The 56973-nt window shown below is 71.6% G+C and carries 49 protein-coding genes (1 of these 49 only partly in view); 31 read left to right on the top strand and 18 right to left on the bottom strand.

The features are described 5' to 3' along the window. The 12 genes from ACGFMM_RS18040 to ehuA all read left to right on the top strand — a co-directional run. Window positions 1-43, top strand: the 3' end of a protein-coding gene (locus tag ACGFMM_RS18040) for an aromatic amino acid transaminase (RefSeq protein ID WP_393647328.1). It extends 1157 nt beyond the left edge of the window; the window shows 43 of its 1200 coding nt (coding positions 1158-1200); its start codon lies off the left edge, out of view; the stop codon is at window positions 41-43. A gap of 85 nt (window positions 44-128) precedes the next feature. Next, entirely contained in the window at window positions 129-1475 is a 1347-nt protein-coding gene (locus tag ACGFMM_RS18035) for a tyrosinase family protein (RefSeq protein ID WP_393647327.1), read from the top strand. A 1-nt stretch (window position 1476) separates the two neighbouring features. After that, window positions 1477-1977 (top strand): hypothetical protein, encoded by a 501-nt coding sequence (locus ACGFMM_RS18030; RefSeq protein ID WP_393647326.1) that lies wholly within the window; start codon window positions 1477-1479, stop codon window positions 1975-1977. A gap of 92 nt (window positions 1978-2069) precedes the next feature. Further along, window positions 2070-2594, top strand: a complete 525-nt coding sequence (locus tag ACGFMM_RS18025; RefSeq protein ID WP_393647325.1) for a GNAT family N-acetyltransferase — start codon at window positions 2070-2072, stop codon at window positions 2592-2594. A gap of 325 nt (window positions 2595-2919) precedes the next feature. Continuing rightward, entirely contained in the window at window positions 2920-3462 is a 543-nt protein-coding gene (gene ectA / locus ACGFMM_RS18020) for a diaminobutyrate acetyltransferase (protein WP_393647324.1), read from the top strand. An 89-nt stretch (window positions 3463-3551) separates the two neighbouring features. Next, on the top strand, window positions 3552-4829 hold the full coding sequence (ectB, locus tag ACGFMM_RS18015; RefSeq protein ID WP_393647323.1) for a diaminobutyrate--2-oxoglutarate transaminase: 1278 nt from the start codon (window positions 3552-3554) through the stop codon (window positions 4827-4829). 40 nt (window positions 4830-4869) lie between these two features. Next, on the top strand, window positions 4870-5274 hold the full coding sequence (locus ACGFMM_RS18010; protein WP_393647322.1) for an ectoine synthase: 405 nt from the start codon (window positions 4870-4872) through the stop codon (window positions 5272-5274). Window positions 5275-5367: 93 nt separating this feature from the next. Next, on the top strand, window positions 5368-6267 hold the full coding sequence (gene thpD, locus ACGFMM_RS18005) for an ectoine hydroxylase (RefSeq protein WP_393647321.1): 900 nt from the start codon (window positions 5368-5370) through the stop codon (window positions 6265-6267). Between the two features lie 80 nt (window positions 6268-6347). Then, window positions 6348-7262 (top strand): ectoine/hydroxyectoine ABC transporter substrate-binding protein EhuB, encoded by a 915-nt coding sequence (gene ehuB, locus ACGFMM_RS18000; protein WP_393647320.1) that lies wholly within the window; start codon window positions 6348-6350, stop codon window positions 7260-7262. 12 nt (window positions 7263-7274) lie between these two features. After that, window positions 7275-7952 carry an ectoine/hydroxyectoine ABC transporter permease subunit EhuC gene (ehuC, locus tag ACGFMM_RS17995; RefSeq protein WP_393647319.1) on the top strand — a complete coding sequence of 226 codons (678 nt, stop codon included), beginning with the start codon at window positions 7275-7277 and terminating at the stop codon, window positions 7950-7952. Then, a complete protein-coding gene (ehuD, locus tag ACGFMM_RS17990) occupies window positions 7952-8587 on the top strand; it encodes an ectoine/hydroxyectoine ABC transporter permease subunit EhuD (protein WP_393647318.1) in 636 nt (211 codons plus the stop codon). Before ehuC ends, ehuD begins: the two co-directional genes overlap by 1 nt. Continuing rightward, window positions 8577-9386, top strand: coding sequence for an ectoine/hydroxyectoine ABC transporter ATP-binding protein EhuA (ehuA, locus tag ACGFMM_RS17985; protein WP_393647317.1), 810 nt, complete (start codon window positions 8577-8579; stop codon window positions 9384-9386). Before ehuD ends, ehuA begins: the two co-directional genes overlap by 11 nt. Window positions 9387-9391: 5 nt before the next feature. On the opposite strand, the gene ACGFMM_RS17980 is transcribed toward ehuA, so the two are convergent. Continuing rightward, window positions 9392-9964, bottom strand: a complete 573-nt coding sequence (locus ACGFMM_RS17980; protein WP_393647316.1) for a HutD family protein — start codon at window positions 9962-9964, stop codon at window positions 9392-9394. Window positions 9965-10155: 191 nt separating this feature from the next. On the opposite strand from ACGFMM_RS17980, the gene ACGFMM_RS17975 reads away from it, so the two are divergent. Together ACGFMM_RS17975 and ACGFMM_RS17970 are read left to right on the top strand one after the other, a co-directional pair. Then, complete coding sequence (locus tag ACGFMM_RS17975) at window positions 10156-10359, top strand: cold-shock protein (protein WP_006350593.1); 204 nt, start codon at window positions 10156-10158, stop codon at window positions 10357-10359. Between the two features lie 87 nt (window positions 10360-10446). Continuing rightward, window positions 10447-12138 carry a DEAD/DEAH box helicase gene (locus ACGFMM_RS17970; RefSeq protein WP_393647315.1) on the top strand — a complete coding sequence of 564 codons (1692 nt, stop codon included), beginning with the start codon at window positions 10447-10449 and terminating at the stop codon, window positions 12136-12138. A gap of 61 nt (window positions 12139-12199) precedes the next feature. Here the strand turns inward: ACGFMM_RS17970 and ACGFMM_RS17965 are convergent, their stop codons facing one another. Further along, window positions 12200-13171, bottom strand: a complete 972-nt coding sequence (locus ACGFMM_RS17965) for a YhjD/YihY/BrkB family envelope integrity protein (RefSeq protein WP_393647314.1) — start codon at window positions 13169-13171, stop codon at window positions 12200-12202. Between the two features lie 177 nt (window positions 13172-13348). On the opposite strand from ACGFMM_RS17965, the gene ACGFMM_RS17960 reads away from it, so the two are divergent. Both ACGFMM_RS17960 and ACGFMM_RS17955 read left to right on the top strand, forming a co-directional pair. Then, a complete protein-coding gene (locus tag ACGFMM_RS17960) occupies window positions 13349-14005 on the top strand; it encodes a GAP family protein (RefSeq protein ID WP_393647313.1) in 657 nt (218 codons plus the stop codon). 248 nt (window positions 14006-14253) lie between these two features. Next, window positions 14254-15561, top strand: a complete 1308-nt coding sequence (locus ACGFMM_RS17955) for a chloride channel protein (protein WP_393647312.1) — start codon at window positions 14254-14256, stop codon at window positions 15559-15561. Window positions 15562-15609: 48 nt separating this feature from the next. Here ACGFMM_RS17955 and ACGFMM_RS17950 read toward each other — a convergent pair whose 3' ends face one another. The 3 genes from ACGFMM_RS17950 to ACGFMM_RS17940 all read right to left on the bottom strand — a co-directional run bounded on the left by ACGFMM_RS17950 (window position 15610) and on the right by ACGFMM_RS17940 (window position 19761). Then, window positions 15610-16032 carry a hypothetical protein gene (locus tag ACGFMM_RS17950; protein ID WP_393647311.1) on the bottom strand — a complete coding sequence of 141 codons (423 nt, stop codon included), beginning with the start codon at window positions 16030-16032 and terminating at the stop codon, window positions 15610-15612. Window positions 16033-16067: 35 nt separating this feature from the next. Next, the gene (locus ACGFMM_RS17945) at window positions 16068-17894 is read right to left on the bottom strand and encodes an ABC transporter ATP-binding protein (protein ID WP_393647310.1); all 1827 of its coding nucleotides are present in this window, start codon (window positions 17892-17894) and stop codon (window positions 16068-16070) included. Between the two features lie 67 nt (window positions 17895-17961). Further along, a complete protein-coding gene (locus tag ACGFMM_RS17940) occupies window positions 17962-19761 on the bottom strand; it encodes an ABC transporter ATP-binding protein (RefSeq protein ID WP_393647309.1) in 1800 nt (599 codons plus the stop codon). 132 nt (window positions 19762-19893) lie between these two features. Between ACGFMM_RS17940 and ACGFMM_RS17935 the strand changes: the two genes are divergently transcribed. Continuing rightward, complete coding sequence (locus ACGFMM_RS17935; RefSeq protein ID WP_393647308.1) at window positions 19894-20565, top strand: TetR/AcrR family transcriptional regulator C-terminal domain-containing protein; 672 nt, start codon at window positions 19894-19896, stop codon at window positions 20563-20565. Here the strand turns inward: ACGFMM_RS17935 and ACGFMM_RS17930 are convergent. Beyond that, on the bottom strand, window positions 20562-21704 hold the full coding sequence (locus ACGFMM_RS17930) for an ATP-binding protein (RefSeq protein ID WP_393647307.1): 1143 nt from the start codon (window positions 21702-21704) through the stop codon (window positions 20562-20564). The genes ACGFMM_RS17935 and ACGFMM_RS17930 overlap by 4 nt on opposite strands. Before the next feature lies 1 nt (window position 21705). After that, entirely contained in the window at window positions 21706-22359 is a 654-nt protein-coding gene (locus ACGFMM_RS17925; RefSeq protein WP_393647306.1) for a response regulator transcription factor, read from the bottom strand. Window positions 22360-22513: 154 nt separating this feature from the next. On the opposite strand from ACGFMM_RS17925, the gene ACGFMM_RS17920 reads away from it, so the two are divergent. Both ACGFMM_RS17920 and ACGFMM_RS17915 read left to right on the top strand, forming a co-directional pair. Beyond that, window positions 22514-23404: an ABC transporter ATP-binding protein gene (locus ACGFMM_RS17920; RefSeq protein ID WP_393647305.1), complete on the top strand. Its 891-nt coding sequence runs from the start codon at window positions 22514-22516 to the stop codon at window positions 23402-23404. Then, window positions 23401-24393, top strand: coding sequence for a transporter (locus ACGFMM_RS17915; protein ID WP_393647304.1), 993 nt, complete (start codon window positions 23401-23403; stop codon window positions 24391-24393). The genes ACGFMM_RS17920 and ACGFMM_RS17915 overlap by 4 nt, the downstream gene beginning before the upstream one ends. A 96-nt stretch (window positions 24394-24489) precedes the next feature. On the opposite strand, the gene ACGFMM_RS17910 is transcribed toward ACGFMM_RS17915, so the two are convergent. Then, window positions 24490-24912 carry a secondary thiamine-phosphate synthase enzyme YjbQ gene (locus tag ACGFMM_RS17910; RefSeq protein ID WP_393647303.1) on the bottom strand — a complete coding sequence of 141 codons (423 nt, stop codon included), beginning with the start codon at window positions 24910-24912 and terminating at the stop codon, window positions 24490-24492. Between the two features lie 132 nt (window positions 24913-25044). Between ACGFMM_RS17910 and ACGFMM_RS17905 the strand changes: the two genes are divergently transcribed. Further along, a complete protein-coding gene (locus ACGFMM_RS17905; RefSeq protein ID WP_393647302.1) occupies window positions 25045-26133 on the top strand; it encodes an FAD-dependent oxidoreductase in 1089 nt (362 codons plus the stop codon). A 91-nt stretch (window positions 26134-26224) separates the two neighbouring features. On the opposite strand, the gene mltG is transcribed toward ACGFMM_RS17905, so the two are convergent. Then, window positions 26225-27091, bottom strand: a complete 867-nt coding sequence (gene mltG / locus ACGFMM_RS17900) for an endolytic transglycosylase MltG (protein ID WP_393647301.1) — start codon at window positions 27089-27091, stop codon at window positions 26225-26227. A gap of 365 nt (window positions 27092-27456) precedes the next feature. Further along, on the bottom strand, window positions 27457-29286 hold the full coding sequence (locus ACGFMM_RS17895; RefSeq protein WP_393647300.1) for an ABC transporter ATP-binding protein: 1830 nt from the start codon (window positions 29284-29286) through the stop codon (window positions 27457-27459). A 147-nt stretch (window positions 29287-29433) separates the two neighbouring features. On the opposite strand from ACGFMM_RS17895, the gene ACGFMM_RS17890 reads away from it, so the two are divergent. Both ACGFMM_RS17890 and ACGFMM_RS17885 read left to right on the top strand, forming a co-directional pair. Continuing rightward, window positions 29434-29892: a MarR family winged helix-turn-helix transcriptional regulator gene (locus ACGFMM_RS17890; RefSeq protein WP_393647299.1), complete on the top strand. Its 459-nt coding sequence runs from the start codon at window positions 29434-29436 to the stop codon at window positions 29890-29892. A gap of 11 nt (window positions 29893-29903) precedes the next feature. After that, window positions 29904-32837, top strand: coding sequence for an FAD-binding and (Fe-S)-binding domain-containing protein (locus ACGFMM_RS17885; protein WP_393647298.1), 2934 nt, complete (start codon window positions 29904-29906; stop codon window positions 32835-32837). 64 nt (window positions 32838-32901) lie between these two features. Here the strand turns inward: ACGFMM_RS17885 and ACGFMM_RS17880 are convergent, their stop codons facing one another. After that, entirely contained in the window at window positions 32902-34509 is a 1608-nt protein-coding gene (locus tag ACGFMM_RS17880) for a peptide-N4-asparagine amidase (protein WP_393647297.1), read from the bottom strand. 164 nt (window positions 34510-34673) lie between these two features. Here ACGFMM_RS17880 and ACGFMM_RS17875 point away from each other — a divergent pair, with 164 nt between their 5' ends. After that, on the top strand, window positions 34674-36563 hold the full coding sequence (locus tag ACGFMM_RS17875) for an ABC transporter transmembrane domain-containing protein (RefSeq protein WP_393647296.1): 1890 nt from the start codon (window positions 34674-34676) through the stop codon (window positions 36561-36563). Further along, window positions 36560-38341: an ABC transporter ATP-binding protein gene (locus tag ACGFMM_RS17870; RefSeq protein ID WP_393647295.1), complete on the top strand. Its 1782-nt coding sequence runs from the start codon at window positions 36560-36562 to the stop codon at window positions 38339-38341. Before ACGFMM_RS17875 ends, ACGFMM_RS17870 begins: the two co-directional genes overlap by 4 nt. Window positions 38342-38356: 15 nt before the next feature. Here ACGFMM_RS17870 and ACGFMM_RS17865 read toward each other — a convergent pair whose 3' ends face one another. Next, window positions 38357-40411 (bottom strand): tetratricopeptide repeat protein, encoded by a 2055-nt coding sequence (locus tag ACGFMM_RS17865; RefSeq protein WP_393647294.1) that lies wholly within the window; start codon window positions 40409-40411, stop codon window positions 38357-38359. 513 nt (window positions 40412-40924) lie between these two features. Here ACGFMM_RS17865 and ACGFMM_RS17860 point away from each other — a divergent pair. Then, window positions 40925-41140 carry a hypothetical protein gene (locus ACGFMM_RS17860; protein ID WP_393647293.1) on the top strand — a complete coding sequence of 72 codons (216 nt, stop codon included), beginning with the start codon at window positions 40925-40927 and terminating at the stop codon, window positions 41138-41140. Window positions 41141-41166: 26 nt separating this feature from the next. Here the strand turns inward: ACGFMM_RS17860 and ACGFMM_RS17855 are convergent, their stop codons facing one another. From ACGFMM_RS17855 to ACGFMM_RS17845, 3 genes are all read right to left on the bottom strand, one after another. After that, window positions 41167-42318 carry a hypothetical protein gene (locus ACGFMM_RS17855; RefSeq protein WP_393647292.1) on the bottom strand — a complete coding sequence of 384 codons (1152 nt, stop codon included), beginning with the start codon at window positions 42316-42318 and terminating at the stop codon, window positions 41167-41169. A gap of 133 nt (window positions 42319-42451) precedes the next feature. Continuing rightward, the gene (locus tag ACGFMM_RS17850; RefSeq protein WP_393647291.1) at window positions 42452-43423 is read right to left on the bottom strand and encodes a tetratricopeptide repeat protein; all 972 of its coding nucleotides are present in this window, start codon (window positions 43421-43423) and stop codon (window positions 42452-42454) included. A gap of 12 nt (window positions 43424-43435) precedes the next feature. Further along, entirely contained in the window at window positions 43436-44221 is a 786-nt protein-coding gene (locus tag ACGFMM_RS17845) for a metal-dependent hydrolase (RefSeq protein WP_393647290.1), read from the bottom strand. Between the two features lie 131 nt (window positions 44222-44352). On the opposite strand from ACGFMM_RS17845, the gene ACGFMM_RS17840 reads away from it, so the two are divergent. From ACGFMM_RS17840 to ACGFMM_RS17825, 4 genes are all read left to right on the top strand, one after another. Then, window positions 44353-46866 carry a DEAD/DEAH box helicase gene (locus ACGFMM_RS17840; RefSeq protein WP_393647289.1) on the top strand — a complete coding sequence of 838 codons (2514 nt, stop codon included), beginning with the start codon at window positions 44353-44355 and terminating at the stop codon, window positions 46864-46866. Window positions 46867-46908: 42 nt separating this feature from the next. After that, window positions 46909-47772: an acyl-CoA thioesterase gene (locus tag ACGFMM_RS17835; RefSeq protein WP_393647288.1), complete on the top strand. Its 864-nt coding sequence runs from the start codon at window positions 46909-46911 to the stop codon at window positions 47770-47772. A 75-nt stretch (window positions 47773-47847) separates the two neighbouring features. Further along, window positions 47848-48324, top strand: a complete 477-nt coding sequence (locus ACGFMM_RS17830) for an SDR family NAD(P)-dependent oxidoreductase (protein WP_393647287.1) — start codon at window positions 47848-47850, stop codon at window positions 48322-48324. Further along, window positions 48267-48683 (top strand): SDR family NAD(P)-dependent oxidoreductase, encoded by a 417-nt coding sequence (locus ACGFMM_RS17825; protein WP_393647286.1) that lies wholly within the window; start codon window positions 48267-48269, stop codon window positions 48681-48683. The genes ACGFMM_RS17830 and ACGFMM_RS17825 overlap by 58 nt, the downstream gene beginning before the upstream one ends. A 161-nt stretch (window positions 48684-48844) precedes the next feature. On the opposite strand, the gene ACGFMM_RS17820 is transcribed toward ACGFMM_RS17825, so the two are convergent. Beyond that, on the bottom strand, window positions 48845-49060 hold the full coding sequence (locus tag ACGFMM_RS17820) for a DUF6011 domain-containing protein (protein ID WP_393647285.1): 216 nt from the start codon (window positions 49058-49060) through the stop codon (window positions 48845-48847). A 45-nt stretch (window positions 49061-49105) separates the two neighbouring features. On the opposite strand from ACGFMM_RS17820, the gene ACGFMM_RS17815 reads away from it, so the two are divergent. Together ACGFMM_RS17815 and ACGFMM_RS17810 are read left to right on the top strand one after the other, a co-directional pair. Continuing rightward, window positions 49106-49588, top strand: a complete 483-nt coding sequence (locus ACGFMM_RS17815) for a glutathione peroxidase (protein ID WP_393647284.1) — start codon at window positions 49106-49108, stop codon at window positions 49586-49588. Next, the gene (locus ACGFMM_RS17810) at window positions 49581-50345 is read left to right on the top strand and encodes a putative protein N(5)-glutamine methyltransferase (protein ID WP_393647283.1); all 765 of its coding nucleotides are present in this window, start codon (window positions 49581-49583) and stop codon (window positions 50343-50345) included. The genes ACGFMM_RS17815 and ACGFMM_RS17810 overlap by 8 nt, the downstream gene beginning before the upstream one ends. A 64-nt stretch (window positions 50346-50409) precedes the next feature. On the opposite strand, the gene ACGFMM_RS17805 is transcribed toward ACGFMM_RS17810, so the two are convergent. Further along, window positions 50410-51246: a helix-turn-helix domain-containing protein gene (locus ACGFMM_RS17805; RefSeq protein WP_393647282.1), complete on the bottom strand. Its 837-nt coding sequence runs from the start codon at window positions 51244-51246 to the stop codon at window positions 50410-50412. A 119-nt stretch (window positions 51247-51365) separates the two neighbouring features. Then, window positions 51366-56973, bottom strand: a 5608-nt coding sequence (locus ACGFMM_RS17800) for an RHS repeat-associated core domain-containing protein (RefSeq protein ID WP_393647281.1), incomplete at its 5' end; no start/stop codon positions are given.

Here is a 56973-nt window from a genome sequence, read left to right as displayed (position 1 = left end):
CGATGCACATCCGGCCCGGCAGGACGCGCCTTCCGCCATGTGAGCTGTTCACCTCGGCAGCCGTTACAACGGGTGGTGACCTTCACATGTATAGGCACTGTCCGTATACGACCGGGGGTGGAGGCACCGTGACCAAGAAGCGCCGGGACATCAACGAACTGACCCAGGCCCAACTGGACGACTACATCCACGCACTCGACATCCTGCGCGCACGCTCGGCGGTGGACCCCAGTGATCCCACGGGCTACGCGTTCCAGGCCGACCTGCACAACGACGTGTTCGTCGGCCCGTGCGAGCACGGCAGCGACGCGTTCCTGCCGTGGCACCGCGCGCACCTGTACTACTTCGAGCAGCTGCTGCAGGCGGCCGACCCGCCCCGGACGGCCGACGTCACCATCCCGTACTGGGACTGGATCCATCCGCAGCCGGCCGGGAAGTTCCCTCCGGCGTTCGCCAGGCCCGGGCTGACCGCGACGCCGGACCGGGATCAGCTGCCCAAGGAGCTGCCGCCCGACACGCTGGAGATCGTCACCACCGAGACCGACCAGGAGCTCTTCGCCGGGTTCCCGGAGGACGATCCGGCCGGTGACTACGGCCGCCTCGAAGAAGGCCCGCACAACTACATGCACCCCGAGTTCATCGGGGGCATGATGGCGGATCCGAGCCAGGCGGCGAAGGACCCCATCTACTGGAGCTTCCACTGCTTCATCGACCTGATGTGGGCCGAATGGCAGCGGCGCAACGGCTCACCGGCCCTGACGTCGCCCACCAAGGACCTCCGCGGATTCACCAGCCGGCCCAGGCACAAGATCGCGGACTTCCACGACACGGAGGCCCTCGGCTACGCGTACGCGTACTCGCCCCGGCTCACCACCGCGTTCGGCATCGCCCCTCCGGTGCCCGCACCGATGGAGCTGGTGGCCTCCAAGCCGATGGATCCGGTCTCGGCGGACGACCTCACGACCCAGCTCCGTGACACGCAGCGGGCCCAGTTCCGCTTCTCGGCCCCGCCCGAGGAGGGCCGGCGTCTGGCCGTACGGCTCAGCGAACTGAACGTCCCCAAGACCGGAAGCTTCATGATCCGGGGCTACGCCCACCCTCAGAACGTGGAGTTCCGGGCCGACGAGGACTTCGCCCAGCGCTACGGCGTCGGGTACGTGGTGATGTGGCGCATGCACCTGCACGAGGGCGCCCACGGCGGCCACGGCGGCGGGCACGACCACGGTGAGCACGGGCACGGAGGCCACGACCACGGGGGTCATGACGGCCCCCCGCCTCCCGCCCATCACCCCACGTCCTGTACCGCCCGCTTCGACGTGACCGCGGTACTGGACTCGACGCCCGAGCCGACCGAGGAGCACGTGCTCACGCTCCGGTACGTCCCGCTGCCCACGAGCACCGACCCCGCCGACCAGCCGGCCGAGTTGATCGAGGAAGTCGCCCTGGAAAACGTGCTCATGGAGGTGTACGCCTGAGATGCGCACTCCTGTCTTCGAACTGCACATCCGGCCCATGTTCCGCGCGACCGATCGCGAGCACATGAGGTGGGCCCTGGATCTCTGGGACTACGACGACGTCGTCGCCCAGGCCGACGACATCCTCGACCGCCTGGAACAGGACATGCCGCCGGTGTCCGGCGGCGGGCTGTGGCCCGAGGAGTGGATCGCGGTCTTCAGGCGCTGGAAGGACGGGGCGCGCAAGCGCCTCGAACTCGGCACGGCCTCCTACGTCCTCACCCGGACGGCCACCCGCGTCGATCTCACCGCGACGGGCACGTTCCCGGCGGCGGGCTACGAAGGCTGGCTGCAGCTCGAGAGCGAGACCGACACGTCGAAGACGTACGTCCTCCATCTCGAGGCGCCCGACACCCCCGAGGCGGGTACGCCGCCGGCGTTCTCCGTCGTCGAGAGCTACCGGGCCACCGACACCCGCCGGGTCTTCGTCCACGACAGCACGGGCGTCCAGGAGATCGTCTGACACACCGGGCGGCATCCTGTCGGCGCCCGCTCCTCCGCGCGGCCCGGGTCTGGCACGATCGCCCTGTTCCCGGCCGAGGAGAGGTGCGAGCGATGGGCGACCGCACAGCGGAGCAGCAGCTGCGGGTGCGTGACGCGGTGGCGGAGGACTGGCCGCTGATCTGGCCCTTCTGGCACGAGATCGTCGCCGCCGGCGACACGTACGCCTGGGACCCCGACGCCGACGAGGACGCCGCCCGGGCCCTGTGGATGGCGCCGGGCGCCCGGGTCTTCGTCGTCGAGGACCCGGGCGCGCCCGCGCCGGCGGACCGCGTCGTCGCCTCGGCGTACGTACGGCCCAACTACGGCGGTCCGGCGCGGACGGTGGCCAACGCCGGCTTCATGGTGTCCCCGGCGCACGCCGGCCGCGGCATCGGCCGGCTCCTGGCAGGGCACGTCCTGGACGAGGCGCGCCGGGACGGCTACACGGCGATGGTCTTCAACGCCGTGGTGGAGACCAACCCCGCCCTGCGTCTGTGGCAGTCGCTCGGCTTCACGATCCTGGGCACCGTCCCCCGGGCGTTCGCCCACCCTCTTCACGGACCGGTGGGTCTGCACATCCTCCACCGTTTCCTCTGAACGCACCGAGCGTCGAATTCCGTCAAGAATTCCGTGGTTTCCGGGCCCAGCAGGGGATCCCTTTCCGAACTCGGCGACGCCAAACGCCCCCGCGAACGACGATGCAATAACTTTCCTAACGCAAACTTGACAACTGCTAAAGGTGTTACATCGTCGTTATACAGCGACGATTCGCCCCGGTCTGTGTGCTTGAGGGCCCCCGAAAAAGAGACATGATCCCTTCTCCGTCGCGCCGCCGACACTGGGGGCATAGCACAGACACCTTGCCGTTCGTAACCCCGAAGGCCCAGGAAGTTCGCAGTCCGGCTGGGTAGCTTCGCCCTCCATGACCACTGCTCACACGACTCGCATTCAGGTTGAGACGCCGACGCTGCCCCAGGGGTGGACGATCGGCCGGCCGGAGTTGGCGGACGGGGCGCGGCTCTGGCGATTGGCACGTGATTCCGAGGTGCTGGACGTCAATTCCTCGTACAGCTATCTGCTGTGGTGCCGCGATTTCGCCGACACGTCCGCCGTCGTCCGGACCGCGGACGGCGAGGCGGTGGGTTTCGTGACCGGATATCTGCGGCCCGACGCCCCGGGGACGCTGCTGGTGTGGCAGGTCGCCGTCGACGCCGCGTACCGCGGGCTCGGGCTCGCCGGCGCGCTGCTCGACGCGCTCGCCCGCCGCGCGGCCGGCGCGCACGGGATCGACGCCGTCGAGACGACCATCACGCCCGGCAACACCGCCTCCGAGCGCCTCTTCGGCGCCTTCGCGCGGCGGCACGGCGCACAGGTGGCCCGGACGGTCCTCTTCCCGGCCGCGGCCTTCCCCGGCGACGCGCACGAGCCCGAAGTGCTGCACCGCATCGCGCCGTTGACCTTCTGAGACCTACTGCGACTTCCAAGAGCTTCCGACCGCCCGCCGCGGTCCCGGCGTCCCACCCCGACGCCGTCCCTCACGTACTGGAGACCAGCATGACGCTCATCGCCGAGAAGCCCACGACCGTGTTCGAGACCGTCGAGTCGGAGGTGCGCAGTTACTGCCGCGCCTGGCCGACCGTCTTCGAACGAGCCACCGGAAGCCGCCTGTTCGACGAGCACGGCCGTCCCTTCCTCGACTTCTTCGCGGGCGCCGGTTCGCTGAACTACGGCCACAACAACCCCGCCCTCAAGCGACCGCTCCTGGACTACCTGGGCGCCGACGGCATCACCCACGGGCTCGACATGTCGACGACCGCGAAACGACGGTTCCTGGAGACGTTCCGCTCGACGGTCCTCGAACCCCGCGGTCTGCCCTACAAGGTGATGTTCCCGGGCCCGACGGGGACCAACGCCGTCGAGGCGGCGCTCAAGCTCGCCCGCAAGGTCACCGGACGCAAGACGGTGGTCTCGTTCACCAACGCCTTCCACGGCATGTCGCTGGGCTCGCTCGCCCTCACCGGCAACGCCGGCAAGCGCGCCGGCGCCGGCGTACCGCTGACCCACACCACCCAGATGCCGTTCGACGGGTATCTCGGCGGCCAGGTCCCGGACTTCCTGTGGTTCGAGCGCCTCCTGGAGGACTCCGGTTCCGGCCTCGACCACCCGGCCGCCGTGATCGTCGAGACGGTGCAGGGCGAGGGCGGCGTGAACGTGGCCCGCACCGAGTGGCTGCGCGCCCTGGCCGACCTGTGCCGCCGCCGCGACATGCTGCTGATCGTCGACGACATCCAGATGGGCTGCGGCCGCACCGGCGACTTCTTCTCCTTCGAGGAGGCCGGCATCACCCCGGACATCGTCACCCTCTCCAAGTCCATCAGCGGTTACGGACTGCCCATGTCCCTCTGCCTGTTCCGCGACGAGCTCGACCTGTGGGAGCCCGGCGAGCACAACGGCACCTTCCGCGGCAACAACCCCGCGTTCGTCACGGCGACCGCCGCCCTCGACACGTACTGGCGCGACGGCGCCCTGAAGAACCGCACCCTGCAGCGGGCCGAGCACGTCGAGCGGGCCCTGCTCGACCTCACCGCCGGGAACGAACGCCTTGACATCACCCCCCGCGGCCGCGGCCTGGTCTGGGGACTGGAGTTCACGCAGGAGGGACGGGCCGAGGCCGTGTGCCGCCGCGCCTTCGAGCTCGGGCTCCTGGTCGAGACCTCCGGCCCGCGCAGCGAGGTGGTCAAGCTCCTGCCGCCGCTGACCGTCACCGACGACGAGCTCGACGAGGGCCTCGGGATCCTCGCCCGCGCCGTCCGCCACACCGCCGGCGCCTGAACGCGCCGCGCCCGTACCCCCGAACACAAGGAAGTCCCCCATGATCGTCCGCTCCTTCGACGAGCTGGAGAACACCGAACGCCACGTCAAGGCCGCCTCCGGCACCTGGGAGAGCAAGCGCATCGTGCTCGCCCGGGAGCGCGTCGGCTTCTCCCTCCACGAGACCGTCCTCTACGCCGGCACCGAGACCACCATGTGGTACGCGCACCACGTCGAGGCCGTCGTGTGCACCGCCGGCAAGGCCGAACTCACCGACCACGAGACCGGCGAGACCCACACGATCACGCCCGGAACGATGTACCTCCTCGACGGCCACGAGCGGCACACGCTCAAGGTCAAGGAGGACTTCCGCTGCCTGTGCGTCTTCAACCCGCCGGTCACCGGGCGCGAGGACCACGACGAGAACGGCGTGTACCCCCTGCTCACCGAACCGGACCCCGTCTGACGCCCCGCGACGGACTCCCCCCGCGCACCCGCCGCACAGCCCCCGCGCACACCCCCACCCCCTCCCCCGCGTACGAGAAAGGCACGCACCGCGATGACCAGCGCCCCCGCCCGCCCCGTCGACCCGTACCCCACCCGAGGCGCCGACGAGGCCCTCGTCGACCGCAGGGAACCTGTCGTCTGGTCCGACCCCGGCACCCCCGGACCCTTCTGGCCCCGCGAGCTGGAGAACTACGACCGCAACGGCTTCTTCGCCGTCGACGCCCTCATCGGCCCCGACGAGGTCGCCGAACTGCGCACCGAACTGGACCGGCTGGTCACCGATCCGCGGATCCGGCAGGACGAGCGGGCGATCGTCGAGCCGCGGTCCCAGGAGATCCGCTCGGTCTTCGAGGTGCACAAGATCAGCGAGGTCTTCGCCCGGCTCGCCGCGGACCCGCGCCTCGTGGACCGCGCCCGGCAGATCCTCGGCTCGGACGTGTACATCCACCAGTCCCGGATCAACGTGAAGCCCGGCTTCGGCGCCAGCGGCTTCTACTGGCACTCCGACTTCGAGACCTGGCACGCCGAGGACGGACTGCCGCTGATGCGGACGGTGTCGGTGTCCATCGCGCTGACCCCGAACTTCACCACCAACGGCAGCCTCATGATCATGCCGGGCTCGCACCGCACCTTCCTCGGCTGCGCCGGCGAGACGCCCACGGACAACTACAAGAAGTCGCTGCGGATGCAGGACGCCGGCACGCCGTCGCAGAAGGCGCTCACCACCTTCGCCGAGGCGTGCGGGATCGAGCACTTCACCGGGGACGCCGGCTCCGCCGTCTGGTTCGACTGCAACGCCATGCACGGATCCGGCGACAACATCACCCCCTTCCCGCGCAGCAACGTCTTCCTCGTCTTCAACAGCGTGGAGAACGCGCCGGAACTGCCCTTCGCCGCGCCCGTCCGGCGCCCGCCGTTCGTCGCCGCCCGGGAAGCCACGCCGATCAGCTGACCGGCCGGCGCGGCGCCCGATCCCCTTCTCCCACTCTGCTCGCCCTGCTCGCCCTGCTCGCCCTGCCGAAAGGAACGGACATGACCGTGCCCCTCTCCCGCAGACGCCTCCTGACCAGCGCGGCCGCGCTCGGCGGACTGCTCACCGTCTCCGGCTCCCTCACCGCGTGCAGCCGTACGGAGGTGGGCACCGGGGCACCGCCCGGCGACGCGGACCTGCTCGCCGAGCTGCGCAAGGAGGGCCACGTCCGGGTGGGCTTCGCGGGCGAGGCGCCGTACGGCTTCCAGGACGGGAGCGCGGCGCTCGCCGGCGAGGCTCCGACACTGCACCGGGAGATCTTCACCGCCCTCGGCATCCGCGAACTCCGGCCCACGCTCACCGAGTTCGGGGCGCTCATACCCGGACTGCTCGCCGGACGCTTCGACGTGGTCAGCGCGGGCATGGCGATCACGCCGGAGCGCTGCGCCAAGGTGATCTTCTCCGAACCGGAGTTCGTCTCCCCGACCGCGCTCATGGTCCGCAAGGGCAACCCGAAGGGGCTGGCCGATCTGCGGTCGTGCGCGGCGAAAGGCGTCCGCGTCGGGGTCCTGACCGCGGCCGTGGAAGCCTCGTACGCCAAGGAGGCGGGCGTACCGGACGGTTCCGTGGTGGCGCTGGCCAAGCAGCAGGACGGGCTCGACGCCCTCGTGGCCGGCCGGATCGACGCCTTCGCGCTCACCGGAATCTCGCTGCGCTGGCTGGCCCGCACCAACCAGGGCGCCGCGGTCGAGGTCCTCGACCCGTTCGTGCCGGTGGTCAAGGGCGTGAAGCAGTACAGCCCGGGCGGCGCGGTCTTCCGGCCGGGGGCGACGGCGCTGCGCGACGCGTTCGACACGGAGCTCGCGAAGATCACGGGCGATCCGGCGCGGTACGTGCGGCTGATCGGGAAGTACGGCTTCACCAAGGGCGAGGTGCCGCCGCGCACCCTGCGCACGGCCGACCTGTGCAAGGCGTGACGGGCGTGCGGCATGGCTGACTTCCTCGCCGAGACGGGCCGGGCGCTGCCGGCGATCGGCGAGGGGCTGCTGGTCACGCTGGAGGCCACGGGTCTCGGCGCGGCCCTCGCGCTCCTCGTCGCCTTCGCCCTCGGACTCGCCGCGCGGTCCGGCCGGGCCGTGCTGCGCGGCGCGTCCCGCGTCACCGTCGAGTTCCTGCGCGGCACCTCGCTGTACGTGCAGCTCTTCTGGCTGTTCTTCGCCCTGCCGATGCTGGGCTTCCGGCTGGAACCGCTGGCCTGCGGGGTGCTCGCCTTCGGCCTCAACTACGGGGCGTACGGCGCGGAGGTCGTCCGGGGGTCGATCGCGGCGGTGCCCGCCGCCCAGAGCGAGGCCGCGCTCGCCCTCGGGATGGGACCGGGACTGCGTCTGCGGCGGGTCGTGCTGCCGCAGGCGTACGTCCTGATGATCCCGCCGTTCAAGAACCTGCTCATCCAGCTGCTGAAGGCGACGCCGCTGCTGTCCCTGGTCACCGTCGCCGATCTGACGTTCCGGATCGACCAGCTGCGGTCGGCCACCGGCGGCACGGCCGCCGCCTACCTGCTGCTCCTGTTGCTCTACTTCGCCATCGCCGTGCTGCTGAGCACCGGGATGAACGCGCTGGAGCGCACGGCGAAAGCCCGGCTCGGCCAGGAAGAGGGTGGTGCGTGATGTGGGACATGGACGCGGCACGCGCGGCGCTTCCGGCCGTGCTGTCGGGCTTCGGCGTCACGCTGCTCGCCACCGTGCTCGGCTTCGCCGTCGCGGTGTGCGCGGGGCTCGTCATCGCGCTGCTCCAGCGGTCCGCACCGCGGTGGGTCGCGCTGCCGGTACGGGCCCTTGCCTCGTTCGTCCGCTCGACTCCGGTGATGGTGCAGCTGTTCGCCGTCTGGGTCCTGGTGCCCGGGCTCGACGCGCTGACGATCGGCGTGCTGGTCCTCGGCCTGCACTACGCCACGTACCTGTCGGAGGTGTACCGGGCCGGGATCGACGCCGTGCCGAAGGGACAGTGGGACGCCTGCACGGCGCTGTCCCTGCCGCGCCGGCGGGTGTGGCGCGCGGTGGTCCTGCCGCAGGCGGTGCGCAGCGTGCTGCCGTCGCTCGGCAACTACGCGATCTCCATGTTCAAGGAGACGCCGTTCCTGTCGGTCATCACGGTGAACGAGATGGTGCACGAGGCGAGCACGTTCGGCAGCACCCACTTCGCCTATCTGGAGAGCTTCACCCTGGCCGCGGCCGTCTTCCTGCTCGCGAGCTGGCCGACGTCCCTGCTCGTACGCCGACTGGAGGCACGCCTTGCCCACTGACATCCGCCCCGGGAAGGAACCCTCCGCCGGCCCGGACAAGGTCCGCTTCGCGGGGGTGACGAAGCGCTTCGGCGAGCACACCGTGCTCGACGGCCTCGACCTCACGGTCGCCCCGGGCGAGCGCGTGACCCTGATCGGCCCGAGCGGTTCGGGGAAGACCACGATCCTGCGTCTGCTGATGACGCTGGAGCAGGTCACGGACGGCGTCATCCACGTGGACGGAGAGCCCTTCTCGCACATGCCGGCCGGCTCCGGCGGGAAGCTCGTCCCGGCGAACGAGCGCTACCTCGCGCCGCGCCGCAGGCACATCGGGATGGTGTTCCAGCAGTTCAACCTCTTCCCCCACATGAGCGTCCTGGCGAACGTGATGGAGGCGCCGGTGCACGTCCTCGGCCTGGACAAGGACCAGGCCGCCGTACGCGCCCGGGAACTGCTCGGCCTCGTCGGCCTCGCCGACAAGGCCGACGCCCACCCCACGCGCCTCTCCGGCGGCCAGCAGCAGCGGGTCGCCATCGCCCGGGCGCTGGCGATGCGGCCCGGCATCCTCCTCCTGGACGAGGTGACCTCGGCGCTCGACCCCGAGCTGGTGGCGGAGGTCCTGGACGTCCTGCGGGACGTGGCAAGCAGCACCGACCTCACGATGCTCTGCGTCACCCACGAGATGGGCTTCGCCCGGGACGTCTCCGACCGCGTCCTGATGTTCGACGGGGGCCGGGTCCTCGAGTCGGGCCCGCCGGAGCAGCTCCTCGACTCCCCGGAGCACGAGCGGACCCGGTCCTTCCTCGGCTCGATCGGGTGAGCGCGTCAGCCGTGTGCGGACGTGATGGTGACGACGGCTGTCACGCCGTCGACACGGAGCGTGCCCGCCTCGCCGTCGGAGAAGAGGACGGCGTCGTGCCGGTCGAGCGTGACGCCGCTCTCACCCACGGTCGCCGTGCCCGCCAGCGCGATCACGAGGGTCGAGGTCCCGCTCCGCGGGACGACGGAGAAGCCCTCGCGCATCACGCGGACGTGCGCCGTCGCGCCCGCGCGGCGCGTCATGACGTTGAAGGCGACGACAGGGCCGGCCGGCAGCCTGCAGTTCGTGACGGCGTCGCCGGAGAAGGGGAAGGGCTCGTACGGGGCGTCGAGGGTGTGCCGGATTCCGTCGACGGTCAGCTCCATCCCCGCTCCGTCGACCACCGTGAGGATCCGGTCCGCTCCGGGGAAGGCGGAGAAGGGGCCGCCGGCCGCGACGTCGGCCAGGCTCACCCGCCAGGCGAACTCCTCCGGATCGCCGCCGGCGGTGCCGACGGCGACCTCCCGGGTCACCCCGCCGCCGTTCCGCCAGCGGGTCGCGGGCCGGTCGTGTGCCCTGAGCAGGCGTCCTGCGGTCATGTCTCGGCTCCTCGTCCGGTCGCGCGCCGGCCATCGTACGACGCGTCCCGGACGAGCTGTGCTATGGTTCAAGAGTTGCAGTTGCGGTACCCATGAACCTATGTGCGCCTGACGGGAATGATTGTCCTCAGGCGCATATTTTGTTTTCCGGCATCTCCGGATGGGGCCTCTGCCTACAGAAGGAGAAGAACATGGCACAGGGAACCGTGAAGTGGTTCAACGCCGAAAAGGGTTTCGGCTTCATCGAGCAGGACGGCGGCGGCCCCGACGTCTTCGCCCACTACTCGAACATCGCCACGCAGGGCTTCCGTGAGCTCCGCGAGGGCCAGCGGGTCAGCTTCGACGTGACGCAGGGCCAGAAGGGCCCGCAGGCGGAGAACATCGTTCCCGCCTGATCGCCACGCGCGTATCCGCTTGCCGGGGTCCGCACCGTCAGGGTGCGGACCCCGGTTTGTGCTGTTTCCAGGAAGGCAGACATCCGCATGGCCCGTAGGCCCCAGAAGTCGAACCGGCGCAGCTCGTCGCCGTCACAGGCGCCGTCGTCGCCGAAGGAGTTCCGGCTGCCGGAAAACACGACGCCCGCACTTCCCGCCGTCGACGACTTCGCCGGTATGGACTTGCCTCCAGCTCTGCTGAAGACCCTCGCCGCCCAGGGCGTCGCCGCCCCGTTCCCCATCCAGGCCGCCACGCTGCCCAACTCGCTGGCCGGGCGCGACCTGTTGGGCCGTGGACGTACCGGTTCCGGCAAGACGCTCGCCTTCGGCCTTGCGCTGCTGGCCCGTACCGCCGGGCTGCGGGCCGAGCCGAAGGCTCCTCTCGCTCTGGTGCTGGTGCCCACGCGGGAGCTCGCCCAGCAGGTGACGGACGCGCTGACGCCGTACGCCACGGCCGTGAACCTCCGGCTGACCACCGTGGTCGGCGGGCTGTCCATCACCAAGCAGGCCGCCGCGCTCCGGCGCGGCGCCGAGGTGCTCGTGGCGACTCCGGGCCGGCTCAACGATCTTGTGGAGCGCGGGGACTGTCTGCTCGACGACGTCCGCACGACGGTGCTGGACGAAGCCGACCAGATGACCGACATGGGCTTCCTGCCGCAGGTCACCAAGCTGATCCAGCAGGTGCGGCCGGACGGTCAGCGGATGCTCTTCTCGGCGACCCTGGACGCCAACATCGACCGTCTGGTGCAGCGGTTCCTGACGGACCCGGTCGTCCACTCCGTGGACCCGTCCGCGGGAGCGGTGACCACCATGGAGCACTACGTGCTCCACGTCCTGGACGAGACCGACAAGAAGGCCGTCACCACGCGCATCGCGGCGCGTGACGGCCGGGTCATCCTCTTCCTCGACACGAAGCGGTCCGCCGACCGGCTCGCCAAGCGGCTCCTTGCCGTCGGCGTCCGCGCCGCCGCGCTGCACGGCGGGCGCAGCCAGCCGCAGCGGAACCGCACCCTGGACCAGTTCAAGAGCGGCCAGGTCACGGCGCTGGTGGCGACGAACGTGGCGGCCCGGGGCATCCACATCGACGACCTCGACCTCGTCGTGAACATCGATCCCCCCACGGACCACAAGGACTACGTGCACCGGGGCGGCCGGACGGCCCGCGCCGGCGGCGAGGGCAGCGTGGTCACGCTGGTCCTGCCCGAGCAGAAGCGGGACGTCACCCGGCTCATGTCCCACGCGGGCATCCGCCCGAGGACGGCCAAGGTCAAGTCCACCGACGCGGAACTGACCACCATCACCGGCGCCCGCGAGCCTTCCGGCGTTCCCGTCACGATCGAGGTCCCCCAGCCGGCGGCGCCGGCGGCTCCCCGCCGCGACCGGAAGCCCGGCACACGGTCCGGTCGCCGCGGCAGGAACGGCAGCGCGGCGGCGACGACGGATACGGCCACCGGCACGACGGACCGGAGCTCGAACCGCCGGACCGCCGCCGGCTCCGCAGCGTCCGGGCGCACCTCCGCGACCAATGGCCGCGGCTCCGCCCGCCGTACCGCGGGCGGCCAGGCCACGGGCACCGCTGCCGGCTCGAAGGGCCGCAACCCCGAGCGCAGGACCGGCGACGGGACCCCCGCCCGTGCCACCACGGACAAGTCCGTCCGCGGCTCCGCCCGGCGCACGGCGGCCGGCGGCACCGCCGACCGCGCCTCCACCCGAGGCGACCGCCGCAGGTCCGCGCGGTAGCACCAGTGCCCCACGCGCGCTGCCCCGGGCTGCGGGGCAGCGCGGCGAGGGGCCGCCGGCACTAGGGGGTGTCCCCGCGGGCGGGTGCGTCGTTCGGCGGTCCGGGGGTGCCCAGATGGCGGGCCGCCCAGGGTTCGCGGGCGATGACGGCGCCGGCGGTGACGCCCAGGGCGACGACCACGCAGAGCGCGATCAGCCAGGACAGCAGGGTGAAGACCGCGCCCAGCGAGCCGTACTTGTCCAGGCTGTGGTTGAGGACCTGGGGCACATACAGCGGCGCGGTGGACGTCAGGATTCCCAGAGCCGCTCCGGTCAGCACCGCGCCCGGCAGCAGCGGCAGCCACGGCACCCGCCCCGTCAGCAGCAGATGCTGCGTCCACCACCACATGCCGAACTCCGCCAGCAAAAGCAGCGGCACGCCCAGCCACAGGCCGGCTCCGAAGCCGCTACGCAGGCTCCCCTGCAGGGCGAACATGACCAGCCATGCCGCGAGCCAGGCGATCCAGCGCCAGGCGGCCACCCGCGCGCTCGCGCCGCCCAGGCTCCAGGCGCGCTCGCACAGCCGTTGCATGGCACGGCTGCACGCGGTGGCCGAGATGAGCACCATCAGCCCGCTGATGACGCCGGTGGTCTGACGTAGTTCGTCGGAGGGGTCGCCCGCGTTCTGGAGGGCCTTGTTCAGTTCCGTTTCCGCGTCCCCGGAGAGACCGAGCACGGCGTGCAGGGACTCGACATAGTGGTCACGCAACCCCTCCGGGGCGAATGACGCGACCACGAACAGCAGCGGGACCGCCGTCAGGAACGTCTGGGCGGCCAGCCGCGTCGCCGAGTCGAGCACGTTCACCGAGATCAGATGCGACGTGAGATGCGTGATCAACGGGACCCTGGCCTCGGCCCGGGCCCGCAGCCGCGTCACCCGGGAGCTCAGCGCGCCGCCGCGCCGCCGGCGGCGCTCCCGCCGCCGTTCCCTTCGTCGGTCCCGGCGTGCTCTGCGGTCGGCGCGACGCCCTCCGGCCCCTGTCGCTGGCTGCATGCTGCCAGCGTGCCGCCCCCGCGACCGCCCGGCTCGCGGCGGGCTGCGACGGCGGGCCGAACGTGTGAACCGTGCCCGAGTACGACAGATTTGTGGTGTTCCGGCGGGGCGGTGAAGATGGGGCCATGAGCCAGGGCGGCCGGGCAGCCGAGCCCGCAGGACGGTGCGGGGGCTGCGATGGTGCTTGACCTGGTGGTCATCGGCTTGTGCATCGCGGTGTTCCCGCTGTCGCTGACCGCGTTCGTTCTGGTGGTGTCGGCTCCAAGCGGGACATGGAAGGGGTTCGCCTTCATCATCGCCTGGCTCGCCTGCTTCGTGGCTGTGCTGGTCGCCGTTCTCGTCGCCACCGGCGGCAAACCTCCGGCCCCCAAATCCCCGCCGTCAACCGCCTCGTCCGCAGTCAAGCTCGCCATCGGCGTAGGGCTGCTCGCGTACGGCTCGTACCGGCACAGGCTCCGAAAGCGTCCCGGCCACGTCCAGAAGTCCTCCGGCGGGATGACGGCACGGCTCGACCGCGTCTCCGTATGGACCGCGGCAGGACTGGCTCCGCTGCTCCAGCCGTGGGGACTCGTGGCGGCCGGTGCGGCGACGGTGGTGGGGGCCGACCTGTCCCACACCTCCGCCTACGTGGCCCTGGTCGCGTACTGCGTCCTCGCCACGAGCACTCTGCTGGCGATGCAGCTGTACATGACGTTCGCGCCCGACTCGGCCCGCGTGCGCCTCGGGAATCTGCGGACCTGGCTCGAGACGCACCAGGAGCAGGCCCTCGTGGCCGTGGCACTGGTGGCGGGACTGTTCCTGGTGGGCAGAAGCGCGTACCAGCTGGCGTCCTGAGCCCTCCGTGGCGAACCGACACGACTGGAGAACGCGCGCATGACGGTGCCGCCACATGGTAGGTACGTCCACATATGACCTGACATCGTCACCCGGCGTCCCGGTGGCAACGTCACCCGGCGTCCCGCCGATCCAGCCGTCGAGCGCGACATCGAGCCCAGGAGGACCCCATCGCCGGAACCACTTCGGAGAGCCGCTCCGGGGCCGCGCCGGGAAGTCAGCCCCAGGAAGCCGACCTGCTGCGCACCATGCTGCGCCGGCCGGAGTACCTCAAGGCGCTGGTGTTCTGCGGGCTGATCGGCATTCCGGTGGCGCTCATCGCGTTCTGGTTCCTCGTCGCGCTCCGTCAGCTGGAACAGCTGCTCTGGACGGACTGGCCCAGAGATCTCGGCTGGACGCAGGCTCCCTGGTGGTGGGGGCTCGCGCTGATGCCGGTCGCCGGACTCGTGGTGGGTCTGGTGGTCGCGCGCCTGCCCGGGCGGGGCGGGCACCTTCCGGCAGCGGGGCTGCACGCGGGCGGCGTCACGAAGGCAGCGCTCCCCGGTGTCGTGATCGCCGCGTTGGTCGGTCTGCCGCTCGGCACCGTGCTGGGACCCGAGGCGCCGCTGATCGCCCTGGGCGGCGGGCTGGCGCTGTTCTTCGCGAGCCTGACCCGGGCGCCGCAGACCGAAGCGGGCAGGGCGACGCTCGGTGCGGCGGGTTCCGCGGCGGCCATCTCCGCGCTCTTCGGGAACCCCCTGGTGGGCGCGGTGCTGCTGATGGAGGTGGCCGGGGTCGGTGGGCCGCAGCTGTTCGCGCTGATGCTGCCGACCTTGCTGGCCAGCGGTGTCGGAGATCTGATCTTCACCGGGTTCGTCCACTGGACCGGTCTGGAGACGGGGAGTCTGGACATCGGACTGCCCGAGCCGCCGCCGCTCGACTGGGCGGACGCGCTGTGGGCACCGATCCTGGCGCCGGCCATCGCGCTCCTCGTCCACGGGATCTTCGTGGGCGGCCGGTTCTCCGCCCGCTTCGTCGCGACCCGGACGGTACGGAACACCACGCTGTGCGCACTGGGCGCCGGCGTCTGCATCACTCTCTACGCCGTCACCACCGGTCGTTCGCCGGCCGAGGCGGCCTTGTCGGGCGAGGCCACGCTGTCCGAGCTGGCGCAGGACCCGCACGCCTGGCCGGTGGGCGCCCTCGTCGCGGTGCTGGCGTTCAAGGGCCTCGCGTACGCGCTGTGCCTGGGCAGCATGCGCGGTGGTCCCGTCTTCCCCGCCCTGTTCCTCGGCGGGGCGGCCGGTGTCCTGCTTGCACCGCTGCCCGGTCTGGGGCTGGTGCCGGCGATGGCGGTCGGGATGGCGGCTTCGGTGACCGCGGCCCTGCGGCTGCCCGTCAGCAGCGTGGTTCTGGTCGTGCTTCTGCTGGGCAACGTGGAGACGGTCGCGCTGGTGGTGCTGGCGGCGGTCGGGTCCTTCGTCGTCACCCAGCTTCTGCCGCAGGGGCCGCGCATCCCCGCGTTCGCGGAGCAACCGCCGGGCCGCGGGCGTCGGCCCCGGGCCCGGCGGCCATGATGTCCGTTCAGCGCCGGATCTGTCGGTGTCCGTTCGGCACCGGATCTGTCATTGGATCTCCCGGTACCGCGGTGCGGCGCACAGCGCCCAGATGACGATGACGTCGATCGCGATCAGCAGCAGAGCCCAGAACGGGTAGTACGGGAGCCACATGAAGTTCGCGATCATGCCGAGGCCTGCCAGCGCGACACCGACCATGCGCGCCCACAGAGCTCCCTTGAACAGAGCGAAACCCGCGAGCACCATGACAATGCCCAGGATCAGGTGGACCCAGCCCCAGCCGGTCAGGCTGAACTGGTAGACGTAGTTGCGCGTGCTGACGAACACGTCGTCCTTGGCGATGGCGGCGATCCCCTGGAAGAGGGTCATGAAGCCGACGAAGATCATCAGCACCGCGGCGAACACGACCCATCCGCCTGCGGACGTGCTGTCGTGTGCGGCGCTGTCGGCACCTCTGACGTTGCTGGCCATACGTTTCTCCTTCGGCGGAGCCGAAGCCTTGTTCTTCAGCGGTCCGAGTGCATGGAGTCGTGGATCGGAGCCTCGCATCCATTGCAGCATTCACCGAAATGCTTCGCATGTTCACGGGAAGGGACGCCGCGCCCGACGGTCGTGATCGCGCCCGCGTCGGCGGGCGCCAGGGTGAGGTTCCAGAAGTCGGCGTAACGGCCGCCGCGCCGCAGCAGGTCGTCGTGGCCGCCCTCCTCGACGATCCGGCCGGCGTCGAGGAAGACGATGCGGTCGGCGTGCCGGACCGTGCGCAGCCGGTGGGCCACCATCACCACGGTCCGTCCCGCCGTCAGGCGCTCGATGCCGGCGTGGACGGCGGCCTCGTTGACGGGGTCCAGGGCGGAGGTGATCTCGTCCAGGAGCACGATCGGCGCGTCCTTCAGCAGCGCCCGGGCGATCGAGACACGCTGGCGCTCGCCGCCCGACAGGCGGGCGCCGCCCTCGCCGACGGCGGTGTCCCAGCCCTGAGGCAGCCGCTCGATCACCTCGTCCAGTCGCGCCGCGCTCGCGGCCGCCCGTATCTCTGCGCCGGTGGCGTCGGGGCGGCCCAGGCGCACGTTGTCCTCGATCGTGCCGTCGAAGAGATGGACGTCCTGGAAGACGATGGCGAACCGGGCCATCAGGGTCTCGGTCCGGATCGCGCGCACGTCCGCGCCGCCGACGCGCACCGTGCCCGCGTCCACGTCGTGGAACCGGGCGAGCAGTCTGAGCAGTGTGCTCTTGCCCGCGCCCGACGGGCCCACGACGGCCAGCCGCTGCCCTGCGGGGACGGTCATCGAGAGGTCGTCGAGCACCGTGCGTCCGCCGTGCCGGAAGGTGACGGACGCGAACTCCAGTCCGCGGCCCGTGGGTTCGACCGGGTCGGCGGCCTGAGGCAGCGGCTCGGTACGCAGCACCGCGTCGAGCCTGGCCAGTTCGCCGCGCGCGCTGCGCAGTTTGCCGCCGAGGTCGGCCAGTGACAGCAGCGGATCCGCGCAGCGGGCGGCCAGCACCAGGATCGTCAGCAGTTCCGCGGCCTCGACGCGCCCGCCGAGCGCGAGGTACGCCCCCAGGATCAGCAGCGCGGTGAACACCGCCTGCACCGTCAGCGTCAGGCCCAGCGCGGCGGGCAGCGTGGCGAGCGTGGATCGGCGGGAGGCTCGCTGGACGTCGTGCAGGGCGTCGTCGAGGAGCCGGAAGCGTTCGGCGGTCCGGCCGCCGGCCCGCAGCACCGGCTGGGCCCGGAGGTACTCGACGACCCTTCCGGTCGCCTCGCGGTCGCGGGCGGCGCGCTGCGCGTCGGCAGCCACCGCCGAGCGTCCGGTCAGGACCTGGATCGCCGCCACGACGGGGACGGCGGCCAGCGCGGCGAGGCCCAACTGCCAGTCGAGGGCGAGGATCACGGCGACGATCGTCAGCGGCGTCACCGCGGCGGAGACGAACGGCGCCAGCAGGTGCGCGATCACACTCATCGCCTGCAGCACGCCCTGACCGGCCAGGACGGACACCTCTCCGACGCGGGCCGCGCCGTACCAGCTGAGCGGCAGCCGGGCCAGGTGGTCGCCGAGCCGGTGGTACACGCCGCGCAGCAGGGCGGTGCCGACGCGGAACCCCGACAGGTCGCTGAGGTAACGCAGTACGGCGTAGACCGCCACCGTGGCCCCGAACGCGAGCAGCCAGGGCCGGGCCTGGCCCGGCGCACCCCCGAGCAGGGCCCGCAGCACGGGGGTCAGCAGGGCGTAGGACAGGCCCTCGACGATCGCCGTGGTGGTCATCAGGGCGAGGGTGCGGACCATCGGTCGGGCGTGCTGGTGGCCCAGTACGCGCAGCAACATGCGGATCATCGGGAAGCGTCTCCTCGCCGGTGGGGTCGCGGACGTGTGTCCGCCGGGTCGACCGGGCCGTGCACCGTCACCACCGCTCCCCCGCTCCTGCCGGGTCGGCGGCGTGCCGGGAGCGCCACAGCGCGGCGAACTTCCCGTCCGCTGCGAGCAGGTCGGCCGGACGGCCCCGCTCGACGATCAGCCCGTCCTCCAGGACCGCGACGGTGTCGGCGCCGATGACCGTCTCCAGGCGATGCGCGATGACGAGGACGGTCCGGTCCTCCCGCAGCGTGTCCAGGGCGCGGCGGATGGCCTGCTCGGTGTGCGGGTCGGCGAAGGAGGTCGCCTCGTCGAGTACGAGCACGGGGGTGTCGGCCAGCAACGCGCGGGCGAGCGCGATCCGTTGGGCCTCGCCGCCCGACAGCCGGGCGTCCTCGCCGAGCACCGTCTCGTACCCCCGCGGCAGTTCGAGGATGCGGTCGTGGACGTTCGCCAGACGCGCGGCGCGGACCACCTCGTCCGGCCGGGCGTCCGGCGCCGCCAGCGCGATGTTGTCGGTGACCGAGGCGCGCAGCAGGTGGACGTCCTGGAAGACGAAGGAGACCTGCCGGTACAGCTCCCGGCTGCCCAGCTCGCGCAGGTCGACGCCGCCCAGGCGGACCGAGCCGCTCGTCGGGTCGGCGAACCGCGGCAGCAGCCGCACCAGCGTGGACTTGCCGCTCCCGGACGGTCCGACGAGCGCGGTGACCGTCCCCGGCTCCAGTACGAGGTCGATGCCGCCGAGGACGTCGCGGCCGGGTTCGTAGGCGAAGCGGACCTCGCGCAGCTCCACGCGCCGGCCGTGCGGCGCGACGGGGTGCGCCGGCTCCGGCAGCGGCGCCACCGCGAGCACGTCGCGGATCCGGCCGACGGCGCGACGAGCGGTCTGCAGCTCGTCGAAACCGTGCCCGAGCGCCGCCACCGGGGCGGTCAGTCCGAGGCCGAGGAGCAGGAACGGCAGCAGGTCGGCCGGCGGCATGCCGCCGCCGCTGATCAGTGCGGCGCCGCCGATCAGGACGGACAGCAGCACGAACGGGGGCGAGAGGACCAGCTGCATGCCCGCGGCGATCAGCGAGATCCCGTGCACCCAGCGGCGGAAGACGGCGACGAAGTCGTCGGCGGCGTCGCGGAATTCGCGGTGGGCTCGCTCGCCCCCGCCGAAGGCCTTGACCACGGCGATGCCCTGGACGAACTCCACGACGGAGCTCGCGATCCGCGCCATCGCGGTGTCGAAGTCGGCCTGTTCGCGCAGGCGGGCCGGCGTCATCATCAGCGGGACCAGCGCCACGGCCGCGAGCACCGGAATCAGGGTGATCAGCGTCAGCCGCCAGTCGACGGTGAACAGGTAGACCAGCGACGCCAGCGGCACGACGAAGGCGGAGGCCAGCTCGCCGGGGGTGTGGGCGATGAACGGATGCACGGCGCCGACGTCGTCGCCCACCAGCCTGGCCAGCTCGCCGCTGCGGCGGCGGGAGAGCCAGTCGAGCGGCACCCGCCCCAGGCGCGCGGCCAGTTGCCGGCGTAACGCCAACTGGACCCGTCCGTCCAGCAGATGCCCGATCCCCGCCGCGGCGGCCGTGAGCAGCAGCTTGACGAACAGGCCGGCCGCGCCCGCGACGACGGCGAGCCGGACGCGGTCGTGGTCGACCGGGCCGGGTTCGAGCAGGAGCCGGCCCAGCTCGACGACCGCGAGCAGGGGCGCAAGGCCCGCCAGCGCTCCGACGACCTGCAGAACGATCACGACGGCGAGGTGCCGCGCGTACGGCCGCAGCAGCATCGCCGCGCCGCCCTCTTCGGGTGGCTGCGTGAACCGGGTTCCCGCCGTGCCGAGTTCGGTGGTGGTGGTCATCGCCCTCTCGTCCTCGTCAGCCCCTGGGAGGCAGCCGGATTCTTACAACGTAAGACTGATGCGGGACGGTATACTTACACCGTAAGAATCGTCAATCGGACGGCGGCGCGTCCGCCACGGGAAGAAGGCGCCATGGCGGCCAACAGGGCACGCGGGCAACGCGCGGGGCTCACTCGGCAGGCCGTCCTGGAGGCGGCCCTGCGCCTCGTCGACGAGGAGGGACTGAAGGCCCTGTCGATGCGGCGGCTCGGCGCCGAGCTTGGCGTGGAGGCGATGACCCTCTACCACCACGTACCGAACAAGATCGCCCTGCTGGACGGGGTGATCGAGCAGGTCGTGGCCGAGGCCGTACCCCCCGAGTTCGGTGCCGCGACCTGGCGGGAGGACCTCGGCGCGTACGCCCACGCGCTGGCCGCCGCGCTCGACGCGCACCCGCACGCCGCGCCGTTGCTGCTGTCCCGGCCCGCCCTGACGCCCCGCAATCTGCGGACGCTGGAGGCCGTGGTGGGGATGCTGCACGAGGTCGGCTTCCCGCTGCCCAGAGCCCTGGACGTGCTCTACTCGCTGACCAGCTTCGTCGTCGGCCACGCCGCCGCCCAGGCGGGCCGCGTCGACGGGGCCGGCAGCATGGCCTCCCTGGACCCGGACGCGTACCCCCTCCTGGTCGCCGCCGCCCGGGAGGCGGGCGAGGACACGGGCCGGGCCCGCTTCACCTTCGCCCTCGACGCCCTGCTGACCGGCTTCGAACGGGAACTGGCTGACGCCCAGGGCCTGTCCGGCGGATCAGGGCCGGACGGCCCCTAGCCTCGGGGCGGGGCCGGGCGGTCCGCGGTTCGTTTCGACGGCGGGGGGAACGCGATCTCGACGACGAGGCCACCCTCCGGATGTGAGTACGCGTTCAGCTCCGCGGAGTGCGCGGTCACGATGGCGCGGACGATCGACAGGCCGAGCCCGTGATGGGCGTCGTCGGAGACCCGGTGCAGCCGCTGGAACGGCTCGAAGAGGCGCTGCACGTCGTCGGGCGGGACGACGGACCCGGTGTTGGCGATGACCAGCAGCGCCCGACCGGTGTCGAGCCGCGTACTGATGTCGATCACGCCGCCTGGGACGTTGTAGTGGATCGCGTTGTCGCAGAGGTTCGAGACCAGCCGCGCGATCAGCGTCGGATCGCCGAGGAGCCAGGCGGGCCGGACGGCGGCCTCGACCCGGAGCTGGTGACGGTCGACCTCCGAAGTCCGATCCCGGATGGCCTGCCGGACGATTCCGGCGAGGTCCACCTCCTCGACCCGCTGACGACCGTGCTCGCTGCCCGCGAGCGTGAGCAGCGACTCCAGCAACAGCCCGCGCTGCCGGTTGGCGGCGAGCAGACGCTCGAAGTTCGCCCGAAAGGCGTCGACGGTCGCGTCGGGGTCGATCAGCGGTTCCTCGATCAGCGCGTGTTCGACGGTCAACGGTGTACGCAGCTCGTGGGCGGCGTTGGCGACGAAGCGTTTGTGGCCGTCGAGCGCGGATTCCAGCCGGGCGAGCACGCCGTCGATGGTGTCCGCGAGGTCCTTGAACTCGTCGCGGGGACCCGCAACGGCCAGGCGCTCGTGGACGTTGGATCCGGAGATCTGGCGCAGACTGACGGTCATCACCTGCACGGGGCGCAACATGCGTCCGGCGAACATCCAGCCCAGGGTCAGCGAGACCGGTGCCATGATCGCGAGGGCGATCCCCGACACCAGCACCATGTCGGCTTTGAAGTCGAGGAACGGGGCGGGGGTTCCGATGACGTCCCCACCTGGTTGCGCAGCCTCGGCGCCCGTCGGCATGGGGGCGTCGGTCGGTAGGAGGTCCCGCGCCAGCACGAAGACGACGGCGAGCAGGATCATGCCGGAGAGCACCGACATCACGCCGTAGAGCAAGGTGAAACGCAGCCGGAGCCGGTGGACCGGGGGCATCTCAGATCCGGTACCCGGCGCGGGCCACGGTTTCGATGAGCGGCGGATCGCCGAGTTTCGCCCTCAGCCGGTTGATCGTCGCCTTCACCGTGGTGGTGAACGGGTCGGCCGCCTCGTCCCAGACGCGGTCGAGGAGCTCCTCCGCAGAGATCACCCTGCCCCGGCCGGTGAGCAGGTACTCGAGGACCGCGAACTCCTTCGGGCTGAGCGGCAGGCGGGCCCCGGCGCGGGTGGCGATGCGCTGCGCCGGGTCGAGCCGGAGGTCGCCGTGGAGCAGGATCGGCGGCGTCGCCGCGTGGTTGCGCCGCCCGACCGCACGGATCCTGGCCACGAGCTCGGCGTACGCGAAAGGCTTCGGCAGGTAGTCGTCCGCGCCGAGACCGAGCCCGTCGACCCGCTCCGCGATCGTGCCCGAAGCGGTCAGCATCAGCACACGGCTGGACGCCTCCCGGGCGACCAGGGTGCGGCAGACGTCGTCGCCGTGCACGCCGGGCAGATCGCGATCCAGGACGACGACGTCGTAGTCCACGACATCGGTACGCTGCAGCGCGGCCGCGCCGTCGTAGGCGACGTCGACAGCCATCCCCTCCCGGCGCAGCACTCGCGCCACCGAGTCGGCGAGCTCCGTCTGATCCTCGACCACCAGCACCCTCATGGTTCGAGGTTATCGGCGCCTCCGTCACAGCACGGTCACAACGAAGCTGACCGTGCTGTGACCGCCCACCTCCTACAAACGGGTCCCACATCCGTGAGTACGTGAGACGGGAGATCAACCTATGCACCACTCACACAGCGTCAGGCGCGAAGCGATGACGCCGATCATCGAGGCGGAAGGGCTTGGCAAGCGCTATGGCCGGACGACAGCGCTGACGGACTGCAACCTGCGCGTACCGGCCGGGCGGATCGTCGGCCTGGTCGGTCCGAACGGCGCGGGCAAGTCCACGCTGCTCGGGCTGGCCTGTGGCGTGATCGCGCCGACCACCGGAAGCGTCGCGGTGCTGGGCGAGCGCCCGGCTGCCGGAGCCGTTCAGCTGGCCAGGGTCGGTTTCGTCGCGCAGGAGGCCCCCGTCTATTCCGGGCTGACCGTCGCCGACCATCTGCGACTGGGCGCCAGGCTCAACCCCCGTTGGGACATGTCCCTGGCGCAGCGGCGCATCCAGCAGCTCGGCCTCGACCCCGCGCAGAAGGCCGGCCGGCTGTCCGGTGGTCAGCGGGCCCAGCTCGCCCTCACCGTCGCTGCAGCCAAACGAGGCGAGCTGCTGATCCTCGACGAACCGGTTGCGTCCTTGGACCCGTTGGCCCGCAGCGCGTTCCTGCGCGACGTGCTGGACTTCGTCGCCGAACTCGGCGTCAGCATCGTCCTCTCCTCACACCTGCTCGGCGACCTGGAGCGGGTCTGCGACCACCTCATCGTGCTGGCCGCGTCGCGGGTCCAGCTCGCCGGCGATGTCACCGACCTCCTCGCCGTCCACTACCGGATCACCGGTACGCGAGCCGGTCTTGACGACCTGCCCGCCGGAGCCGAAGTCATCCACGTCGACCGCTCCGCCCGCGAGGCCACCGTGATCGTGCGCTGCAGCGACCCGATTCCGGGTGCGGACCACGCCGACCTGGAAGACATCGGCCTGGCGTACATGTCCCGTGCCGCCGAGACGTCGGTCCGCGGCTCTTCGCTCACCCCGGTGGAGGCACAGCGATGATCTGGTTGACCTGGCGGCAGTTCCGTACGCAGGCGGTGGTCGCGTTCGTGGCGCTGGCTGCGCTGGCGATCTACCTCGTCATCCTCGGCTACCAGATGCGGCACGCCTACAGCACCGACATCGTCGGCTGCCGGCCCGCCGACTGCACCGGCGCCCGGCGAGCCTTCGAGGAGGCGTACGGGGCGCAGGTCGCCTCGGTCGGTGCCCTGCTGTTGGGCATGCCGGCGCTGATCGGAGTCTTCTGGGGCGCGCCGCTGGTCACCCGCGAGCTCGAGGAGAAGACCGACCGTATGGTCTGGAACCAGAGCATCACCCGCACGCGCTGGCTCGCGGTCAAACTGACGCTCCTCACCCTGGTCAGCATGGCGGTCACCGGGCTTCACAGCCTGCTTCTGACCTGGAGCGCCAGTCGCTACGACCAGCTGATCGGCGATCGGTTCGGGGCGTTGACCTTCGCTTCGCGCAACATCGCCCCCATCGGGTACGCCGCCTTCGCATTCCTCCTCGGCACCGTCATCGGGCTGCTCGTGCGCCGCACGTTGCCGGCCATGGCGCTGACCCTCGCCCTGTTCGCCGTGATTCAGGTCCTCATGCCCGCCGCGCTCCGACAGCACCTCATGACGCCGGTCACCAGCACCGTGACGCTCGACGTCGAGGCGATGTCACGAGCGGACTTGATGGGCATGGACGAGAGCGGGGCGCGGATCGACGGCTACACGATGCCCGGCGCGTGGTCGCTGACGTCCAGCAGCAAGGTGTTCAACGCGGACGGTACGCCGTACACCGCCAAACAGGCGGAGCTGTGTCGGCAGAGCGATCCGCTGGCGGCAATGCAGTGCACCGCCCGGCAGAAGCTGCACTTCAGCTACACGTACCAGCCCGCCGACCGCTATTGGCCGTTCCAGTGGATCGAGCTGTCGGCGTTCCTCGGGCTCACGCTGCTCCTGACCGGGTTCGCCTTCTGGCGGATCCGCACCTGCTCCAACTGAACACGCCGGGGCCCCGCCTCGCCCATCGCGGCGGGCTCCCCGGCCCAACCGTTCGGTACGGCCGGAAATCCCGCCGACGGTCCCGCAGTACCGCCACTACCCGAGGAACGACATCCGGACCTGGCGCTCCGGGTTGTCCTTGTTGGTGTCGACGAGGCAGACGGACTGCCATGTACCCAGGACCAGGCGGCCGTTGACGACCGGGAGGGTGGCGTGGGGTGGGACCAGGGCGGGGAGGACGTGGTCGCGGCCGTGGCCGGGGCTGCCGTGGCGGTGCTGCCAGCGGTCGTCGGCGGGGAGGATGTGGTGGAGGGCGGTGAGGAGGTCGCGGTCGCTGCCGGCGCCGGTCTCCAGGAGGGCGAGGCCCGCGGTGGCGTGGGGGACGAAGAGGTTGAGCAGGCCGTCGCGGCCGGCGGCGGCCTCGCGGAGGAAGTCCTCGCAGGCGCTCGTGAGGTCGGTGACGGTCTCGGAGCGGCCGGTGGCGAGGTCGAGGACCTTGGTGGTGAAGGCGGCTGACATGGGGCCCATTGTCGCGCCCGGCCCTGCGGGACCGCGCAGGTACACACCGAGGTTCGGCCGCGGTCCGCGGACGGCTGTGGGGTGCGGCGCGGGGCCGGGAAGATCTCGGCGCCGGCGCTGGTTAGTGGAATCGTGAACGATTTCGGAGTGCGCGACGTGGACGTGGTGGTCGTCGGAGCCGGGCAGGCGGGGCTGTCCGCCGCGTACCACCTGCGGCGCCGCGGGTTCGAGCCCGAGCGCGACTTCGTGGTGCTCGACCACGCGCCGCGGCCCGGCGGCGCCTGGCAGTTCCGCTGGCCGTCGCTCACGTACGGCAAGGTGCACGGGATGCACGCGCTGCCCGGGATGGAGCTGACGGGCGCCGACCCCGCCCGCCCCTCGTCCGACGTCATCGGGGAGTACTTCTCCTCCTACGAGGAGGCCTTCGACCTGCGCGTCCACCGCCCCGTCGACGTCCAGGCCGTGCGCGAGGGCCCCGACGGGCGGCTGCTCGTCGAGTCGTCCGAGGGGACCTTCGCCACCCGGGCGCTGATCAACGCCACCGGCACCTGGGACCGGCCCTTCCTCCCCCGCTACCCGGGCCAGGAGACCTTCCGGGGGCGCCAGCTGCACACCGTCGCCTACCCCGGCCCCGAGGCCTTCGCCGGGCAGCGGGTGGTCGTGGTCGGCGGCGGGGCGTCCGGGACGCAGCACCTCATGGAGATCGCCGAGGTCGCCGCCGCGACGACCTGGGTGACCCGGCGGGAGCCGGTCTGGCGGGAGGGACCGTTCGGCGAGGAGCAGGGGCGGGCCGCCGTCGCCCTGGTCGAGGAGCGGGTACGGCAGGGACTGCCGCCGCAGAGCGTGGTGTCCGTGACCGGCCTCCCGCTCAACGACACGATCCGCCGCGCACGCGAGCGCGGGATCCTGGACCGGCAGCCGATGTTCGACCGGATCACACCGACGGGCGTGGCCTGGGACGACGGCCGGTCCGTCGACGCGGACGTGATCCTCTGGGCGACCGGCTTCCGCGCCGCCATCGACCATCTCGCCCCGCTGCGGCTGCGCGAGCCGGGCGGCGGCATCCAGGTGGACGGCACCCGGGCGGTGCGCGACGCACGCATCCATCTCGTCGGGTACGGTCCGTCCGCCTCGACCATCGGCGCGAACCGCGCCGGGCGGTCCGCCGTGACAGAGATCCGCCGGCTGCTCGCGGGGCAACCGGAGCCGGTCCCCGCGTAGGGCCCGTTCTCGGCTTAGAGCCGTTGTCCGGTGGTGCCCGTTCTCGGGTGGGGCCCGTTCTCGGCTGGGGCCGCTCTCGTGTCGCGCCCGTTCAGCCTGCCGTCGCGCGTCTGCGCTCCTCGTTGAAGTCCTCTACGTTGCGCTGCTGTTCGGCGTAGTCGGCCGTGAATCTCGTGTCGCCGGGCCTGACCGTGACGAAGTACAGCCAGTCCCCCGGCGCCGGGTCGATCGCCGCCGCCATGGCCTGTTCGCCCGGGTTGGCGATCGGGGTGGGTGGGAGGCCCTTGCGTTCGTAGGTGTTGTAGGGGCTGTCGATACGGGTGTCCTCGTAGCTCGTGTCCACGGTGGAACGATTCAGCGCGTAGTTGAGCGTCGAGTCCATCTGCAGCGCCATCCCGGCGGCAAGCCGGTTGTGCACCACGCGCGACACCTTGGCCATGTCCTCGACGGAGTCCGCCTCGGCCTGGACGATGCTGGCCACGATGACCGTCTGGTGCAGGCTGAGCCCGTGCCGCTGCGCGCCCGCCGTGACGCCGGCGGCGCCGAAGCGCTCCCCCGCCGTGCGGACCATGTAGCGGAGCAGGCTCTCCGCAGTGGTCGTGGACTCGACCGGGTACGTCGCGGGGAACAGGTAGCCCTCGGGGTTGCCGCGGGCGGCGGCCGGGAGCGCGGGGGCGGCGGCCGTCATGGCCTTGCGGGCGGTACCGGCGGGGAGCTTCAGGGCGCGGTCGACGGCGGCGTACACCTGGCCGGCCCGCCAGCCCTCCGGGATCAGCAGGGTGCGTCGCTTCTCCGCCACGACCGGGGGCTTCCCCTCCGGGCGGAGCAGCAGCAGCGGTACGGCGACGGCGGCCGCCACGACGAGCAGCGCGGTCGCGAGCAGCAGCAGCCGGCCGCGCATGGTCAGACGGCTCCGGCGCCGGTGCGGGTCTCCGGGCCGGGGGAAGGCATGCCTCATGAGGGGCACGCTATCCCGGCGAACGGAATTATCCGGGTAAATGCCTATCTTCCGGTCGTATGACTTGTGACAGCGCGCGGGACGTGCGGGACGTGCGGGCATACGACGGCGGCGCCGCCGATCCCCTGGGACGGGGGACCGCGGCGCCGCCTTCCTGCTCGACCCCGAGGGTCAGTTCAGGGTCAGACGAGCCAGCCCAGGAAGTGGAAGACGCCGGCGAGCAGGTTGGTGATCAGGTCCATGGTGGTGCTTCTCCTCGTACAGGTACTTCTTCAGGGACAGCGCAGTCGCGGTCTGCAGCCCGTCACTTGCGCACCGTAATCATCCGTCGTCGCGGAGGCGTCGGGCAACGGAAACGGAAACGATCACACGTACCGGGGAACAACCGCTCGGGCGTTCGTGTGTTCGTCACGGCGCACCAGGGCCGCGTACCGGCCGTTGCGGTCGAGGAGTTCGTCGTGACTGCCGCGCTCGACGATCCGGCCGGACTCAAGGACGACGATCTGGTCGGCGTCGCGGACGGTGGAGAGGCGGTGGGCGATGGTGATGGTGGTGCGTCCGGCGGAGAGCGCGTCGATGGCCTGCTGGACCGCGTGCTCGGTGCGCGTGTCGAGCGCGCTGGTCGCCTCGTCGAGGATGAGCACCGGCGGGTCGCGCAGGATGGTGCGGGCGATGGCCAGCCGCTGTTTCTCGCCGCCGGAGAAGCGGTAGCCGCGCTCGCCGACGAGGGTGTCGTAGCCGTCGGGCAGCGAGGCGATGTGGTCGTGGATCTGCGCGGCGCGGGCCGCGGCCTCGATCTCCTCGTCGGTGGCGTCGGGTTTGGCGAAGCGCAGGTTGTCGGCGACGGAGGCGTGGAAGAGGTACGTCTCCTGGGAGACCACGCCGACCGCGCGCGCCAGCGTGTCGAAGTCCAGGTCGCGGACGTCGACGCCGTCGAGGGTGACCCGGCCGCCGGTCACGTCGTACAGCCGCGGCACGAGGTAGCTGAGGGTGGACTTGCCGGAGCCCGTGGGGCCCACGACGGCCAGACCGGAGCCAGCGGGAACGGTCACGTCGACGCCGTCGAGGGTGGGGCCGTTGTCCGCGTCGTAGTGGAAGTCCACGTTCTCGAAGGCGACTTCGCCGCGTATCTTCTCCAGCCGCACCGGCCGCTCGGGCTCGGTGATGTCGACCCGCAGGTCGAGGTACTCGAAAATCCGCTGGAACAGGGCGAGCGAGGTCTGGATCTGCACACCGGTGGAGAGCAGGCTGACGGCCGGGCGGAACAAGCCCTGCTGCAGCGAGACGAAGGCGACCAGGGTGCCGATCGACAGCGCCGGGCCGCCCGACTGGAGGGCGAGGCCGGCGGCCCAGTAGATCAGGGCGGGCATGGCGGCCATGACGATGCCGATGGTGGACATCCGCCAGCGCCCGGCCATGGAGGAGCGCACTTCGAGGTCGACGAGGCGCTCGGACTCCTCGGCGAAGGACCGGGTGAGCGAGTCGGCGCGGCCCATGGTGCGGCCGAGCAGGATGCCGCTGACGGAGAGCGACTCGGTGACGGTGGCGGCCATGGCGGCCATCTGCTTCTGCCGTTGTGTGGTGATCCTCTTGCGCTCCCGGCCGACCCGGCGGCTGATCCACACGAACACCGGCAGCAGGACCAGCGAGACGAGCGTGAGCCGCCAGTCCAGCGCCAGCATGGCCACAATGGTGGCGACGACCGCGGTCACGTTGGAGACCAGGGACGTCGCGGTCGAGGTGACCGTGGCCTGCATCCCGCCGATGTCGTTGGCGATCCGGGACTGGACCTCGCCGGTGCGCGTGCGGGTGAAGAAGGCCAGCGGCATGCGCTGGAGCTGGGCGTAGACGGCGGTGCGCAGATCGTGCATCACGCGCTGGCCGACCGTGGTCGATATCAGCGTCTGGAGCACGCCGAACACGCTGGTCATCACGGCGGTGGCGATCATGCCGAGGGCGAGCAGGCTCAGCAGGCCGGTGCGGCCCTGCGGGATCGCCGTGTCCAGGATCTCCTTCAGCAGGAACGGCGAGGCGACCGAGACCAGCGACGACGCGCCGACGAGCAGCACGACGACGGAGAGCCGGCCGCGGTACGGACGGAAGAGTCGCAGGATCCGCCGGATCTGGGCGGGCTCCTGCGGCTGGGCCGAGTCACGGGGCGGGGGCGTCCAGGTGGACTGGTCGTGGGGGTGCATGGGCTCCTACGCGGGTCGGACGGGTTCGATCAGTGAGGTTCGATCAGTGAGGTTCGGTCGGACGGATCTCCATCCAATCAAGTCGATCAGAGCCTAGCTCATTGTTACCTATACTCACAATGAACGAGGTCCTGATATTGTTCCCGCATGAACACCCCGGAAGCGCGCACCCCCGACTCCGACGGTCTGCTCGCCGAGCAGCTGCTGCGCCTCACACGACGCCTGCACCGCATCCAGAAGCAGCATCTGGAGCCGGTCGGCATCACCCCCGCGCAGTCCCGGCTGCTGCGCACGGTCGCGCACTACGACCGGCCGCCCCGCATGGCCGACCTCGCCGCCCGGCTCGAGGTCGTGCCGCGTGCCGTGACCAGCCTGGTCGACGGTCTGGAGGCGGGCGGCCGGGTGCGCCGGGTGCCGGATCCGACGAACCGGCGGGTGGTCCGGATCGAGCTCACCGACGCCGGCCGGGTCACGCTGCGCGAGCTGCGCAGCGCGCGCCGGGCCGCCGCAGAGGACATCCTGGCTCCATTGACCGGTGAGCAGCGCGACCTGCTCGGCGGTCTGCTGACCGCTCTGGTCGACCCGGCACCGGAGCGCCGCTGCTGAGGGAGCCCGCGATGCCGCTGCTGGAGCCCGACCCGCACACCCTGCGCCCCGGCAGCCGCCGCAGAACCCCGGCCCCCGACCGGGTCCCCGACCTCCTGGCCCGCGGCACCCCCGGCCCGCTCCGCGACGAGCTGACCGCCCTGCTCGGCGGCGATCCCCGCAAGGTCCTGTCCACCGTCTCCGACCTGGTGCGCTACGCCTCCGACGCCAGCCCCTACCGCTTCGTCCCGCAGGTCGTGGTCGTCCCCGAGGACGTCGACGACGTCTCCGCCGTGCTGTCGTACGCGCACGGCAAGGGCCGCGAGGTGGTCTTCCGGGCGGCCGGCACCAGCCTGAACGGCCAGGCCCAGGGGGAGGACATCCTCGTCGACGTCCGCCGCCACTGGACCGGCGTCCAGGTTCTCGACGACGGCGCGCGGGTCCGTGTACGCCCCGGCACCACCGTCGCCCGGGTCAACGCGGCACTCGCCCGGCACGGCCGTGTGCTCGGCCCCGACCCGGCCAGCGCCGTGGCGTGCACGGTCGGCGGGGTCGTCGCCAACAACGCCTCGGGCATGACCGCCGGCACCGCCCGGAACGCGTACCGCACGCTCGCCTCGCTCACCGTCGTCCTGCCGAGCGGCACCGTCGTCGACACCGCCGACCCGGCCGCCGACGAGGAGCTGGCCCGCGCCGAGCCGCGGCTGTGCGCCGGACTCATGGAGATCAAGGCGGAGATCGAGGCAGATCCGGAGCTGAGCGCCCGGATCCGGGCCAAGCACACCATCAAGAACACCCACGGCTACCGCCTGGACGCCTACCTCGACGGCGACACGCCGGTACGGATCCTGCGCGGTCTGATGGTCGGCTCCGAGGGCACCTTCGGCTTCATCTCCGAGGTCGTGCTCGACACCCTGCCGTTGCACCGCGAGACCGCTGCCGCCCTGCTCTTCTTCCCCTCGCTGCCCGCCGCGGCCGCCGCCGTGCCCCGCTTCAACGACGCCGGCGCCCTGGCCGTGGAGCTGATGGACGGCAACACGCTCCGTGCCTGCGCCGGCGTCCCCGGCGTGCCCGCGGACTGGGCCGGGGTGCCGAAGGAGACCACCGCGCTCCTGGTCGAGTTCCGCGCCGAGGACGCAGCGGCCCTGGACGCGTACGAGCGGGCCGCCGAGGAGATCCTCACGGGCCTTGACCTGGTCTCGCCGACGGCCCCGGCGGACCACGCGTTCACGCGCGACCCCGACGCCATCGCCGGGTACTGGAAGGCCCGCAAGGCGTTCGTTGCCGCGGTCGGCGGTTCACGGCCGTCCGGCACGACGCTGATCACCGAGGACTTCGCGGTGCCGCCGGAGCGGCTGGCCGAGGCCTGCGCGGCGCTGCTCGACCTCCAGCGGCGGCACGGCTTCGACGCGGCCGTCGCCGGCCACGCGGCCCACGGCAACCTGCACTTCCTGCTGGCGTTCGACGCGGCCGACCCGGCGGACGTGGAGCGGTACTCCCGCTTCATGGCGGACTTCTGCAAGCTCACCGTGGAACGGTTCGACGGCTCCCTCAAGGCCGAACACGCCACCGGGCGGAACCTCGCGCCGTTCCTGGAGCTGGAGTGGGGGCCGCGGGCCACCGAACTGATGTGGCGGACCAAGCAGGTCATCGACCCGGATGGGGTGCTCGCCCCGCGCATCGTGCTCGACCGCGACCCCAGGGCCCATCTGCGCGGGCTGAAAACGCTTCCGAAGGTGGAGGCCGAGGTCGACGCGTGCATCGAGTGCGGCTTCTGCGAACCCGTCTGCCCGAGCCGCGATCTGACGACCACTCCGCGCCAACGAATCGTGCTGCTACGAGAGTTGATGCGGCAGGCCGACGGCGCTCCGGTGGCGGAGAGCCTGCTCCAGTCGTACGGGTACGACGCCGTGGACACCTGCGCCGGCGACTCCGCGTGCCGACTGGCCTGCCCGGTGGGCATCGACACCGGGCGGCTGATGAAGGACTTCCGCCACGAGAGGCACTCCCGGGCCGAGGAACGGGCCGCCGCAGTCGCGGCGAAGCACTACCGGAGCGTGGAGACCGCGGCGCGGCTCGCGGTGGCGGCCGCGGCCCCGCTGGGCGACCGGTTCCTGGAGTCGGTGACCGGCCTGGCCCGGCGGGCCGTGCGCCCCGACCTCGTACCGGAGTGGCTGCCGGAACTCCCCGGCGCGGCGCCCCGGCGGCTGCCGCGTACGCACCGTCCGGCGGCGGTCGCCGTGTACTACCCGGCCTGCGTGAACCGGATCTTCGGCGGTCCCGAGGGACGGAGCGGGCCGTCGCTGCCGGAGGCCGTGGTGCGTCTTTCGGCGCGGGCGGGCCGGCCGGTGTGGATCCCGGAGGACGTGGCGGGCACCTGCTGCGCCACGATCTGGCACTCCAAGGGGTACGCGCGGGGCGCGGCGGTCATGGCCAACCGGATCGTCGAGGCCGCCTGGGGCTGGACGGCCGGCGGCACGCTGCCGCTCGTGGTCGACGCCTCGTCGTGCACCCTCGGCCTCGCGCGGGAGGTCGTGCCGTATCTCACCGACGACAACCGGGAGTTGCACGCGGAGCTTACAGTCGTCGACTCGCCGGTCTGGGCGGCGGACGAGCTGCTCCCCCGGCTGACGGTGCGCCGCCGGACCGGTTCGGCGGTGGTCCATCCGACCTGCTCGATGCGGCACCTCGGCGACGAGGACCAACTCACGGCACTGGCCGAGACGGTGGCCGACGAGGTCGTCGTACCGCTGGACGCGGGCTGCTGCGCCTTCGCGGGCGACCGCGGGCTGCTGCACAAGGAGCTGACGGAGTCGGCGACGGCCCGCGAGGCGGCGGAGGTGACCTCGCGGGCGTACGACGCACATCTGTCGGCGAACCGGATGTGCGAGATCGGCATGGACCACGCGACCGGCCGGACGTACTCCTCGGTGCTGCTGGAGCTGGAACGCGCCACGCGCCCGTGAGCCCGTCCGGCGGAGACGGGGACGGGTCCGGGGCGGGTCCCGGGTGCGGGACTTCAGCCGTGGATCAGCAGCGGCGCAGGTCCTCGACCAGCATGCCCTGGACGGTCCTCAGAGAGCGGTCGTGACAGCCGGCGGAGCCGTACACGCGGTAGCGCTCGGACGTGGTGCCGACTGCGTGCCGCTGGTCGCGCGGAACACCGGTGGTGTACGTGGCGTCGCCCTCGTAGCGGTCGTCGAGCCGCTGCCAGGACAGCCGTTCGCCGTTGCGCACGACGGTGGTGTCGGCGCGGTCCTCGAGGGTCAGCACGGTGCGCAGCCGTGCGTCGGCGCCGAGGGTCGTCTCGCCGTCCATGGTGTACGTGCGGTGGGTGCGGGTCGTGGTGCGGCCGACGGTGACGGACTCGTCGTCGGTCCAGGCGGCAGCTAGCGCGTCGAGGTTCTCGCCCTCCGTCCAGCGGTGGACGGAGGTGTTCGCGAGGCTGCGCGTGACGGTGGTGGCGACGCGGCCGTGCGAGGTGTTCAGATGGCCGGCCACGGTGAGCCGGTGGCCGCCGTCCGTGTCGAGCCGGTGTTCCGAACCGGGCGTGTGCACCGAGGAGTTGCGCGGATCTGACTCCTCGTGGCGGTCCAGCCCCCCGGTCACCACGGTGCTCCCCTCGTCCTGCCAGAGCAGCAGGTTGGTGGGGGTGCTCCAGCCGGTCTGCCCGGCGGGGACGCCGGCGACCGAGACCTCGACGCGGTGCTCGCGGCCGTCGTTGAGCAGCGCCGCGAACGGGGTGAGGTCGTAGACGACCGGCTGGATGTCGAAGGCGCGCGGCCCGGGGGTGACGTACCAGAGGAAGGGGTTGGACCAGCCGCCGGTCCAGACGGTCGGGAACGGGGCGGCGATGCCGGCGAGCCGGCCGTCCACGGCGATCCGTACCTCGCGGTAGGGGCCGTCGTCGGCGTGACAGGAGTACGGGGCGGCGTTGGGCGCCGTCATGTACCAGTACTCCTCGCAGCCGCCGCCGGAGCCGGTGGCGTACACCTCGGCGAGGATCCGTTCGGTGTTGCGCGGGGTGGTCAGGCGGGCGTTCTCCAGCGGGAGGACCTTGTCCGGGGTGGCGGCGGGCCGGACGGTCCCGCGGGCCGCGTAGAAGGTCAGGGTGACCTTGACGTCGAGGATCCCGGTGTAGGTCTCGTTGACGACGTTGCCGATGAGCATCTCGACGGACTGCGGGCGGGCGAGCGTGTCGCGGTACCGGGTGACGTCCTTCTCGACGGACCAGGCGATGCCGTCGGGCGAGGGCTGCGGGGTGGAGGTGCGCAGGATCTCGACGCCGCCGACGGTGACGTACCCCAGCCGGTCGTACTGGCGGCCCTTCACGCTGCCGTCGAGCCGCAGCACGACCTTGGCCCAGCGTGTGCCGCATTCCTTCGGCGGGGCGTAGTCGCCCCGGTACGGCGTGAAGTCGCGGAACTGCGCCTGGGCGAGGGTGACGGTGCATGACCGGGTGTCGGGCCTCTCGACGGGCGGTGCGGCGGTGACCGGATCGTGCCAGTCGCTGCCGAACTCGGCCGGCGGGACGGGCGCCGCGGGTGACGCGGCGGTGGCTGCCGGGGCAGCGGAGAGCAGTGCGCCCGCGACCAGCGCCAGGCCACTGATCATGCTCATGATCCTCTGAGGTCTCATGGCACGCGAGTGAAGCGCGGGAGCGGCGGCGCGGTCCAGAGGGCCATGTGGGATCTTGGCGTGTTCTGTGCCCAGTTGCGGGAAAATCGTTTGCCGATCACTCCCCGGAAGACGAACCTTGTCGAGGTTGTTCCCCCCGCAGCAGAACCGACCTCTGGGACGTCATGAAGATCCACGAGCTTCCGTACGCCGATCCAGGGGTCCCCGACGTCCGCTCGGGCACCCGGTTCCTCCTGTGGCTCGGCCGCAACCAGCTGGGCGGGCAGGTCAAGGCGATGCTCTGGGGCCTGCTGCTCCAGCTCGGCATCGCCGCGCTTCCGCTCGGCGTCGGCTTCGCGGTCCAGGCCGTCGTGGACGGCAGCGGCGGCCGGCTGGCGCTCGCCGGCGGACTCATCGCGGCGCTCGGCGTCGCCATCGCCGTGGGCGACGTCATGCTCCACCGCGTCGCCGTCACCAACTGGATCACCGCCGCCGCCCGGGTGCAGCAGCTGCTCTCCCGCAAGACCGCCGAGCTCGGCTCCGTACTGACCCGGCGGGTCGCCGCGGGCGAGGTCGTCGCCGTGTCCACGGCCGACGTGGAGAAGATCGGCTGGTTCGTCGAGGCGCTCTCGCGCTTCGCGGCCGCCGCGCTCGCCCTCGTCGTGGTCTGCGTCGGCCTGCTCGTGTACCAGCCCGCGCTCGGCGCCGTCGTCGCCGCGGGCGTCCCGGTGCTCGCGCTGGCCGTGCTGCCGCTGCTGCCGCGCGCCACCAAGCGCGCCGACGTGCAGCGCGAGAAGGCGGGCCGGGCCACCGAACTGGCCTCCGACACCGTCGCCGGACTGCGGGTGCTGCGCGGCATCGGCGGCGAGGAGCTGTTCCTCGACCGCTACCGGGCCGCCTCGCAGGAGGTCCGCAAGGCCGCCGTGCACAGCGCCCGGATGTGGGCGGTGATCGCGGCCGTCCAGGTGGTGCTGCCGGGGCTGCTGCTGCTCGCCGTCGTCGCGTACGGGGCACGGCTCGCGCTCGACGGGCGGATCTCGGTCGGCGAACTGGTCACCGTGTACGGCATGGTGGCGCTCACGTACCAGCCGCTGCGGCACTTCGAGGAGATCGCCATGGCGTACTCCTTCTCCAAGCCGTCGGCGAAACGGGCCGCCCGCGTGCTGTCGCTGAAGCGGACCACGACCACCTCGGACGCGCGCACCGACACCCCGGCGGCCGCGCTCGGCGGCGACCTGTACGACCCCGCCACCGGCGTCCTCGCCCCGGCCGGGCTGCTCACCGCCGTGGTCTGCGGCGACCCCGACGCGGCCGGCCGGCTCGCCGACCGGCTCGGCGGACATCCGACGGAGCCGGACGAGGCGCATGCCTCGGTCCTGCTCGGCGCGGTACCGCTGGACGAGCTGCCGCTGGACACCGCCCGCACCGCCGTCCTCGTCCAGGACAAGGACCCGGTGCTGCTCTCGGGCACGCTGCGGGACCTCCTGGACGTGCCGTCCTCCGGGAAGGTCGGGACGGGCGAGGCGCTGGACGCGGCGCAGTGCGGCGATGTGCTCGACGCGCTGGCGCAGGCGTCGGTGGACACGGACGGCGACCCGATGCGCACCCGGATCACCGAGCGCGGACGCTCGCTCTCCGGCGGTCAGCGACAGCGCCTGGCACTGGCCCGTTCGCTGGTCACCGACCCGGAGGTGCTGGTGCTCGACGAGCCGACGTCGGCCGTCGACTCGCACACCGAGTCGCGGCTCGCGGCGGGCGTGGCCCGGCTGCGGCAGGGCCGGACGACGGTCGTGCTGGCCTCCTCCCCGCTGCTGCTCGACCTCGCGGACCGGGTCGTCCTGGTCCACGAGGGGCAGGCCGTGGCGGTCGGCACGCACCGCGCACTGCTCCGCACGGAGCCCCGGTACCGGGCCGTGGTCACCCGCGAGACCGAAGAGGAACTCGCGACGCGGCAGACGACGGACCGCGAACGACTCGACCAGACCGACCGAATTGACGGGATCGACCGGATCGACCGGATCGACCGGATCGACGACGAGCTGGAACTCGCGGAAGCGGAAGGAGAATCGGCATGATCGGCATCGCACCGCCGGAGTACGACCCCGCGGCGCCGACGTCGGCGACCACCCTGCCCGTCGGCACGACGGCGACCGTCCGCGGATACGTACGGGAGCTGCTGCGCCGCCACCGCAGGGCCTTCGTCCTGCTGGTGAGCGTGAACGCGGTGGCCGTCGTGGCCTCGATGGTCGGGCCGTACCTGCTCGGCGGGCTCGTCGAGCGGCTGGCCGACGGGGAGCGCGAGCTGCACCTCACCTACACGGTCGGCCTGTTCGCGGCCGCGCTGGTGGTGCAGGCCGTGTTCGTCCGGCTGGTGCGGCTGCACGGCGCGATGCTCGGCGAGGAGATGCTGGCCGATCTGCGCGAGGACTTCCTCGTCCGGTCGGTGGGCCTGCCGCCGAGCGTCCTGGAGCGGGCCGGCACCGGCGATCTGCTGTCGCGGATCACCACGGACGTCGACCGGCTCTCCAACGCGATGCGCGAGGCAGTGCCGCAGCTGGCGATCGGCGTGGTGTGGGGCGGACTGCTGATCGGCGGCCTGACGCTGACCGCGCCGCCGCTGGCCCTGGCGGTCGTCATCGCCGCACCGCTGCTCATCGTCGGCTGCCGCTGGTACTTCAAGCGGGCTGGCGCGGCGTACCGCTCGGAGGCGGCGGGGTACGCGGCGGTCTCCGCCGCGCTGGCCGAGACCGTCGACGCGGGCCGGACCATCGAGGCGCACCGCCTCGGTGCGGGCCGGGTCGCGCTGTCGGACCGGAGGATCAAGCAGTGGACGGCGTGGGAGCGGTACACGCTCTTCCTGCGCACCGTCCTGTTCCCGGTCGTCAACCTGACCCACATGCTGGTGCTGGGCTCGGTGCTGATGCTGGGCGGCGCCTTCGTCCTCAACGGCTGGATGACGGTGGGCCAGTTGACCACCGGCGCGCTGCTCGCGCAGATGCTGGTGGACCCGATCGGGATCGTGCTGCGCTGGTACGACGAACTGCAGGTGGCGCAGGTGTCGCTGGCCCGCCTCGTCGGCGTGCGCGACATCGAGCCGGCCGCCGGCGACGACGCGGTACGGCCCGAGGGCCGGGCGGTCCGGGCGGACGAGGTCCACTTCGGCTACCGCGCGGGCGTCGACGTCCTGCACGAGGTGTCGCTGGCCGTCGCCCCGGGCTCCCGGCTCGCGCTGGTCGGCCCGTCGGGCGCCGGCAAGTCCACGCTGGGCCGGCTGCTCGCGGGCATCTACGCCCCGCGCACGGGCACGGTCACGCTCGGCGCGGCCGAGCTGGCGCGGATGCCCGCGGAGCGGGTGCGGGAGCACGTGGCGCTGGTCAACCAGGAGCACCACGTGTTCGTCGGCTCGCTGCGGGACAACCTGCTCCTCGCCCGCACCGGCGCCGAGGACGCCGAACTGTGGGCGGCCCTGGGCGCGGTCGACGCCGACGCCTGGGCCCGGGCCCTGGACGACGGCCTGGACACGGAGGTCGGCTCCGGCGGTCTGGCGCTGAGCCCGGCACAGGCCCAGCAGATCGCCCTGGCCCGCCTGGTCCTGGCGGACCCGCACACCCTGGTCCTCGACGAGGCGACGTCCCTCCTCGACCCCCGCGCCGCCCGGAACCTCGAGCGCTCCCTGTCCCGCGTCCTCGACGGCCGCACGGTCGTCGCCATCGCCCACCGCCTCCACACCGCCCACGACGCCGACGTCATCGCCGTCGTCGAGGACGGCCGCATCACCGAACTCGGCAGCCACACCGCTCTGGTGACCGCCGACGGCGCGTACGCGGCACTGTGGCACTCGTGGCACGGGTGACGGGCGGGCGCGCGATCAGGGAGGGTTCGGTGCGGGCCCGGCTGCCCCGCTCAGCCGGCGCAGGTGACGTTCCGCCACCACCAGTGAGTGGCCGTACAGATCCTCATTGGCTTCGGCCAGCCGTCGCAGGACACGTACGCGCTCTTCGGCCACGGAGTGCGCCTTCGGGAGGGCTCGTGCCCGCAGGTACTGCCCGAAGAGCGCGTACAGCGCGCTGTCCAGGAGCGGGCCGTAGAAGCGGAAGTTCCGCTGGGTCTGGACCCGCCTGATGGCCACGGCTTCCTCCAGGCGCACCAGCGCCTCGTCGAGCCGGCCGAGCTCGACGAGCGCCCAGCCGAGATTCTGCAGGGAGCCCGCGAGCTCGACCCCGTCCTGGGCGGGATCGCCCTCGCCTATCACCACGTGGCTGTGCCGGACTCCCTCAAGGGCCAGCTCATGGCGCACCCCGGCGGGCAGCCACCGCGCGGCGTTGTTCGCCAGGGCGTAGGTCAGGTCTCGGCGGTACTGGTTGGACAGTTCCGGATCCTCGGTCTCGAAGCGCGCCATGAGGTCCCGGTAGATGTCCGCGGCCTCGCTCGTGGCTTCGAGCGCCTGGCGGCGGTCACCGTTCCGCTGGAAGAAGATCCCGGCCCAGTCCAGGCCGAAGGCGAGCTCGGCCCGCTGCCCGTCGTCCATGTCCGGGAAGCGTCGCCGGATCTCGAGGTCCTTCCGGATCTCCGCAGCGGCCTTCGCGTAGTCCCCGATCCCGTCCAGCCGGTGCGCGAACGTCCGGTGGAGCCGGGCACGGGCGTAGGCGTCGTCACCCGCCCGATCGAGGCGGTACGCCATGAGGCGCTCGGTGAGCACGGCCGCCCCGGCATCGAGCTCGACGTCCTTCATCGGCAGCCCGGCCTCGAAGCGGTCGAGCACGGACTCGGGTATCCAGGGGTTGTCGGCGAGCCGGGCGATCCCGGCGGAACCGGCCTGCAGGAACAACCTGGGCCGGTCAACCAGCAACGGGACCAGTTGCCGTGTGGTGACGTGTTCCCAGCGGCGCGCGGTCTCGATCAGGGTGATCAGAGTCGACTTCGCCCAGGGCGTGTCGTCGTCACGGTCGTCGCCCCTCCGTACGTCGCCGGTGATCAGTCTCCTCGGCGCCTCGATGGCCCAGTGGTCGCTCAGGGGGGACACGGCGGGCTCGGTCGGCAGGAGAAGCGCGAGAAAGTCCTCACCGAGCAGGTCGGGGTGCAGCGGCTGCAGCACGGTCCCGAACCGGTGCGCCGGATAGGCGACCGCATGGTCCTTGATGACCTTCGCCGCGGGTTCGTGGGAGTCCATACCGATCCGGCCGACCGCGACGAGCGCCTCGGCCGGTGGGAGAGCTCCCGTGAGCGTGGCGGTGTACACCGCCTGCGCGAACACGTCCGGCCCGATGGACACGCGCCCGGATGCCGACAACCGCTCCCAGTGGTCGCGTTCGCGCATGATCAGGTAGGCCGAGATGCCGGCCCGGCTGCCGGGAGGGAGCTCGCCTCTCCGGGCCGCCTCGGTGTCGGCCAGGGCGGCCATGTGCACGGACAGCACGGTGGAGAACCCGTCGGCGCCGAGATCACGGGGTCGTCCGGGCGGCTGCGTGCCGAGCGCGGACCCGAAGAACTCGCAGGCTCGCGCGTAGAGGGTGTGCCGGTCCACACCTTCGTCCTGCTCCAGCGGCAGGAGCGCCAGATCGTCGAACGGGACCCGCCAGTCGGTGAGATGACGGGTGGGAGTGCTCCACCATCCTCCCGCGGATCGGGCGATGAGGAGCACACGGACCCGTCGGCCCTCCTGCTCCCGGCAGTCGCTCAGGAAGTCGATGAGATCCTGCTGCGGCCAGCGCTCGGCGTAGTCCACGATCAGCAGCTGCCCGTGCGTTCCGCGCGGCTCACCGGCGTGCTCGCCGGATCGGAGGTCCGCTGCGGCCGCTCCGGACGCGTGGTCGTTCCCGTGGCGTACCTCAAGAACCGTCCAGCCGTCCCGACGGCTCTCCGTCCCGAACTGGATGGCCAGTCGCGACTTCCCCTGGCCACCCGGGCCGTGCAGCAGCCGCACGGAGACCGTGGCCGGTGAGCCGTCCTGGACACCGCGCCACGCACGCAGCGACTTCAGGGCCGGTTCACGACCGACGAACTCGATCTGCTGATGCTCCGCGCGCAGCAGCAGACTCGGGCGTTCGCGTGCTTCCCGCGACGTGAAGCGGCGGCGGACCGGCAGGCCCTGGGTCAGTGGGGCGGAGCTTCAGGGAACGGGCCATCCGTCTCACGGTCTCCGGGCGTGGCAGCGTCGGACCGCCGAGGCAACCGCGCACCGCGCCACGGGACAGTTCGGTCACCTCGGTGAGCCACTGCTCGGTCTTCTGCTGGGAGTCCTTCGCCCGGGACAGGCGCGACTTGAGCTCGGCCAGGGCCTCCGACGCCTCGTCACCCGTCCGTTCGCCGGCCAAGGTCTGCCCCCGTTCGGAGTCCGAACTGCCCTGTACACCAACGTACACAGTGAACGGCGGTGGACGACCTGTCCGCGAGGTTGGTCCTGACCACACGACACACCTCACGGAGGGAACTCCTCGTGGACCTCACCCGCACGCACCTCGTCCTTGCCGTCCTGGGCGCGGTGCTCGCCCTCGTCCTGGCCGGACTCGTCGGCGCCGCGACCGCCTTCCTCGGCATCCGGGCCGGCGAGAGCCTTCCGAACGCCGCGCTGAAGGGAGGGAGGGCCTTCGCCGGAACGCTGATGCTCGTGATCGCCGCCGCGGCACTGGGCGTCAGCGCGTTCGGGCGGTGAACGGCCCCGGCGCCGAGGCAGAGCCCCTACGAGCCCGTCGGCGGGTCGTAGGCCTGTTTCGAGGCGCAGGTCCAGATGACGGGGTGGATGCGGCCCGTGGCGTCGGCGGCGCGGCCGGCCACGCGGTCGCGGTCGTCCACCGCGTAGGCGCCCGAGAGGCCGGTGGCGGCGAGGCGCGGCAGGGCGAGGACGGGGCCGGTGCCGGGCCAGTACTGGGCCTGGGGCGGCGGGGCCGTCTCGGGGGGCCAGGGGCCGGTGATCGTGGAGTCCGCCGCGGTGCCGACCGCCGCCCCGGTCGTGGGGCTGAGGTCCTCCAGGACGCCCGCGGTGCGGCGCCCGGCGGTGGGCAGGTAGCGGGGGTCCTCGGCGTACGGCGGGGTCCAGAGCAGGCCCGAGGACTCCAGGGCCCGTGAGTACGTGAAGACCCCGACGATCCGGCCGCGTTCGTCGATCTCGCGGGGCTGGTAGGTGGTGTACGTGTCGCCGGGGTACAGCGGCGGCAGTTCGACCGCCGCGGCCGTCGCGTCGGCGCTCCACATCAGGGCCGGGTAGTAGCCGGCGCCGTCCGCGTCCCAGCCGTACCCGTGGCCGACGATCTGCCCGGCGTCGTTGATCCCGCCGATCTCCTCCAGCCGGACGTGCGCGGGCAGCGCGAGCTCGCGGCGGACCGTGCGGCCCTGCCACTCGACGCCGACGAGGGTGTCGCCGTCCTGCCGCTGCCCCACGATCCGCCCGGAGGCGTTGATGTCCCGTACGGTCCCGCCGCCCGGCAGCAGCGTCGCGGTGCGCGCACCCGCGCGGTAGCTGAAGGCGGCGGGCGGGCGTCCCGGCGCGGTGAACGTGCCGGCCATCAGGCCGTGCCGGTTCACCGCGGCGACCGTTCCGCCCGTGTAGCCCGCGGGCAGCGGCACCTGCCGCACCCGGTCGCCGCGCCAGTAGACCGGCTTCCCGTCCGACTGCCCGACGGACAGTCCGCGCCGGCCGAGGTCGCTGACCGCGCCCCCGCCCGTGGGCGTCAAAGTGCGCAGCTGCTTGATCGACGGCACACACGGCCGCGCGGCCGCCTCCGCCGCCACTGTGCCCGCCGGTACGGCCACGGCCACCGCGGCGAGCGCGGTCAGCGCCGCCGTGATCCCCCGTCTCGTGCCGTGCGCGTGCCGTATTCCCCGTCCGTTCATGAGGACCCCCCAGTCCAACGATCGGAAACCGACGGACTTCTGACGGTCCGTCGGCGTGCGTGAGGGGACATCATGGACGCTGCGGGACGGAATGGCCAGACGGCCGGGCCGGCCACGAACGACCGGCGTCGCCTCACCGCGCTGCCGCGGACTCCAGCAGCTCCCGCGCCTCGACGGCGCGCTCGTGGTCCGGGCCGAAGACCGCCGTGCAGGACTCCAGAGCCCGCGCGGCCTCCGCCCGTGCCTCCGCCGTGCGGCCCAGGCCGTGCAGGGCGCGGGCCACCGCGAGGTCGGTCAGGCCCGTGTCGGCGGCCTGGGCGCCCGTGTCGTAGAGGCGGGCCGTGGTCACCTCGGCCAGCGCCTCGTCGTGGCGGCCCTGGCCGGAGAGCGCCCGGGCGAGGCCGGCCCCGAGGACCGGCAGCGTGCGCGTGACGCCGGGTGCGGAAGCGGCCCGGACGGCCTGCGTCAGGGCCCCGCGGGCCACGGACTCGGCCTCCGCGTGACGGCCGGAGCCGTTCAGCGCGGCCGCGAGCACCGTGCTCGCCGCGAGCCAGGGCATGGTGGCGTCGGGCGCCCGGAGCCGGTCGGCGCAGGCGGCGACCGCGAGGGCCTCCGCTTCGGCCTCCGCATGCCGGCCGAGCTGGGCGAGCGCAGCGGCGCGGTTGGTGCGCAGCTGGAGGGTCCACAGGTGCTCGGGCCCGTTGATCCGGGTCATCCGGGGCAGCAGTACGTCGTACGCGGCGACCGCCTCCTCGCGCCCTCCGCGCAGACTCCGCACCATCTCCGCGAGCCCCAGGACGTGTACCTGCAGCGCGTCGTCCGGCAGGTGCGTGCGCGTCGCGGCGATCGCGCGGGCCTCGTCCTCCGCCTCCGTGAAGCGGCCGTCCGCGTGCAGCGTCGCGACGAGGGTGAGCCGCGCCGAGACCATCACCGGGTGCGTCGCCCCGAACAGGTGCCGGGCGTCGCGGATCACCGCACGCAGCCCCTCCTCGGCCTCCGCGTGCCGCCCCTGGCCGCTCAGGGCGTGAGCGGTGCGGATCCGCTGCTCCAGAATCCGCGGACTGCGGGAGCTCGCGCCGCCGCGGAACAGATCGAGAATCCCCATGCCGCCGCTCCCCTACAGGTAGCCGAGCGCGGACGCCCCGCCCACACCGCCGAGCAGCATGAACGCCGGCATCAGCACCTTCAGCTCCACCCAGGAGCCGGCCCGGAACCGCATCGCCTTGGGCGGGCCGATCGGGTACCAGCGCTTGCGGCCCACGGGGATCGGCCACAGGATCGGGCAGCCGGAGACGGTCAGCGCGTCGCCGATGTCGTGCACCAGCGCGCCCAGCACGATCGGCAGGCCCAGCCACAGGTAGTCCTGACCGGTGAACAGCCAGTCGGCGCCGCTGCCGGGCTTGTCGAGGACGCCCGCGAGGATCCACGCGCTGGTCGCGCCGAGCAACCACACGAGCACGTCGCTGGACATCCGCGCGGCCCGCCACAGCAGGCCCTCGACGGCGAGCACGAGGTGCACGAAGAGGATCGCGAGCACGGCCCAGCGGCCGCCGGTGACCGCCGCCGCGGACGCGCCGGCGCCGATCAGCACCGCCCACACCCAGGTGTGGGTGAGGGTGCGGTGGCCGCCGGAGCGGCGCGGGTCGGCCGTGGAGCGGGTCGCCTTGTACACCGCGTACGACAGCTTGTCGACGATCTCGCACAGGCCCCGCGAGACCGGCCCGAAGGCCCGCGAGATGGTCGCGGACTTGTGGTCGAGGTCCGGCGCGAGCGCCGCGCCCGCGCAGATGAGCGCGCCGACCACCAGCACCGGCCACGGCATCGGGTGTCCGAAGCCGGCCGCGGCCGCCCCCACGCCCAGCCAGGCCGCCGCTCCCGACAGCGAGTGCGCCGGTCCCATCATGGTCGTTCCCGCCCCATTCGTCGTACGCCGGCGCTCAGTTGACGACCGGTCGACGGGGCATCGTATCCTCCGCGATCTTCGGGCCGACGGCCGGTTCCCTCATCCGGGGGGAATCCAGGCAAGATGGGGGCGTGACCCTTATCGATCAGCTGCCTGCGACCGCCGACCCCGACGCCCTCTTCGAGGCCTTCTCCTCATGGGCGGAGGGCCGGGGAATCACGCTCTACCCGGCCCAGGAGGAGGCGCTGATCGAGGTGGTCTCGGGGGCGAACGTGATCCTCTCGACCCCGACCGGCTCCGGGAAGTCGCTGGTCGCGGCGGGTGCGCACTTCGCGGCGCTTGCGAACGACCAGGTCACCTTCTACACCGCGCCGATCAAGGCGCTGGTGTCGGAGAAGTTCTTCGACCTGTGCAAGATCTTCGGCACCGAGAACGTCGGCATGCTGACCGGCGACGCCTCCGTGAACGCGGACGCACCGGTGATCTGCTGCACGGCCGAGGTGCTGGCGTCGATCGCGCTGCGCGACGGCAAGGACGCCGACATCGGCCAGGTCGTGATGGACGAGTTCCACTTCTACGCGGAGGCGGACCGCGGCTGGGCCTGGCAGATCCCGATCCTCGAACTGCCGCAGGCACAGTTCGTCCTCATGTCGGCGACGCTCGGCGACGTGTCGATGTTCGAGAAGGACCTGACCCGGCGCACCGGCCGGCCGACCGCGGTGGTCCGCTCGGCGACGCGGCCGGTCCCGCTGTCGTACGAGTACGAGCTCACGCCGATCACCGAGACGCTGACCGAGCTCCTGGAGACGAAGCAGGCGCCGGTCTACATCGTCCACTTCACGCAGGCGCAGGCCGTGGAGCGGGCGCAGTCGCTGATGAGCATCAACATGTGCTCGCGCGAGGAGAAGGACAAGATCGCCGAGCTGATCGGCAACTTCCGCTTCACCACCAAGTTCGGCCAGAACCTCTCGCGGTACGTGCGCCACGGCATCGGCGTGCACCACGCGGGCATGCTGCCGAAGTACCGCCGGCTCGTCGAGAAGCTGGCGCAGGCCGGTCTGCTGAAGGTCATCTGCGGGACGGACACCCTCGGCGTGGGCGTGAACGTGCCGATCCGCACGGTGCTGTTCACCGCGCTGACGAAGTACGACGGCAACCGGGTGCGCACGCTGCGGGCCCGGGAGTTCCACCAGATCGCCGGCCGCGCCGGTCGGGCCGGCTTCGACACCGCCGGTCTCGTGGTGGCGCAGGCGCCCGAGCACGTCATCGAGAACGAGAAGGCGCTGGCGAAGGCCGGCGACGACCCGAAGAAGCGCCGCAAGGTGGTCCGCAAGAAGGCCCCGGAGGGCTTCGTCGCGTGGAGCGACACCACCTTCGAGAAGCTGATCGGCTCCGAGCCGGAGCCGCTGACCTCCCGTTTCAAGGTCACGAACATCATGCTGCTCTCGGTGATCGCCCGGCCGGGCAACGCCTTCGAGGCGATGCGCAAGCTCCTGGAGGACAACCACGAGCCGCGGAAGAACCAGCTGCGGCACATCCGCCGGGCGATCGCGATCTACCGCTCCCTGCTCGACGGCGGCGTGGTGGAGCAGCTGGACACCCCGGACGCGGAGGGCCGCACCATCCGGCTCACCGTCGACCTCCAGCAGGACTTCGCGCTGAACCAGCCGCTGTCGACGTTCGCGCTGGCCGCGTTCGACCTGCTGGACCCGGAGTCCCCGTCGTACGCGCTCGACATGGTGTCGGTCGTGGAGTCGACGCTGGACGACCCGCGCCAGATCCTGGCCGCCATGCAGAACAAGGCGCGCGGCGAGGCCGTCGGGCAGATGAAGGCGGACGGCGTCGAGTACGAGGAGCGGATGGAGCGGCTCCAGGACATCTCGTACCCGAAGCCGCTCGAAGAGCTGCTGTGGCACGCGTACAACGTCTACCGGAAGTCGCACCCGTGGGTCGGCGACCATCCGGTCTCGCCGAAGTCCGTCATCCGCGACATGTACGAACGGGCCCTGTCCTTCACGGAGTTCACGTCCTGGTACGAGCTGGCGCGGACCGAGGGCATCGTGCTGCGCTATCTGGCGAGCGCGTACAAGGCGCTGGACCACACGATCCCGGACGATCTGAAGACCGAGGACCTCGAGGACCTCATCGAGTGGCTGGGCGAGATGGTCCGGCAGGTGGACTCCTCGCTGCTCGACGAGTGGGAGCAGCTGGCGAACCCGGAGCTGGAGAGCGCCGAGGAGGCCCAGGAGAAGGCCGACCAGGTCAAGCCGGTCACCGCGAACGCCCGCGCCTTCCGGGTGCTGGTGCGCAACGCCATGTTCCGCCGGGTGGAGCTGGCGGCCCTCGACAACGTCGCCGAGCTGGGCGAGCTGGACGCCGAGTCGGGCTGGGACGCGGACGCCTGGGGCGAGGCGATGGACGGGTACTGGGACGAGTACGAGGACCTGGGCACCGGCCCGGACGCGCGCGGCCCGAAGCTGCTGTCCATCGAGGAGGACCCGGAGCACGGTCTGTGGCGCGTCCGGCAGACGTTCGCGGACCCCAACGGCGACCATGACTGGGGCATCAGCGCGGAGGTGGACCTGGCCGCCTCCGACGAGGAGGGCCGGGCGGTCGTACGGGTGACGGCCGTGGGCCAGCTGTGACGGCCGTGGGCCTGCTGTAGACGCTCCTGGAGGAGGACGACGGTGACCAACCCCGCCGAGAGGCTCGTGGACCTGCTCGATCTGGAGCAGATCGAGGTGAACATCTTCCGCGGCCGCAGCCCGCAGGAGTCGCTGCAGCGGGTCTTCGGCGGGCAGGTCGCCGGGCAGGCGCTGGTCGCGGCCGGGCGGACGACGGACCGCGACCGGCCGGTGCACTCGCTGCACGCCTACTTCCTGCGGCCTGGCCGCCCGGGCGTGCCGATCGTGTACCAGGTGGAGCGGGTGCGGGACGGGCGGTCGTTCACCACCCGCCGGGTCACCGCCGTCCAGGAGGGCCGGACGATCTTCAACCTGACGGCCTCCTTCCACCGGCCCGAGGAGTCGGCGTTCGAGCACCAGCTGCCGCCGCGGCACCTCACCGACCCGGAGAGCCTGCCGCGGCTCGCGGACGAGATCCGCGACCATCTCGGCGCGCTGCCGGAGTCGCTGGACCGGATGGCCCGGCGGATGGCCTTCGACATCCGGTACGTGGACCGGCTGCGCTGGACGAAGGACGAGGTCAGAGGCGCGGACCCGCGCAGCGCGGTGTGGATGCGCGCGGTCGGCCCGCTGGGCGACGACCCGCTGGTGCACACCTGCGCGCTGACGTACGCCTCCGACATGACCCTGCTCGACGCCGTACGGATCCCCGTCGAGCCGCTGTGGGGTCCGCGCGGCTTCGACATGGCGTCTCTGGACCACGCGATGTGGTTCCACCGCCCGTTCCGCGCCGACGAGTGGTTCCTGTACGACCAGGAGTCCCCGATCGCCACGGGCGGCCGCGGTCTGGCCCGCGGCCGCATCTACGACCGTGAGGGCCGGCTGCTGGTGTCGGTGGTCCAGGAGGGACTCTTCCGCAAACTATAGGAGGGCTGTCACAGGGCGGCGGGGTGCGGTGTCCGGTGGGCGTCAGCGACACTCCGGAAGGAACGGAAGTCCATCATGAGCAAGGTCTGGTTCGTCACCGGCTCCGCGCGCGGCCTGGGTCGCGCCTTCGTCGAGGCGGCCCTGTCCCGCGGCGACCGGGTGGCCGCCACCGCCCGTGACGCCGCCCGCCTCGACGGTCTGGTCGGCGCGTACGGCGACGCGGTGCTCCCGCTGGAGCTGGACGTGACCGAGAGGGCCGCCGTCCACGGCTCCGTACGGCGGGCCGCAGAGCACTTCGGCCGGCTCGACGTCGTCGTGAACAACGCGGGCTACGGCCTGTTCGGCGCGGTCGAGGAGCTGGGCGAGCGGGAGCTGCGGGACCAGCTGGAGACGAATCTGCTCGGCCCGGTGTGGGTGGTCCAGGCCGCGCTGCCGCTGCTGCGGGCGCAGGGCGGAGGCGGGCACATCGCCAGATCTCCTCGGTGGGCGGCGTCATGGCGATGCCGATGGGCGGCGGGTACCACGCCTCCAAGTGGGCCCTGGAGGGCCTGAGCGAGTCCCTGGCCCAGGAGGTCGCCGCCTTCGGGATCAAGGTGACGCTGGTCGAGCCCGGCTCCTACGCCACCGAGGCGATCGCCGGCGCCGTGCAGGCGGACGCCGACCCGCTGTACCAGGGGCTGCGCGAGGGCTTTGCCGAGGCCGCGAAGGCCCTCGACGAGGCCGACCCGGCGGCCGCGGGACAGGCGCTGCTGCGGCTCGTCGATGCCGAGAACCCGCCCCTGCGGGTCTTCTTCGGCCGGCACGGCAACGACATGCTCCCGCAGATCTACGCGGACCGCCTGGGCTCCTGGCAGGCCTGGCAGGACCTCGCGGAGGCTGCCCATGGGGCCGGGAGCGGGGCTGTTCGCTAGGGCCTGTCCGGCGGATCAGGGTCGGACAGGCCGCGGCGTCTGGTGCGGTGCATCGCAAGGCGCCGGAGCGCCTCGATAGCGGAGCTATTGGGGCGTTTCGGTAACGCGGCGAGGTGCCGTGCCAGGCGTCGCGGCCCCGGCCATGATGCGCCGGACAGGCCCTAGACCCCGGGCAGGGTGTCCTGCTCGACCTCGTGCCGCCGGGTCCGGATCTCCGGGCCCGGCGGGTGCAGCTTGGCGTCGCAGGAGGGACCGAGGCGGGTGCGGCGGGACGCGGCGCCGGTGAGCGGGCGGCCGCAGAGCCGGCACCGGACGCGGCGGGCTCCCGGGTCGCCGGGTGCGGAATCGATCTCGATTGCCAGCGGTTCTTCTCCCATGTTGAGATCAAACCCCATGTCGGGGACGTCCACGAGGAGCTGTCCATGAGCTTGTACGAGATTCCGCTGAAAACCCTGGCCGGCGAGCCCGTCTCCCTGGCCGACTACCGCGACCGTGCCGTCCTGGTGGTCAACGTCGCCTCCAAGTGCGGGCTGACCCCGCAGTACGCCGGTCTGGAGCGGCTGCAGAAGGAGTACGGGGAGCGCGGCTTCACCGTGCTCGGCGTGCCCTGCAACCAGTTCGCGGGCCAGGAGCCGGGCAGCGCGGAGGAGATCCAGACCTTCTGCTCGACCACGTACGGCGTGAGCTTCCCGCTGCTGGAGAAGACGGACGTGAACGGCGCGGAGCGGCACCAGCTGTACACGGAGCTGACGCAGGTCGTGGACGCCGAGGGCGAGGCCGGCGACATCCAGTGGAACTTCGAGAAGTTCCTCGTCGGCCGCGACGGCACGGTCACCCGCTTCCGTCCGCGCACCGAGCCGGAGGCCCCGGAGCTCGTGGCGGCCATCGAGGCCCAGCTTGTCTGACCTGGGGGTGGTCGAACGGCTGCGGGCCGCGGGCTGTGTCTTCGCCGAGGAAGAGGCGGAGCTGCTGCGCGCGGCGGCGGCCGGTACGGCCGAGCTGGACCTGATGGTCGAACAGCGGGCCTCGGGGCTGCCGCTGGAGCACGTGGTGGGCTGGGCGGAGTTCGCGGGGCTGCGGGTCGAGGTCGATCCGCGGGTGTTCGTACCGCGCCGGCGCACCGAGTTCCTGGCCGGGCAGGCCGTGGGCCTGGCCCGGGCGGGGGCGGTCTGCGTCGATCTGTGCTGCGGCTCCGGCGCGGCCGCCGCGGTGCTGCTGGAGGCGGTGCCGGACGCGGAGGTGCACGCCTCGGACATCGAGCCGGCGGCGGTGCGCTGCGCACGGCGCAACGTGGAGCCGCGCGGGGGCCGGGTGTACGAGGGCGACCTGTTCGCCCCGCTGCCGCGGGAGCTGCGCGGCCGGGTCGACGTCCTGGTCGCGAACGTGCCCTATGTGCCGTCCGGCGAGGTCGGCCTCCTCCCGACGGAGGCCCGGGTGCACGAGCCGCTGGTGGCGCTGGACGGCGGCGCGGACGGTCTGGACGTGCTGCGCCGGGTGGCCGCGGAGGCCGCCGCCTGGCTGGCGCCGGGCGGATCGCTGCTGACGGAGACCAGCGAGCAGCAGTGCGGCCCGGCCCTCGACGCACTGGCCGCGGCGGGCCTGACGCCGCGGGTGGTCACCGACGAGGACCTCTACGCGACGGTCGTCATCGCAACACGCTGACCGCCGGCCGGCCCGGACCGGACCCGCGCAGGGACCGGTCCGGGGCAGGTTCACCGCCTCGGCTTCATCGCCTCGGCGCGCCCCACCATGTCCCGTGGTGGCGATGGACGCGGTTCCAGTCCTCCTCCGGAGCGTCCTCGGGCACGGCCACGAGCAGGGAGGACGCCGCCTCGCACGCGTGCTCGGCCTGCTCCGCCGTGAGGCGGCGGCAGTCCCACAGCAGTCCGGCCATCTCCTCCGTCAGCGGGTCCGCCGGCCGGGGAGGCTCCGGGAGCTCGACTCCCGTGAGGGCGGCGAGGTCGCCGGGCTGCATGCCGAGGGTGACCGCGAAACCGGTCACCAGGTCCGCGGTCAGCGGGACGCGGCCCTGGCCGATGCCGTTGACGGTGGAGGCGGCCAGGTACACCCGGCCGTGGGTCAGCAGGGCGAGGGCCTTGGCGGCGCTGGGCACGGAGTTCCCGAGCCGGTTGCCGCACAGCAGATTGACGAGCAGCGCGCCGAAGCCGCCCCGTTCCGGGTCGTAGGCCCGTAGCGGCTCCTGCGGACCGACGCGCGGTTCCGGGCGCAGCCCGTCGACCAGCCGGTGGACACGGGCCCGTTGGTCCGGCGGCAGCGCCGTGGTGATCTTGATCAGGCTCACGGTCGCGGACCCCGCCGCCGGGTCCCTCGGCGTACGGTCTTCCGGCACGGGGCCACCGGCGATCACGTACAGATCCTCGGGGTGGAAGCCGAGGGCGGGAGCGAGGGCGTCCAGCTGCCGGGACGACGGGGGCGTGCCCCCCACCACGGCTCGGAGTTCGCCCTCCGGGATGCCGGACGCCGACGACAGCCCTGCGACGTCGATCCGGCGGTGCTGCAGCAGTCGGGTCAGAAGGTCGCCGAAGTTCGGGTGATCGGCCATGACGCCACCTTATGTCGAGGGAGATGCGCGTTGATTTCGGGACGGGAGAAGGGCGCGGCCCCCGGGCGCCGATGGCTGGATGCCACCGGCGCGCCGGAAGCCGCGCCCTTGTCCTCACATCACCGGGACGACAGATTCCGGACGTCCCAGGGGTCCCAGACGGTGTTCTCGGTGACCTTCAGTCCGAAGCCGTGCAACGCCCGGCCGGCCACGTGCTCCAGCGGTGCGTAGTCGCCCGCGTTGTCCCGGTAGAACTTGTCGTAGCTGCCGGGCATGTAGTGGCCTGAGCCGTTGCCCATCTTCAGGACCGTGCCGTCCGCGTCGACCGTGAACCCGCCGGCGAACAGCACCGGTTCATGGTCGGCGAGGCTGGTGTGGCCCGGCCAGTCGGCGTCCGGGTGGAAGTACCCGCTCTCGTACAGCTCCTCGTTCATCGCGCGCACCGAACCGTCCGTCTTCTGCACGAAGATGTAGGTGCCGGCCTCGATGTCGGCCCCGGACGTGGCGACCAGGTGCTCCGGGAGCGGACCCTGGATGCCGTCGTCGACACCCTCCCGACCGGGCCGCCAGACATAGGTCGGCTTGATCGAGTCGGCCGCCTCGTCGAGGTACTTGGCCGCCTTGGCCCCCTTGCCGAACGGGAAGACCGCAGCCATGGCGAGGCTGCACTGCCCGAAGGCCGGACGGTCGGCGCACTTCGAGAAGTCGGCCCAGCCGGAGAGCTCCTTGGCGATCGCCGAGAGGTCGAGCCAGCCCTCGAGACCGGTGCTGCCGTCGTGGCTCTGGATGTTGAACTCGAGGTACTCCGGGTCGGGGATGATCGGTTCCACCCCGTCCATCCGGTACTGGCTCCGTGCCTGGCAGCCGACGTCGCAGGACTCGTGCCCGTCCAGCTCGATGTTGTTGACGGGGTTGCCCGCGGCGAAGGCGTAGCGGCTGGAGGTTGCCGGGTCGGCGCCCAGGCTCATGTCGGCCGCGGCGCCGTTGTACATGTCCCGGCTGATGAAGCGGGTCGTGGCCGGGTCGTAGTCACGGAAGCCCATGTCGTAGGTGCCCGACTGGGCGTTCCAGCGCTTGCCGTTGAACCGGTACGGGTTCGTCGGCTCGTGGCCGGGCTCCACCAGAGCGTCCAGACCGGTGAACTGGTCCCTGACCTCCTGGCCGTAGGCGCTGTAGCCGTAGGTGGAGGAGGGGTCACCGGTGTAGTAGGTCATCGCCTCGACGTCGCCGTGGCTGTTGTAGCTGTAGTAACCCGTGTCACCGCTCAGGTGGTTGATCTGGGAGAGGCGTTCGCCTCCCAGGCCGTACGCGTAACTCTTGGAGAGGGTTCCGTCGAGCTCCTCGCTGAGGACCTCTCCCGACAGGCCCAGGTAGTTGTACTCCTCCGTCCAGGCGTCATCGACGCTCTTCTCGACCGTGCGGTCGAGCGCGTCGTAGCGGTAGTCCGTGGTGGTGGTCTTCTCCCCCTCCGAGCGGACGGTGCTGGTCAGGCGGTCGAAACCGTCGAAGACGTTCTGCTCCACGACCTTGCCGCCGTCGCGGCTGACGGAGTTCAGCCGGCCGAAGGCGTCGTAGTCGTAGATGGCCGAGGAGTCGACGAGGTTCGAGGAGGAACTCAGCCTGTTCTTCCGGAAGTAGAACTCGGTCAGCTCCGAGGTCTGGAGGAACAGCTGCTTGGTGACGTTGGAGTTGTCGTCGTGCCAGTACTGCTCCGTCCGGGGCTTGCTGCCCGTCCGGTCCGATTCCCTGATCCGGTCGACCGGGTCATAGGTGTAGACGGTCTGGGACGACATGAGCCCGGCGCCGGAGGCGCCCAGCACCTGGGCGGTGTCCTTGCTCTTGTTGCCGTTGGCGTCGTAGTCGTAGGAGTGCGAGGAGACCGTGGAGCCGTTGGCCTTGAGCTCCTTGGCGGTGCGCACCTGGCCGTTGGCGTAGTAGGTGTAGTCGACGGTGTTGCGGTTGTTGACCTTGGTGATGGTGGCGCGCAGGCCGCGGTCGGTGTACGCGTACTGCGTGACGTCCGGCTGCGGGTCCGTCGGCGTCTGGCCCACCGTGACCGTCTTCACCAGGTCCCGCAGGTCGTACTCGAACTTCGAGTGCTGCTGCGGGTGGCCGATGGTGTCGAGCAGGCCGTTGACGTCGTAGGCGTAGGAGGTGGTCTTCGGCTCCTGGCCGGCCAGCGCCTCCCGGACCGTGGCGACCTCGTCGAGCCCGGTGTACGTCAGCTTGTACACGTCGGGCGTCGTCGTGCCGCGATCGGTCTCGTCGACCGAGTCCAGGTTGCCGTTCAGGTCGTAGTCGTAGGCGAAGGACCGGTCGGCCGGGACGCTCGCGGAGGCGTCCGTGCGGGTCCGCATGGACCCGTCCGGGTAGTACGACCAGCCCATGGTGCGCTGCGACGCGCCGCCCGCGCCGGTCAGCGTCCGCTTCTCCTGCCGGCCCAGATCGTCGTAGTCGTAGCTTGCCTTGATGCCCCACGGGTCCGTGGAGTCCTTGATCCAGCCGTTGTCGTAGTAGGCGTAGACGGTGTCGATGCGCTCTGCCTCGCCCGCCGGCGGCAGTGACGTCCTGGCCACCCGGCCGACCTCGTCGTACACCGTCTGGGTGTAGACGTCGCCCGTGCGCTGGTAGTTGTCCGTGGGGTCGTACGGCTGGAACTGCTTCACCGGCCGGTTGAGCTTGTCGTACTCCGTGCGGTGGGTGAAGTCCTCGGTGTTCGCCGAGTTGACGCCGCGCGGGGTGACGACCTTGGTCCGGTTGCCGACCTGGTCGTACTCGTACTTCGTCGAGCGGATCGTGGTGGCGTCGTACGGCACCTTCTGCTCGACGACCACGGCCCGCTCGTCGTGGACCGTCTCGGTCTTGTTGCCCTCCTGGTCCGTGACGGCCACGACCAGGGAGTCCTTGTCGTAGCCGGTGGTGGTGTACTTGCCGATCGCGTCGATCATCTTGACCGGCCGGTGGTTCAGGTCGTACTCGGTCTTGGTGGTGTAGTCGGCGGCGTCGGCCGTCGCGTTCTTCTTCGGGTCGATCGACGTCACCCGGTTGCCGACGGCGTCGTACACGAAGGAGAGCTTGCCGCCCTTGGCGTCCACGACGGAGACGGGCTGGTAGATCGCGTCATAGGTCGTGGTGGTGACGTAGTCGGTGGTGTCCCCCGTGGTGGCCGTGCCCTTCGGCTGAGTCGTGGTCCTGAGGTTGCCGACCTTGTCGTAGGTGTAAGTGCTCTTGCGTCCGGTGTTGTTGTTGTCCGGAGCCGTGGCCTGCGTGACCCGGTCGGCCGCGTCGTAGACCGCCGAGGACACGGCGCCGGTCGGCGCGACGGCCCTGGTGACGTTGTCGTTGGCGTCGTACTCCGGGGCCGCCGTGGTGATGAAGTCACCGGCGGCCTGGTCCTTCGGCACCTTCTTGTCCAGCGGACGCTTGAAGGTGTCGTAGGTCTGGGTGCTCGTCCTGCCCAGCGCGTCCGTGACCGAGGTGACCTGGCCGCGGTCGTCGTGGACGAACGCGGTCGCCTTCAGATACGGGTCGGTGATCGTCTTCGGGTACCCGTTCGGGTCGAAGTCCGAGTTGACCGTCGTGTTGCCGTTGGCGTCGGTCGTCGTGGTCAGCTGACCGTACGCGTCGTAGGCGTAGGAGGTGGTGTAGCCACTGGTCGTGGGCGCGCACTGGCCCGCGGTCCAAGTGGCCGTCCCCTTGGGGTCGGTGACCGTCTTCAGGTTCCCGAAGCAGTCGTAGCCGTACTTCCAGGTCCGCCCCTCGGCCGAGGTCTTGCGGAACATGTCGGCGGCGTAGCCGTCGCCACGGGTCTGGTACTCGTAGACCACAGCGTTCGCCGGCTTCTGGCCGACAGCGCATTCACTCTGGGCGGGCACACCCGCCTTGTTGCTCTCGGCGTCCCGCTCCCAGAGCGGGTAACCGGTCTTCGGGTCGAAGCAGTGAGCCGTCTTCGCCCCGTTGGCCTCCTCCAGCACGCTGACGTTGTTGTCCGCGTCCCACGTCATCCTGGTGGTCTCGGACTTGGCGTTCGTGGTGCGCACCGGCCGGGCGAAGTCGTCCAGCGTGTAGTGCGTCGCGTGCCCCTCCGCGTCCGTCACGGACGCCTCGGTGAACGCGGGGTTCGCCGTGTTGGGCGCGTAGTCGAAGGCGGTGGCGCCGGCGAGCCGGTCGGTGACGACCTGGGCGCGCCAGTGGTCCTTGGGGTCCTCGCTCTCGCTGGGGTAGTAGTAGTCCAGCGACGTGCCGTTGCCCCGCGGGTCGGTGGCCTCGACCAGCTTGGCGTTCTTGTTGCCCTGGGTGGAGTCGTAGCGGAACTTGAACACCTTGGGCTGCGCCGAGCCGTCACCGTCGGTGATGCGGCCGAGCAGGCCCTGCGTGGTGTAGAGGAACGAGATCTTTCGGGCGGTGGCGCCGGAGCCGGTTCCGGTGATGTCGGTGATCGACTTGACGTGGTCGTAGATCTTCGAGTTCGTCAGGTTCGAACCCGTCGCCACGTTCTGGGCGCCGTCGATGTACTGGTAGGAGCCGTCGCCCTTCTTGAAGTACTCGACGGTCAGGGACGAACGCCCTGCGGGGTCGGTGATGTACTTGAGGAACTTGACCGGCTTGTTGTTGGACTTGCGCTCCTCGTACGTGTACGTCTGCGTGTTGCCGTTCCGCTCCACGACCGAGGTCAGGTAGCCGTCGCAGCCGAACAGGTACCGGGTGCCGTCCGGCCGGGTCATCGTCCAGGCGTCCGGCACGGCGTCCTTGGCCGGGGTGCAGTCCAGGCCGGGCTTCGGCGTCAGCCGGAAGTGGACGCCGGCCGGGGCCTTCCAGGAGCCGTCGGGCTGCTTGCGGAAGACGTGGGTCGTGCCGTCGCCGTCCGGGAGACGGACCTCCGTAGGGTTCGGGTTCGGCCGGAAGTCCAGCGGCGCGCCCAGCCGGTTGATACCCGAGAACTGGGCGGACCAGCCATGACCGAGGACCGTGTCGGAGGTGTCCTGGCTGTTGTACGCGAACCGTGCGGACGTCGTCAGACCACGGCCCGGGTTGGTGAACGCGTTGTACTGCCAAACGGCGTTGCCGGCCGACAGGTTGGTCAGCAGGCTGGATCCGGCGCCGGTGTTCTTGCCGGCGTAGGCGTAGAACTTCTCGAGGCCCAGCTGGTTGGAGGTGGGGTCCTCGACCGCCACGTTCTGCGTCAGACCCGTGGTGCCGGAAGAGCCGGAGACCCAGGTGCCGGTGGTCTTGTTGTAGACGTCCCAGGTCAGGACGTAGTCGGTGCGCTTGTTGCCGTTGTCCGAGTTGATCGGCGTCTTGACCTGCGCCTTGACGTCGACGGTGTCGCCGGGGACGACGTCCTTCGGCAGCGGGGTGTGGACCTGGTTGCCGCCGTTGGTGACGTCGGTGCCGTCAGGCAGGGCCCACTTGTAGGTGAGGACGTGGGAGGCCGCGCTCCACGTGGCGGCGGTGGTGTTGGTGAGGGTGAAGTCGACGGTGTAGTCGCTGTTCGGGGTCATGCGCGCGGGGGTCTGCGGCGCGTAGTACGTGGACTCGGTGGTGGAGTCGATGTACGTGACCACGATCCGCGGGCGCAGCCGCTGTTCGGTGCCTTCGGAGGACAGGAACAGGGTGCGTTCCTGCGTGGCGGTCTCGTCGGCCATCTTGATGATCACGCCCTGCTGGGAGGCGGGGGTGGTCACCCAGGACTGGGCGAGGGAGGTGATGGACCAGTCGTGCCGGGCC

Origin of the sequence: Streptomyces sp. NPDC048604, from assembly GCF_043199435.1 — a bacterium.
Taxonomy (GTDB): Bacteria; Actinomycetota; Actinomycetes; order Streptomycetales; family Streptomycetaceae; genus Streptomyces.
Note: the sequence above shows the minus strand (reverse complement) of the source record. Positions and strands in the feature narration are given on the sequence as shown.

Coding starts and splice junctions, on each gene's coding strand:
- ACGFMM_RS18030 (WP_393647326.1), top strand. CDS start 1,477: ATGCGCACTCCTGTCTTCGAACTGCACATCCGGCCCATGTTCCGCGCG.
- ACGFMM_RS17910 (WP_393647303.1), bottom strand. CDS start 24,912: ATGTCAGCCGCCTTCACCACCAAGGTCCTCGACCTCGCCACCGGCCGC.
- ACGFMM_RS17980 (WP_393647316.1), bottom strand. CDS start 9,964: ATGACCGCAGGACGCCTGCTCAGGGCACACGACCGGCCCGCGACCCGC.
- ACGFMM_RS18025 (WP_393647325.1), top strand. CDS start 2,070: ATGGGCGACCGCACAGCGGAGCAGCAGCTGCGGGTGCGTGACGCGGTG.
- ACGFMM_RS17830 (WP_393647287.1), top strand. CDS start 47,848: ATGAGCAAGGTCTGGTTCGTCACCGGCTCCGCGCGCGGCCTGGGTCGC.
- ACGFMM_RS17970 (WP_393647315.1), top strand. CDS start 10,447: ATGGCCCGTAGGCCCCAGAAGTCGAACCGGCGCAGCTCGTCGCCGTCA.
- ACGFMM_RS17820 (WP_393647285.1), bottom strand. CDS start 49,060: ATGGGAGAAGAACCGCTGGCAATCGAGATCGATTCCGCACCCGGCGAC.
- ACGFMM_RS17940 (WP_393647309.1), bottom strand. CDS start 19,761: ATGACCACCACCACCGAACTCGGCACGGCGGGAACCCGGTTCACGCAG.
- ACGFMM_RS17890 (WP_393647299.1), top strand. CDS start 29,434: ATGAACACCCCGGAAGCGCGCACCCCCGACTCCGACGGTCTGCTCGCC.
- ACGFMM_RS17975 (WP_006350593.1), top strand. CDS start 10,156: ATGGCACAGGGAACCGTGAAGTGGTTCAACGCCGAAAAGGGTTTCGGC.
- ACGFMM_RS17955 (WP_393647312.1), top strand. CDS start 14,254: ATGCTGCGCCGGCCGGAGTACCTCAAGGCGCTGGTGTTCTGCGGGCTG.
- ACGFMM_RS17855 (WP_393647292.1), bottom strand. CDS start 42,318: ATGAACGGACGGGGAATACGGCACGCGCACGGCACGAGACGGGGGATC.
- ACGFMM_RS17850 (WP_393647291.1), bottom strand. CDS start 43,423: ATGGGGATTCTCGATCTGTTCCGCGGCGGCGCGAGCTCCCGCAGTCCG.
- ehuB (WP_393647320.1), top strand. CDS start 6,348: ATGACCGTGCCCCTCTCCCGCAGACGCCTCCTGACCAGCGCGGCCGCG.
- ACGFMM_RS17945 (WP_393647310.1), bottom strand. CDS start 17,894: ATGATCCGCATGTTGCTGCGCGTACTGGGCCACCAGCACGCCCGACCG.
- ACGFMM_RS17875 (WP_393647296.1), top strand. CDS start 34,674: ATGAAGATCCACGAGCTTCCGTACGCCGATCCAGGGGTCCCCGACGTC.
- ACGFMM_RS17915 (WP_393647304.1), top strand. CDS start 23,401: ATGATCTGGTTGACCTGGCGGCAGTTCCGTACGCAGGCGGTGGTCGCG.
- ACGFMM_RS17950 (WP_393647311.1), bottom strand. CDS start 16,032: ATGGCCAGCAACGTCAGAGGTGCCGACAGCGCCGCACACGACAGCACG.
- ACGFMM_RS17925 (WP_393647306.1), bottom strand. CDS start 22,359: ATGAGGGTGCTGGTGGTCGAGGATCAGACGGAGCTCGCCGACTCGGTG.
- ehuD (WP_393647318.1), top strand. CDS start 7,952: ATGTGGGACATGGACGCGGCACGCGCGGCGCTTCCGGCCGTGCTGTCG.
- ACGFMM_RS17805 (WP_393647282.1), bottom strand. CDS start 51,246: ATGGCCGATCACCCGAACTTCGGCGACCTTCTGACCCGACTGCTGCAG.
- ACGFMM_RS17845 (WP_393647290.1), bottom strand. CDS start 44,221: ATGATGGGACCGGCGCACTCGCTGTCGGGAGCGGCGGCCTGGCTGGGC.
- ACGFMM_RS17960 (WP_393647313.1), top strand. CDS start 13,349: ATGGTGCTTGACCTGGTGGTCATCGGCTTGTGCATCGCGGTGTTCCCG.
- ACGFMM_RS17870 (WP_393647295.1), top strand. CDS start 36,560: ATGATCGGCATCGCACCGCCGGAGTACGACCCCGCGGCGCCGACGTCG.
- ACGFMM_RS17920 (WP_393647305.1), top strand. CDS start 22,514: ATGACGCCGATCATCGAGGCGGAAGGGCTTGGCAAGCGCTATGGCCGG.
- ACGFMM_RS17815 (WP_393647284.1), top strand. CDS start 49,106: ATGAGCTTGTACGAGATTCCGCTGAAAACCCTGGCCGGCGAGCCCGTC.
- ACGFMM_RS17930 (WP_393647307.1), bottom strand. CDS start 21,704: ATGCCCCCGGTCCACCGGCTCCGGCTGCGTTTCACCTTGCTCTACGGC.
- ACGFMM_RS17880 (WP_393647297.1), bottom strand. CDS start 34,509: ATGAGACCTCAGAGGATCATGAGCATGATCAGTGGCCTGGCGCTGGTC.
- ectB (WP_393647323.1), top strand. CDS start 3,552: ATGACGCTCATCGCCGAGAAGCCCACGACCGTGTTCGAGACCGTCGAG.
- thpD (WP_393647321.1), top strand. CDS start 5,368: ATGACCAGCGCCCCCGCCCGCCCCGTCGACCCGTACCCCACCCGAGGC.
- ACGFMM_RS17895 (WP_393647300.1), bottom strand. CDS start 29,286: ATGCACCCCCACGACCAGTCCACCTGGACGCCCCCGCCCCGTGACTCG.
- ACGFMM_RS17825 (WP_393647286.1), top strand. CDS start 48,267: ATGGCGATGCCGATGGGCGGCGGGTACCACGCCTCCAAGTGGGCCCTG.
- ACGFMM_RS17965 (WP_393647314.1), bottom strand. CDS start 13,171: ATGCAGCCAGCGACAGGGGCCGGAGGGCGTCGCGCCGACCGCAGAGCA.
- ehuC (WP_393647319.1), top strand. CDS start 7,275: ATGGCTGACTTCCTCGCCGAGACGGGCCGGGCGCTGCCGGCGATCGGC.
- ectA (WP_393647324.1), top strand. CDS start 2,920: ATGACCACTGCTCACACGACTCGCATTCAGGTTGAGACGCCGACGCTG.
- ACGFMM_RS17885 (WP_393647298.1), top strand. CDS start 29,904: ATGCCGCTGCTGGAGCCCGACCCGCACACCCTGCGCCCCGGCAGCCGC.
- mltG (WP_393647301.1), bottom strand. CDS start 27,091: ATGAGGCATGCCTTCCCCCGGCCCGGAGACCCGCACCGGCGCCGGAGC.
- ACGFMM_RS18010 (WP_393647322.1), top strand. CDS start 4,870: ATGATCGTCCGCTCCTTCGACGAGCTGGAGAACACCGAACGCCACGTC.
- ACGFMM_RS17935 (WP_393647308.1), top strand. CDS start 19,894: ATGGCGGCCAACAGGGCACGCGGGCAACGCGCGGGGCTCACTCGGCAG.